Here is a 56507-nt window from a genome sequence, read left to right on the forward strand (position 1 = left end):
CGGAGAAGGCGGCCCAGGGCCCCTTCGGCACCACCATCGCGCACGGTTACCTGACGCTGTCGCTGATCCCCTCCTTCACGCCGGAGCTGATGCGCGTCGAGGGCGTGAAGATGGGCGTCAACTACGGCGTCAACAAGGTGCGCTTCCCTTCACCCGTGCCGGTGGGTTCGCGGCTGCGTGCCACGGGCCAGGTCGCCGAGGTCACCGAAGTGCCGGGCGGGGCGCAGCTCGTGGTCCGTATCACCGTCGAACGCGAGGGCGGCGACAAGCCGGTCTGCGTCGCCGAGACGGTCGTGCGCTTCTACCTCTGACTTCTGACCTTTGGCCTTTGACCGTTGACCTCCGGCGACCTCCGGCGTCTGAGCGGAACGGTCAGCCCCGGCCGGAGGCCGGGCCGTACCCGACCATGCGCAGGGCGAGATCGGCGTACAGCGCGCCGATCTCGTCCGGCGTGCGCCGCCCGCCCGGGTTGAACCAGCGGGCCACGTCGATGCAGAGGGACAGCAGCGCGACGGTCGTGCCGGAGACGTCGGGGACGTCGAACTCCCCCGTCCGCACGCCGTCGCGCAGAATCGAGCGGACCGCCGCCTCGCTCTCCCGGCGCAGTTCCACGATCTCGGCGTAGTGCTCGGGGCCGAGCGCGCCCAACTCGTACTGCACGACGCGGCCGGTGGTGTGGTGCTCGGCGTGCCAGCGGACGAACGCGCGCACGGCCTCGGCCAGGCGTCCGGCCGGGGAGCCCTCGCCTTCGGCGGCGCCTTGGAGCAGCCCCAGGGAGAGCCGGTGGCCGACCACGCTGATCTGGTAGAGCAGCTCTTCCTTGGTCTTGTAGTGGATGTAGAGCGCCGCCGGGCTCATGCCGGCGCGGCCGGCGATGTCGCGGGTGGTCGTCGCGTGGTAGCCGCGCTCCGCGAACGCCTCGACCGCGGCGATCACCAGCCGCCGGGCGGCATCAGGGGTGATGCCGGTCCACGCCTCGGTACGCTCCGACTGCTCCGCCTCCACGTCCATGGCGGACACCCTACATGCCCACTGAGCAAGCGCTTAGATACCAAGCGGTCGGTCGAACGGAGAGCTGCGGCGGCCGGGCCGGGTCAGAAGGCCGAGACGCCGGTCAGGTCGCGGCCGATGAGCAGTTTCTGGATCTGGCTCGTGCCCTCGTAGAGGGTCATCACGCGGGCGTCGCGCAGCAGCTTGCCGACCGGGTACTCGTCGATGTAGCCGTAGCCGCCGAACACCTGGAGCGCGTTGTTGGCGCAGCGCACGGCCGCCTCACTGGCGAAGAGCTTGGCCTTGGAGGACTCCGCGGCGAACGGCTGCCCGCGGTCGATGAGGTCGGCGACGCGCCAGGTCAGCAGGCGGGCGGCGTCCACGTCCAGGGCGATGTCGGCGATCAGCTCCTGCACCAGCTGGTGCGCGGCAATGGGGCGGCCGAACTGCTCGCGCTCCTTGGCGTAGCCCACGGCGGCGTCCAGGGCCGCTTGAGCGATGCCCACACAGCCGGCGGCCACCGACATCCGGCCCTTGGCGAGCGCCGACATCGCGACCGAGAAGCCCTTGCCCTCGGGCGCGATCATCGTGGAGTCCGGTACGCGCACGTCCTCGAGCACCAGCTCGGCGGTCGCCTGGCCGCGCAGACCGAGCTTGCCGTGGATCTCGCGGCGGGTGAGGCCAGGGGTGTCGGTGGGCACGAGGAAGGCGCTGACGCCCTTGTGACCGGGGGTGTCATTGGTGCGGGCGAAGAGCAGGACGACATCGGCCCAGGTGCCGTTCGTGATGAACATCTTGGTGCCGTTGATCACCCAGTCGCCGCCGTCCCGCGTGGCCCGGGTGGTGAGGTTGCCGGCGTCCGAGCCGGTGCCGGGCTCCGTGAGGCCGAAGCAGCCGACGGCCTCGCCGGAGGCGAGCCGGGGCAGCCATGCGCGCTTCTGCTCCTCGGTGCCCCAGTGGGCGACGGACTTCGCGACGAGGCCGAGGGAGACCGAGACGATGCCGCGCACGGAGGAGTCGCCGCGGCCCAGCTCCTCGGTGACCAGGCAGTAGGCGAGGTGGTCGCCGCCCGACCCGCCGTACTCCTCGGGGATGGTGAGGCCGAGGAAGCCCACCGCGCCCAGCTTCTTCACGATGCCGCGGTCCACGCTCTCGGCGCGGTCCCAGGCCGTCGCGTGCGGCACGATCTCGCGCTCGGTGAAGTCTGCGGCCAGACGGCGGACCGCGGCCTGCTCCTCGGACAGCTCAAGGTTCACGACGCACCTCGGTGTTGATCCACTCGTTAATTAGCAGTGCTAGTTTCCTGCACGCAGCCTCTACTATGTGCCGCATGGCCCGCCCCCGCAAGCCCCTGCTCAGCCGCGAGCGCATCGTCGCCGCGGCGCTCGCGCTGGTGGACGCGGAGGGCCTGGCGGCCGTCTCCACGCGGCGGCTCGCGGCGGAGCTCGGGGTCAGCGGGCCGAGCCTGTACAACCACTTCACGACCAAGGACGAGATCCTGGACGCGGTCGCCGATGCCGTCGTCGCGGAGGTGGACCTCACCATGTTCGAGAACGGCAGCGACTGGCGCGACGCGCTGGTGGCCTGGGCCCGGTCCTACCGCGCCGCCCTGGCCGCGCACCCCCACATCGTCCCGTTCCTGGCCCAGGGACCCGGGCGCCGCCCCGCGGGGCTGCGCATGGCCGACGCGGTCTTCGGCGGCATGACGGCCGCGGGATGGCCGCCGGCGCACGCGACCCGGGTCGGCGCGCTCATGCGGTACTTCGTGGCGGGGTCGGCACTGGGCTCGTTCGCGCGGGGGTTCGTCGACGACCCGACGGCCTACGACCCGGCGGACTATCCGCACCTCGGGCAGGCGCACCTGCTGGCGGAGCGTCAGCAGCGAGTGGACGAGGGCGCGTTCGAGACGGGGTTGCGGGCCCTGATCGACGGGCTGGCGGTGCAGTTCGCGGCGCTGCCGCGCTGAGCGGCTGGGGCCGGCTGTCGGTGGCGGCTGCGACCATCGGCGCATGGACACGATCTTCGACTGGCGGTCCTTCCTCGTGCGGTGGAGCGAGGAGTGGTCCGACGCCCAGGAGCCGGACGGCTCCCTCTCCGAGGACGACGCGCTGGCGGTGCGCGACCGCTGGCTGGGCTTCGCCCCGGCGGACACGGAGCGCATAGCTCTGGCGGAGGAGCGGCTGGGGCGCCGACTGCCGCCGTCCTACCGGGCGTTCCTCGAGGTGAGCGACGGGTGGCGGCACGCGGGCGGGTTCGTCTGGCTGCTCGCGGGTACGGAGGCGGCGCGGTGGCACCAGGACACGGCCGGCCTCACCGAGATCTGGCGGGAAGCCTACGGGCCCGACCCGTCTCCGGAGGCGGTCATGGAGACCGGGATGTGGACCCGCGCCCTCCAGCTCGACGTGGAGTCCGACCTGGCCTACGTGCTGCTGGATCCGCTCGACGTCGGTGCCGACGGCGAGTGGGCCCTGTACGGCTATCGGAGCTGGGCGGCCGAACCGCCGCAACGGTACGCGTCCTTCCGGGAGTTCATGGAGGACATGTACCGGGAGTTCCATCAGCTGTCCGTGTTCCGGAGTGCCCGCGGTGGACGGGTGTTCGCCAACGCGACGACGCGGGCCCTGGACGTCGCCATGGAGGACGCCCGGCGCGACGCGCTGGCGGGGCGGTACGAGCAGGCCGAGACCGCGCTCGCGGAGGCCGCGGAGTTCGGGCGCCCGCGGGCGAAGGCCCTGCGCGACCAGATAGGGCGGCTGCAGGGCCGGACGCAGAGGGCCGACTTCGACGGGCAGGCACTCGACCCCGTGTACGCCCCGGAGCTGCTGGCGTTGCTGGCCGCCGAGCACGTACGGGACGGACGTGACGAGGCCTCGTGGGGGTTCGTGGTGCGGGGCGCCAACGGTGAGGTGAGTGCCCAGGGCGAGGAGTTGCTGCGGCAGATGCGGGACGGGACCTTTCGGTACACGGCGCCGGGCGCCTTCGGGGAGGCCGTCGACCGGGCGCGGGAGCAGGCGCGGTGGGGCGGCACCGACGCGGCCTGGCGCACCCTGCGCGCGGCCCTGCCGGACTGGGAGCCGACCGGTCCCGACCTGCTCGCGCCGCTCGGTCTGCTCGCGGACCCGATCCTCGGGCCGCTGATCACGCCGGAACGCGGACGCGAGTTGCTGGCGACCCCGCGAGCAGGCGAGACGGGCACGGCGCCGGAGCCGACGACCGACGCCGATCCGGGTGGCCTCGCATGGCTCGCCTCCACCGGGTACGAACGCGGCTATCGCTTCGTCCTCGTGAAGGGCGTGACGCCGGACGAGTTGCCCGCCCGGCTGGGGACAGAGGAAAACGGCGGGTTCCACGACCCCGCGGAGCTCCGAGCAGAGCGGATGAGTTTGCGGGGCTCCCGCACCACCTCGTCCTACGACGACAAGGCACGCGTGGCCGTCGGCAGCGCCGGGGAGGGCTGGAGCTTCGCCTTCGACGGGCGGCCGAAAGGCTTCAACGAAACACGGTTCGTCTCACCTGCGGCCGCCGCGTCCCGGACCGGCCGCGCCGTCGTGGTCTGGAGCGCCCCCGGCGGAACGCACGGGCCGACGTCCGACCTCTTCCACCTCTCGTTCGCCGAGAACGGCGAGGAACGGTACGCGTTCACCGTGCGCGGCACCGAGGTCCGGCGGAGCGGCAGCGTGCCGCCGGCCCTCGACCCGCGTCACCTGTTCTCACCGGACGACTTCCCCAGAGAAGGTGAACAGCGGGCGCTGCGGGCCGTCGCCGCCGAATTCGGGGTGACGTTGCCGCGCTTCGCCCTCACCCGGGGACTTCTGCACACGTTCGTCACCAGATCGTGGACACGGCCGCCCGGACCGGGCGAGACATACGTGACCATGACCGTGGGCACGGGGTGAGCGCGCCTCAGAACACCACCAGGGCCCGGCCGCCGCGCCCCGCGAGCATCGCGTCGAAGGCGGCCGGGATGCCGTCCAGGGCGATGCGCTCGGTGACCATGGCGGATAGGTCCAGGCGCCCGGCGCGGATGTGGTCGGCGAGGACGGGGAGGTCGCGGGCGGGGTCGCTGTTGCCGTAGACGCAGCCCGACAGGGTGCGGCCGAAGTGGAAGAGCTCCAGGGCGGAGAAGGAGACCACATCCCCCTTGCCGCCGATGCCGACGACCGTTGTACGGCCGCCCCGCCGGGTGGAGGACCAGGCGGCACGGATGGTCTCGGCGCGTCCGACGCACTCGATGGCGACGTCGGCACCGTGGCCGCCGGTCAGCGTGCGGATGCGTTTCGCGATGTCGTCACCGGCCACCAGGAACTCGGTGGCGCCCGCGGCCCGGGCCAGCTCCTCCTTCGCCGGGGAGACGTCGACGGCGACGATGGTGCCCGCCCCCGCGATCCGGGCCGCCTGGAGGACCGCGAGGCCGACCCCGCCGACGCCGAAGACGGCGACGGACTCGCCGGGGCGGACGGCGGCGGAGTGGTGGACCGCGCCGTAGCCGGTGAGCACGGCGCAGCCCAGCAGGGCGGCCTCGGTGAGCGGGACGCCGTCCGGCAGCGGCAGCACCGCCGAGGCCGCGACCACGGTCTCCTCGGCGAAGGCGGCCGTGCCCAGGCCCGGGTAGAGCTGCTCGCCCCCGGAGGCGAGCTTGGCGTAGGGCGCGGCGGCCGCCGCGCCCGCGTTGGCGCAGAGCCACGGCTCGCCGAGCCCGCAGTAGTGGCAGGCGCCGCAGGAGGGGGCCCAGTTGAGGACCACGAGGTCGCCGGGGGCCACGCCCGTGACGCCCTCGCCGACGGAGACGACCGTGCCCGCGCCCTCGTGGCCGAGGACGGCGGGCGCGGGCTGCCGCAGCGTCCCGTTGGACAGCGACAGGTCGGAGTGGCAGACGCCGGCCGCGGCGAGCCTGACCCGGACCTGGCCGGGGCCGGGTTCGGGCAGCTCGATGTCGGCGATGGCCAAGGGCGCGTTGACGGCGGACAGGACGGCGGCGCGGACCACGGTGTTTTCTCCTGCGCTCAGGGGTTCGGGGGCGTCAGAACTGGAGGGACTTGGTCTGGAGGTACTCGGTCAGACCGTGCGGGCCGAGTTCGCGGCCGACGCCGGACTGCTTGTAACCGCCGAAGGGGGCCACCGGGTTGAAGCGGCCGCCGTTGATGTCGACCTGGCCGGTCTCCATGCGCCGGGCGAAGGCGACGGCCTCGGCCTCTTCGCCGGCCCATACCGCGCCCGCGAGACCGTAGACGGTGCCGTTCGCGATCCGCAGGGCGTCGTCCTCGTCCTCGTACGACAGCATCGACAGGACCGGGCCGAAGATCTCCTCCTGCGCGATCGTCATCTCCGGGGTGACGTCGGCGAAGATCGTGGGGCTGACCCAGTAGCCCAGCGGGCGGGGCGCCTCGGGGCCGCCGGCGACGAGGCGGGCGCCCTCGGCGATGCCCTTCTCGATGTAGCCGCGGACACGCGCCTGCTGCTTGGCGTTGACCACCGGGCCGATGCGCTCGCCGGGGACGTACTTCGCCGCGGCGGCCGCGGCGAGGGCCACGGCCTCCTCGTAGCGGTCTCGGTGGACGAGCATGCGGGTCCAGGCGCTGCAGGTCTGGCCGGTGTTGGACATGACGTTCGCGACGCCGACGTTGACGGCCCTGGCGAGGTCGGCGGTCGGAAGGATGACGTTGGCGGACTTGCCGCCGAGTTCCAGGGCGACCCGCTTGACCGCGGCCCCGGCGGTGGCGGCGATCTGCTTGCCGACGGCCGTGGAGCCGGTGAAGGAGACCAGGTCCACGCCCGCGTGGGCGGCGAGCGCCTGCCCGGCGACCGGGCCGAGGCCGGTGACGAGGTTGAACACCCCGGCGGGCAGGCCCGCTTCGTGGACGGCCTCGGCGAAGAGCTGGGCGACCAGCGGCGTGTCCTCGGCGGGCTTGAGCACGACGGTGCAGCCGGCGGCGAGAGCGGGGGCGACCTTGGCGACGATCTGGTGCAGCGGGTAGTTCCAGGGGGTGATCGCGCCGACGACGCCGACGGGCTCGTGGAAGACCGTGGAGTTGCCGATCCGCTCCTCGAACGCGTGGGTCGCGGCGAGTTGGGCGTACGAACCGGCGACCTTGATCGGGAGGTCGGCGTGGACGGCCTGGGCGAAGGCCAGGGGCGCGCCCAGTTCGGCGGCGACGGTCTCGGCGATCTCGTCGCGGCGGGCGGCGAGCACGTCGCGCAGCGCGGCGATGCGGGCCGCCCGGTCGGCGGGGGCGGTGGCGGCCCAGCCGGGGAAGGCCGTGCGGGCGGCGCGCACCGCGGCGTCCACGTCGTCGGCGGTGCCGGCGGGCACGGCGGCGAACACCTGCTCGTCGGCGGGGTTGACGACGGCGATCGTCTCCGTGCCGGCGGCGGGCCGCCAGTCGCCGTCGATGTACATCCCGTCGTGCGGCTTCATCCCTTGTCCTCCCGGGCGGCGGCGTTGCCTTGGCCCGCCCAAACTAGCGCCGATAGTTTTCTGGTGCCAGGGCGGCACTCCGTGCGGTGGATCACGCGGGGGCGACCTGGACGGGGAAGCCGCCCAGGACGGCCGTGCCCGACAGCGGGTCGAGGAGGCTGCCGTCGAGCAGCTGGTTGAGGTTGGCGCCGGGGGTACGGGCGGCGACCGTGAGCCGGGTGCCGTCCCGGTCGTGTCCCCAGCCGTGCGGCAGGCTCACCACGCCGGGCCGCATCGCGTCCGTGACCTCCACGGGCGCCTCGATCTCGCCGCCCGCGCCCTTGATCCGGGCTGGGGCGGCGTCGGTGAGCCCGAGGCGGGCGGCGTCCTCCGGGTGGACCTGGAGCGTGCAGCGGTTGGTGCCGCCGGTCAGCGCCGGGACGTTGTGCATCCAGCTGTTGTTGGAGCGCAGATGGCGGCGGCCGATGAGGACCAGGCCGTCCCCGGCGCGCCCGGCGACCGACTCCAGCAGCCGGGGGACGTCGGCGGTGACGGGGGCGGGCGCCAGCTCGATCGTGCCGGAGGCGGTCCGCAGGATCTCCGGGACGCGCGGGCGCAGCGGGCCGAGGTCGATGCCGTGCGGCCGGTCCAGCAGCCGCTGGAGCGTGAGGCCCTGCGGGTCGGCGCCGAACGCGTCGCCGTAGGGGCCGAGGCGGAGCATCATGTCGAGCCGCCGCTCGTAGCCCGTACGGCCGGTCAGCTGCCCGGCGAGTTCGCCGGGTTCCCGCCCGTGGACCGGCGAGTGCGGGTCGGCGGTCTCCTTGCCGAGGCGATGGGTGATCGCCTGTTCGTCGACGAGGGCGGGGTCCGCCTCCGCCCCGAGGCCGCCGATGAGGAGGGTGAGACGGGCCAGGATCTCCGGCTCGTCCGGGCGTCCTTCCTCCAGCGGCACCGTGGGCGGGCTGTAGCGGGCGTTGTTGCGCACGGAGAAGTGGGTGAAGGCGAAGTCGTAGTGCGCGCCGCGCGAGGGCGGGGGCGGCGGCAGGACGACGTCCGCGTGGCGGGTGGTCTCGTTGAGGTACGGGTCCACGCTGACCATGAAGTCCAGCCCGGCCAGGGCCCGGTCGAGACGTTCGCCGTCGGGGGCCGACAGGACGGGGTTGCCCGCGATGGTGACCAGGGCGCGGACGCGACCCTCTCCGGGGGTGTCGATCTCCTCGGCGAGCGCGGCGGCGGGCAGTTCGGAGGCGACCTCGGGGTGGCCGGAGACGCGGCTGTGCCAGCGGCCGGTCGCGAAGCCGCGGCCGGGGCGCGGCGGGCGCGGCGCCGGGGCGGTGGGCGGCAGCGGGAACATGGCCCCGCCGGGGCGGTCGAGGTTGCCGGTGAGGATGTTGAGCACGTCGATCAGCCAGCTGGCTACGGTCCCGAAGCGGACGGCGGTGCTGCCAAGACGCCCGTAGACGGCGGCCGTCGGAGCGGCGGCGAGATCTCGGGCGAGCGTCCGGATCTCCGCGGCGGGGACGTCGCAGTGGGCGGCGACGGTCTCGGGCGGGAAGTCGCGTGCGAGCGCGCGGACCTCGTCGACCCCGGTGACGTGCCCGGCCAGCCGGCCGAGGTCGGTCAGCCGCTCCTCGAACAGGACGTGGACGAGGGCGAAGAGCAGGGCGGCGTCGGTGCCGGGGCGCGGGGCGAGGTGCAGGTCGGCGAGTTCGGCGGTGCGGGTGCGCTTCGGGTCGATGACGGTGAGCCTGCCGCCGCGCCGGCGCAGGGCCTTGAGCTTGCCGGGGAAGTCGGCGGCGGTGGCGAGGCTGCCGTTGGAGACCATGGGGTTGCCGCCGATGACGACCAGGTGGTCGGTGCGGTCCAGGTCGGGGACAGGGACGGCCAGCGCGTCGCCGTACATGTGGCCGCAGGCGGCCTGCTTGGGCATCTGGTCCAGGGTGCTGGCGGAGAAGACGTTGCGGGTGCCCAGGGCGCGGACGACCATCGGCGGATACAGGCCGCCCGCGACGGTGTGCACGTTGGGGTTGCCCAGGTAGACCGCGGAGGCGGCACGGCCGTGCTCGGCGAGCACGCCGCCGAGACCGGTGGCCACCGCCTCCCACGCCTCGGCCCAGGTCGCCTCCACGAGCCTGCCCTCGCGCCGCACGAGGGGCGCGGTCAGCCGGTCGGGGTCGCCGTCGACCTCGCCGAAGGCGGCGCCCTTGGGGCAGATGAAGCCCGCGCTGAAGACGTCGTCGCGGTCGCCGCGGGCGCGGGTGACGCGGTCGTCCTCGATCGTCAGCGTCAGGCCGCAGGTGGCCTCGCACAGCGGGCAGATACGCAGAGCGGTACGGCTGCTGGCCATCGGGCCCTCCCGGGTGACCGGAGACTTCCTCGTCCGGCACACCATACCGACCGGTACGCATGTCGGGTAGCGATCCCGCGAGCCCGGCCTCCCCGGGGCGCCTTCAGGTGTCCAGGACGCCGGCGAGGTAGGCCCGCAGGAGTTCCTTGGTCTCGGCTATGAGCACCGCGTCGCCCTCCGGGTCGGTGCGGAAGGCCAGTTTCAGCAGCGCGTCGGCCGCCTCGACACCGACGACGAAGGCGGTGCGCAGCCGCTGCTCACCGGCCGTGACGCCGAGCCGGCCACTGAGCAGCGACCGCAGGCCGTCGGCGAGCTGGTGGTTGGCCTCGTCGTTGGCGGCGGCACCCGGGGCGGGTCCGGCGAAGCTGACGAGGGCGAAACCGGGGACCGTGCGGCGCATGGCGACGTAGTGGTCGACGACGAGGTCGATCAGGCGGCGCCAGTCGCCGACTCCCCCGCCGGGGGCGGGCACCGCCCGGGTTTCGGCGCCGTCGAGCCGGGCGGTGACGCCGGCGAGGTACATCTCCAGGTTGCGGCGGGCCAGCGCGTCGGCCATCGCGCGCTTGTTGGAGAAGAAGCGGTAGACCGAGCCGATCGGGACCCCGGCCCGGGCGGCCACGGCCCGGGTGCTGAGCTCCTCGTACCCACCCTCGTCGAGGACCGCCGCCGCCACGTCGAGGATCCGGGCGAGACGTTCGGCGCTGCGCTGCTGGACGGGGACCCGCCGAAGACCGCTGCCGCTGCCGCTGCTGTGCACGGGACCCATCATGCCGGTCATACCGGTTTTCCACAGGTGCCCGACGACCCCTTGCGGGCCGGATTCCTCTGCTTGACCATAGGAATCGTGACCAGCACTGAGATCAAGGACCTGGAGTACCTTCCGGGCTTCGGCAACGAGCACGTCAGCGAGGCCGTGCCGGGCGCCGTCCCGGTGGGCCGCAATTCCCCGCAGCGCGCCCCGCTCGGGTTGTACGCGGAGCAGCTGAGCGGCACCGCGTTCACCGAGCCGCGGCATCACAACCGCCGCTCGTGGCTCTACCGCATCCGCCCCTCCGCCGCGCATCCGCCCTTCCGGCGGATCGCCGACGGGGCGCTGCGCAGCGCGCCCTTCCAGGAGGCCGAGGCCGATCCCAACCGGCTGCGCTGGAGTCCGCTGCCGATACCGCAGGGCCCGGCGGACTTCGTGGACGGCCTGGTGACCGTCGGCGGGAACGGCGACGTGCTGCGCCGCGAGGGCATCGGCATCCACTGGTATGCCGCCAACCGCTCCATGGACGCCCGGGTGTTCTCGTCCTCCGACGGCGAACTGCTGATCGTGCCGGAGCGCGGCGGGCTGCTGCTGCGGACCGAACTCGGCCTGCTGGCCGCCGAGCCGGGGCACGTCGCGCTGATCCCGCGCGGGGTGCGCTTCCGCGTCGAGCTGCTGGACGCCGACGCGCGCGGCTACGTCTGCGAGAACTACGGGCAGCACTTCCGCCTCCCCGACCTCGGCCCCATCGGGGCGAACGGGCTGGCGCACGCCCGTGACTTCATGGCGCCGGTCGCCGCGTACGAGGACCGCGAGGAGCCGGTGGAGGTGGTCAACAAGTTCGGCGGCAACCTCTGGGCCGCCGAGTACGACCACTCGCCGCTGGACGTCGTCGGCTGGCACGGCAACCTGGTGCCGTACGTGTACGACCTGCACCGCTTCAATGTGCTGGGCTCGGTCAGCTGGGACCACCCCGACCCGTCGATCTACACCGTGCTGACCTCGCCCTCCGACACCCCGGGCCTGGCCAACGCCGACTTCGTGGTCTTCGCGCCGCGCTGGCTGGTCGGCGAGGACACCTTCCGGCCGCCGTACTTCCACCGCAATGTGATGAGCGAGTTCATGGGGCTCGTCGAGGGGGCGTACGACGCCAAGGCCGAGGGCTTCGTGCCCGGCGGCGCCTCGCTGCACAACATGATGTCGGCGCACGGCCCGGACCGGACGACCTTCGACAAGGCCAGCGGCGCGGAGTTGATACCGCAGAAGATCGACGACGGCCTGGCGTTCATGTTCGAGACGCGGTGGCCGGTCGTGCCCACGGCACAGGCGCTGGGGGCGGAGCATCTGCAGCGGGGGTACGACGACGTGTGGCGGGGGCTTGAGCGACACTTCAGGGCATGACGAGCCCCGGCCTCTTCGCCCCCGACTCGCTGGTCCTGAACCGCAAGCTGCCCTTGTGGTACCAGGTCTCGCAGTCGCTGCGCGCCTCGATACTCGGCCGTCGTCCGGACGCCCCGCTGCGGCTGCCGACCGAGGACGTACTGGCGGGGCACTACGGGGTGAGCGTGCTCACCATGCGGCAGGCGCTCAAGGAACTGGAGGAGGAGGGGCTGATCAGCCGGCACCGCCGGCGCGGCACGTTCATCGAGCCGGCGGCGCGGCGCGGAGCCCCGGTCCGGCTGCTGGGCTCGGTCGACGCCATCGTGGCCCAGCAGTCCGGGGAACGTACGAGCGTGCTCGGGCACGGCCCGGAGCCGGTGCCGGCTGAGTACGCCGAGTACTTCCCCGGGGTGGCCGAGACGGTGGCGTACCGCAGGCTGCGGTGCGACGAGACGGGTGAGCCCACCAACTGGGCGGAGAACTTCGTGCTGCCCGAACTGGCGGCCAGGATCGACCTGGCGGACCTGGCCCGCTGGCCGATGACGAAGGTGCTGCGCGACGCCCTGGGGGTACGGATCAGCCGGATCACCGACACCGTGGAGGCCCGCCTCGCCGACCCGGACACCGCGCGCCTGCTGCGGGTGCCGCTGCTCAGCCCGATCCTGCACTACACGGGGGTGACCTACGACGAGTCCGGACGCGCCGTCGACGTCGTGCGCATCCACTACCGCGGGGACCGCTTCTCCTTCACCGTCACGATGGAGGCGCCCTGAGGGGCGTCAGTAGCATGCTCACGGTGAGCGATGAAGCGCCGACGCTGGCAGACCTGATGCCGTGGTCCACCGCACCCCTGCGCCTGGGGCGCTCCTGGGTGCTGGCTCCCGAGGCCGCCACTCTCACCGCCCGATGGGACCGGCTGCTGCGGGCCGAAGGGGCCGAACGCGAGCGCCTGTTCCACCCGTCACGGGCGCGTACGACGCACACCGGCGTCGCCCAGCTGCCGGGGCATCCCGTGTCCACCGCGCGGCTGGAGCGCGAGGACGGCCCCGGCGCCGAGCCGGTGCGGGTGCTGCACGGCCCGTTCGACCAGCAGTGGCTGCTGCCGGACCAGCGGCTGATCGACGCCGCCCGCCCGGAGTTGTGGCGCGTCGCCGACGACACCCATCAGGTGTACGCGGTCGAACTCGCCCGGCTGCCCCAGGTGCCGGGGCCGCCGCTGACGTTCTCGGCGCTGCTGCCCGACGGGCACTCCCCCGCGGGGCGGCCGGGCCGGGTCCGTCCGCTCTTCCGCCGCCCCGGCGGAGTCGACCCCAACCTCGCGCCGGGGCTGCTCGGGCATCTCGCGAAACGGCTGGGCGTGCCGGTCCCGGCCGGCGACGTGCTCGCCTGGATCGCCGTAGCGGGCACCGCCGGCGGGCCGATCGAGGTGCCGCTGACCGCCGACCCGGAACTCTGGGCGGAGGGCGTGGCGCTCGGCCGCCGGCTGCTGTGGCTGCACACGCGGGGCACCCGCTGCGCCGATCCGGAGGCGGAGCGTCCGGCGGGTCATCCCCGGCTGCCGGGCGGCCGGCGGCCGTATGTGCGGGCAGCCCTGCCGGACGCGCCGCGAGAGCCTTTGGCCTGGGACAAGGGGGAAGAGGCGCTGGTGGTCGGGGACGGGCGGATCGCACCGGTGCCCGAGGCGGTCTGGGAGTTCCACGCGGGCGGCACCCGGGTCCTGGAGACCTGGTTCGCACTCCGTACGGAGCCCGGGGCGGCGGGGACGCTGGACGCCGTACGCCCCGCTGCCTGGCCGCGCGCCCGCACGACCGAACTGCTGGAGCTGATCAGCGTCCTCGCGCTGCTGGCGGAGGAGCGGCCGCGCCGCCGCGCCCTGGCCGCGCGGGTGGCCGCGGGCCCCCGCATCGGCGCCGGGGAGTTGCGGGCGGCCCACGTCCTGCCGGTTCCGGAGGCGGCGCGGCGTCCCGCGTCCGTGCTCGATCACCACGAGGAAGGCCCGGACGGGCAGTTCGTCCTGCTCTGACCCGGCCCGTGACCGGACAGGCGAGCCGCGAGCTGCGGACCGTGATGACCTGACGATGTGACCACAAGTCGACATGACAACAGGCCCGGACGGAACACACCGACACGCCGCATGAGACGGCGCGGTGCCGGGACGGTGTGTTCGCCCGAGCCTGTTCGCGTGCGGAGGCGTCAGGGACGCCCTCGGGTCAGCCGCGGCCCCCGAAGAGTGAACGCCGCAGCCGCCGCAGCGGTGCGAACAGCGACACACGGGCTCCGCGGTTGGCGTCCGTCCGCACGTGGTCACGCGAGGTCAGCTCACGCATCAACAGCGTGGCCTCCTCCGCTTCCCGCTGCGGCACGGCCGGGCCCGCGAGCACCGACAAGTGGCGGTCGAGCCGCGCACTGGACGTGCTGCTCCCGCATGTGATGGCAGGCACTCGCGCCCTGCCTCGCATTGCTATCTGATCCATGACACTCCCCACCCATTCGAGGGCACCCGGCACCGGGCAGGGTAACCCTATCGCCCCGTGGCGTCACCTACGCATCCGCGTTACCGGATTCACCTGCCCGTCAAGGGTGTTGACGGTCATGTTCCGATCCCGATGGCCGGCAGCGGCAATCGGGCCATGGGGTCGGCGGTGGGCTGCGGTGATCGGCCACTCGGCTCAATCGTCGCGGTGAAGGCGTACGACCGCCCGCCCCAGCCCGGAGGCCACCGGCGCCCCGGGCGTGTCGCCCGGGCCCGTATCGCCTGCCGCCACGCACCCCGATCGGGCGGCCATGGTGGTGCGCTCCGGGGCGCGCGCCCCTTTCCCGCCGCTGGACGCCGGGTCACTCGGCCGGCGCAGGCTCCCGCCCCCGCCCCGCCCTCCCGCCCGCGCGCCGACTCCGACCTCAACTCCCGGGCGCCAGCGCCCGGTTGCCCCAATATCACGTTACAAACCTGTGACGCAAATTCAGCCCGCTCCGCCAATCCGCTCCACCCCCCGGTCCCGAACCCCTCCCGCAGGACCTCTTCCAAGGGGGAGGGGCCGCACTCGCGAAGGACCGACGCGATGACCGCAGAACTCAGGAACAGGTTCACGGCCCGGATCGGGCGATCCCGTGCGATCGCCCTGATCACGGCGGGCACTCTGGCCGCGGGGGGGCTCGCCGCGGCGGGTGTCACCGTGCTGGCACCGGACGCCGCGGAGGCCTCCAGCCACCGGGAGGCGCCGCTGATCTCGGGCCAGCCGCAGTACGACACCACGGACGTCTACGCGTTCGTCAGCCCCGACCGCCCGGACACCACCACGCTGGTGGCGAACTGGATCCCGTTCGAGGACCCGGCCGGCGGCCCGAACTTCTACAAGTTCGCCAACGACGCCCAGTACGACATCCACATCGACAGCGACGGCGACGCCCAGGGCGACTACCTCTACCGGTGGACGTTCCAGGACCACGTCCGCAACAAGAAGACGTTCCTCTACAACACCGGCCCGGTCACCAGCCTCGACGACCCGGACCTGAACTTCTTCCAGACGTACGACATCGACCTGTTCCGGCTGCACAACCAGCGGGTGGTCGGCCGCCACAAGGTCGCGAACGACGTGCCGGTCGCGCCGTCGAACGTCGGCAAGGCGTCGATGCCGGACTACAACGTCCTGCGGCAGCAGGCCGTCAAGAACCTGGGCCGCGGCACGACGGCCTTCGCCGGCCAGTCCGACGACCCCTTCTTCCTGGATCTGCGGGTCTTCGACCTGCTCTACGGAGGCAATCTCTCCGAGGTCGGCGACGACACCCTCAAGGGCTACAACGTCAACACGATCGCCCTCCAGGTCCCGACCGCCGCGATACGCCAGTCCGCGAAGCAGCCGGTCGTCGGCATCTGGTCCACCACCCAGCGGCGCACCGCGAACGGGGACTGGGCGCAGGTCTCCCGGCTCGGCATGCCGCTGGTCAACGAGGTGGTCAACCCCCTCAAGGACAAGGACAGGTTCAACGCCTCCTCGCCCTGGAACGACGCGCAGTTCCTCAAGAACGTGACCGAGCCCGAGCTGCCCAAGCTCATCGAGGGCATCTACAAGATCAAGGCCCCGGCCACCCCGCGCAACGACCTCGTCCAGGTCTTCCTCACCGGTGTGCCCAAGCTCAACCAGCCGCCGCACGTCCGCCCGTCGGAGATGCTGCGGCTCAACACGGCGATCCCGCCCACCGCACAGCCCAAGCGGCTCGGCGTCCTCGACGGCGACACCGCCGGCTTCCCGAACGGGCGCCGGCTGAGCGACGACGTCGTCGACATCGCCCTGCAGGTGGTCGAGGGCGAACTGGTCGGCGCCAAGAACGACCTCGGGGACGCGGTCAACACCAACGACCAGTCCTTCGGGGCGAGCTTCCCCTATGTCGCCCTGCCGAACTCCGGCTCGGACGGACCGCTGGCCAAGGCGGCGAAGACCGACGGGGCCCGGACCGACGGGGTGACCCAGCTCAACGCCGGCGGTCTGATCCAGGGCCCCGGCGGTGACGACAACACCGTCCTGATCGCCTCCGCCGCCTCCGGCGGCGCGGGTGTGCTGCTCATCGGTGCCGCGCTGGCCTGGTGGCGGATGCGCCGCCGCCCGGTCCGCGCGCGGGCCCACCGGGCCTGACCGCCGGTCCCGCTCCCGGCCGGGGCGTGAGGGGCGTGACTCCCCTCGCCCCGGCCGGGGCTCCCACCCCACCCGAAAGGCAGGCAGCCATGGACGCACCGCCCCTGGGCCGGCTGCGCACCGCCCTCCTCTACACAGCGCTGGCGCTGGGCCTGGCGCTGGCGCTCACCGCGGGTGCGCTGGTGCTCGGCGGCTCCTCCGGCCGCACCGGCGCGGCCGGTGGGCCGGCCGCGGCAGCCGCGCCCGCCGGCGACGCCCCGCTGGACCGGCTCGCGACGGGAGACCTCGCGGGCGGCATCGCGGGGCTGCAGGAACACCTGCGCGCCCAGCCGGAGGACTCCTCCGGCTGGGCGACGCTCGGAGCGGCCTACGTCGAGCAGGCCCGCACCTCCGGCGACCCCACCCGATACCCGCAGGCCGAGGAGGCGCTCGCCCGCTCGCTGCGGATCGCCCCCGACGGCAACGACGCCGCGCTCGCCGGGCAGGCCGCACTCGCCGCCGCCCGCCACGACTTCCGTACCGCGCTCGGCGCCGCCGACCGCGCGCTGCGCACCAACCCCTACAACGAACGCGCCCTCGCGGTCCGGGTGGACGCCCTGGTCGAACTCGGCCACTACGACACCGCGCGGGCCGCCGCCGAGCACGCCGACAAACTGCGCCCCGGCATCCCCGTCTTCACCCGCCTCGCGTACGTGCGTGAGCTGCACGGCGACGCGGCGGGCGCCCGCCGCGTGCTGACCCGCGCCCTGGACTCCGCGAGCACCCCCGGCGACACCGCCTACGTGGCCACGGCGCTGGGCCAGCTGGCGTGGAGCCAGGGGCAGTACGCGGACGCCCTGCGGCAGTACGCCACGGCCCTGCGCGCCTCCCCCGGCTACCTCCCGGCGCTCGAGGGCCGCGGCCGCGCCTACGCCGCGCGCGGCGACCGCGCCAGGGCCGCCCGTGACCTGGCCGAGGTCGTACGCCGCTACCCGCTACCCGCCCAGCTCGCCGAGCTGGGCGAGCTGTACGAGGCGACCGGGCAGCCGGGCAGGGCCCGGGAGCAGTACGCGGTGGTCGGCACCTGGATCGCCCTCGCCAAGGCGAACGGCGTCGCGACGGACCTGGACGCGGCGCTGGTCGCCGCCGACCACGGCGACCCGCGCGAGGCGCTGCGCGCGGCCCGCGCCGAATGGGCGCGCCGGCACACCGTGCACACCGCCGACGCCCTCGCCTGGGCCCTGCACGTCAACGGCCGCGACCGGGAGGCCCTGCCGTACGCGGAGCGCTCCTCCGCGCCCGGCTACCGCAACGCGGCCTTCCTCTACCACCGCGGCGTCATCGAGGCCGCCCTCGGCAGGCGATCGGCCGCCCGCACGGCGCTGGCCGCCGCCCTGCGCCTCAACCCCGGTTTCTCCCCGACCGGCGCCCCCGCCGCCCGCGCGGCCCTCGCCCGCATCGAAGGCATCGAAGGAATCGAAGGAGGCCCGTCATGATCCGGCGCAGGACGGCCGCGGCAGCCGTTGTGGCGGCGGCCGCCGCCGCGCTCGTGGTGCTGCCCGCGGGGCAGGCGCAGGCGCACCCGCTCGGTAACTTCACCGTCAACCGCTACGACGGGCTGATCGTCGCGCCCGGCACCCTGCGCGTCGACCACGTGGAGGACCTGGCGGAGATCCCCGCCGCCCAGGCGGCGCCGGTCATCGACCGGGACGGCGACGGGACCCTGGCGAAGCCCGAGTTGACGGCCTGGGCGCGGGCGCGCTGCGACGCCGCGGCGGACGGCGCGCGGGCCGCGGCGGACGGGCGGAACACTCCCGTCCGGGTGGACGCCGCGAGCGCCGCCGTGCGGCCGGGGCAGGCGGGACTGACGACGCTGCGCGTGGAGTGCCGGCTGACGGCGCCCCTGCCCCGCGCGGATTCGGTCGCGCTGACGTACCGTCCGGCCGACATCGGCACCGGTCCCGGCTGGCGGGAGATCACGGCGCGCGGCGACCGCATGACCGTGGCCGCCGCCGACGTACCCGGCGCGTCGGTGTCGCGGCGGCTGACGGCCTACCCGGGGGACCTGCTGTCCTCCCCCGCCGACGAGCGGTCGGCGCGGCTGCGCGTGACGCCCGGGGGTCCGGCACTGGGCGACGCGGCGGACACCGGGACCACCGCGCCGGGGAGCGGTGTGCTGCCGCGCGGTGCGGACCGCTGGACCCAGGCGCTCACCGGGCTGGTGTCCCGGCACGCGCTCACCCCGGGTTTCGCCGCGCTGGCCCTGCTCACGGCGCTGGCGCTGGGCGCGATGCACGCGCTCGCCCCGGGCCACGGCAAGACGTTGATGGCCGCGGCGGCGGCAGCGGGCGGCCGCCGGTCGCGGCGCGACATGCTCGCCCTCGGCGCTTCGGTGACGGTGACCCACACGCTCGGCGTGTTCGGGCTCGGGCTGCTGGTGACGACGGGCTCGGCGGCGGCGCCCTCGGTCATCGCCTGGCTCGGCATCGCGAGCGGCCTGCTGGTCGCCTTCGCGGGGGCGGCGTTGCTGCGCCGGGCGTGGCGGCTGCGCGGCCGGTCCCACGGGCACAGCCACGGGCACGGGCATGACCACGACCACGGGCACAGCCACAGTCACGACCACCCTCACGCACACACCCCTCACCACCACCCTCACACGGCCGGCGCGGCCGGCGCGACCGCCGTCCTGACCGCCGAGCGACCCGCCCCCGCATCCGCACCGCAAGCCCACCCGCACCCGCACGTCCACGAGGCCCGCCCCACCCTCCGCGGCACGATCCTGCTCGGCTTCGCGGGCGGGCTGGTCCCCAGTCCCTCCGCCGTCGTCGTGCTCGTCGGCGCCGCGGCGCTCGGCCAGGCGTGGTTCGGCTTCCTGCTGGTGCTGGCGTACGGCGCGGGTCTGGCCGCGACGCTCACGGCGGCCGGTTTCGCCGTCGTACGCCTGGGACGCCTGGCCGGCAGGGCATCACTGCGCCAAGGGCTCTTCCGGGGGCGGGCGTTGACGGCGGCGCGTCGCCTGGTGCCGCTGGCGACGGCCTCGGTGGTGCTGGCGCTCGGCTGCGGCCTGGTGCTCAGGGGCGCGGCGGCGACGCTCGGCTGACGCAGGCGGGGGGAGGTTCACGTCGAAAGGGTTCGTCCGAGGGGAAGTTGGGTCATGCTGGACAGCGGGCGCGACGAAGGGGGGAGCCGCCGATGACACGGGTCGTGGCGGAGCGCTACCGGTTGATCGGCGAACTCGGCCGCGGCGGCATGGGCGTGGTCTGGCTCGCCCGTGACGAGCTGCTGGGCCGCGAGGTCGCCGTCAAGGAGGTGATCGCGCCGCCCGGCTTCGACGAGCGGGACACCGAGCGCCTCTACGCGCGGCTGGAGCAGGAGGGCCGCGCCGCCGCCCGGGTGGAGCATCCGAACGTCGTCAAGGTCTACGACGTGGCGATGGCGGACGGCCACCCGTGGATCGTCATGGAGCTGATCCGCGGCCTGACACTGTCCGACGTCCTCGACGCCGAGGGGCCCATGGCACTTCGCAGGGCGGCGGACATCGGGTCCAAGGTGCTGGCCGCGCTGCGCGTGGCGCACGCCGCCGGTGTGCTGCACCGCGACGTCAAGCCCGGCAACGTCCTCATCGGCAACGACGGCCGGGTGGTGCTCACCGACTTCGGCATCGCGATGATCGAGGGCACCTCGGCGCTCACCCGCACCGGCGAGCTGGTCGGCTCGCCCGAGTACCTCGCGCCGGAGCGCGCCCTGGGGCGCCGGCCCGGCCCGGCGTCCGATCTGTGGTCGCTGGGCGTGCTGCTGTACGTCGCGGTGGAGGGCGGTTCGCCCTTCCGGCGCGACACCGCGCTGAGCACGATGCGCGCGGTCGTGGACGAGCCGCTGGCGCCGCCCCGGCGGGCGGGCCCGCTCGGGCCGGTGATCGCGGGACTGCTGCAGAAGGACCCGGCGGCCCGGCTCCCCGCCGCGGAGGCGCAGCGGCAGCTGGACGCCGTGGCGTCCGGGCGCCCGGCGGGACCTGGCCCGGTCGCCGCGGCCTACGCGCCCACCGAGTCGGCCCTGACGGTCACCGCGCCGCAGCCGGCCCGGGAGGACCCGGAGCGGGAGCGCACGCCGGTGCGGACGACGCCCCTCGCCCCGCCCCCGCCTGACGAGACCCAGGACACCGCCACGACAGGGCGGCCCCGGCGGGCGCTCGTCGCCCTGGCCGCAGGAGTGCTCGCGCTAGCGCTGGGGGCGGGCGGAGCGGCCTACGCGCTGCTGAACGACGACACGGGCGGCTCGGCCGGCTCCGGGCAGACGGCCACGACGGGGGGTGTCAACGACGCCGGCGTGACCTCCCCCGCGGTGACGGCGGACGACGACGCCTCCTCGCCGGCCGCCTCCTCCCCGTCCGGCGACGCGAGTTCGGCGTCGCCCACCGGCGGCCACGGCACGGGCTCGGGAACGTCGTCCGGCACGTCGCACACGCCGGTCCGGGTGAACGTCCATGTCTCGGTCAGCGCGGTGCGGGACAGCTACACGGGCGCCTGCCCGCCGCCGGAGGCCGAGGCGCCGGCCTTCTCCGCGGTCGTGACGGTGGATCGGACCCCCGCGACCGTCACCTATCGCTGGCGGACGGGGAGCGGGACCGGCGGGGACTCCGGATGGCGGACGCTCGACTTCCCGGCGGGCGGGGACACCAGCCGTACCGTCGAGCACATCGAGCTGTCGTACCAGCCCGACACCACGCACGAGGACTGGATCGCGGTGGAGATCAGGAGTCCGGTGGCGGTGGAGTCGGAACACGTCGCGTTCACCGTCACCTGCCGGGCGCCGACCGCGACCCCGTCTCCCTCCCCCACGGGCACACCCGCCTCTCCCTGACCCCGGGCAGGGGGCCGGACGGACGTCCGGCCCCCTCCGCCGTGCGCGCCGCCTGGGTCACACGGCCGCGGTGAACACCGGGAGGTAGCCGCCGGACTGACCGGAAGCGGTGGGGTGGTACGACTCGTAGACCGGGAGGGTCAGGTTGTGCAGCCACGCCGGTCCGGCGCAGATCTCGTGGCCGGCGAAGGTGCCGCGGACGTCGCCGAAGGCGAAGCCGTGGTCGGCGGCGCGCTTGGCGGTGACGGTGTCGAGGAGGTCGGCGGCGTCGTTGATGGCCCTGCGCTTGGAGGCGCCGAGGCCGATGCAGGAGGTCCCGAGCTTGTAGAAGTGGGGGTAGCCGACGACGACCACGCGGGCGGCGGGCGCCCGGGAGCCGATGGCGTCGTAGAGCGCGTCCAGGCGGGCCGGGAGCCGATTCTCGATGTAGTCGCGGGCCCGGTCGATCCGCCTCAGGCAGGCGCTGGACGAGTTGAGCAGGCAGGTCGTCATGACGCCGACAAAACCGGCGTCGTTGCCGCCGGCGGTGATGCTGACCAGGGTCGTGGAGGCGTTGAGCGGGCCGAGCTGGCGTTTGATCACATCGGTGGTGTCGGCGCCCGAACAGGCCGTGAAAGAGAACCCGGACGGAGTATGCGCGTTGGCCCACAGGCGCGGGTACGCCCTGAGGCTGCGGTAGCAGCCGCCGCGGGAGTCGTCGTAGCTCCCGGAGCCGACGCCCGCGGCATAGGAGTCGCCGAGGGCCACGTACACGGGGCCCGCGGCGTGTGCCGGGCCGGAGCCGGTCAGGGCGAGTGCGGCGGTGAGGAGGAACGCGGAAGCGGCTGACACGAATCGGGACAGTCTCATGGAACCTCCCTTAGCAGGATCTCCGCCGCATCCTTCGCACCGCGCCGCAAGCCGCCCCCAGGGGTGTCCGCGTACGCACCGCGCTCCCCGTGACCGGCCACCACGTGACGGGCCGTCGGTACTCACGCCGCTTCACGCCACTCCCGGCAGCCCCACACAGCCCCACGCCGAACAAACTGCCGCTCCCCGCCGGGCAGTTCGGGGGAAATCGTCCACCTCCGCCCCACCCGCCACCCGGTCCGGGCACCGCGGCCGCTTCTGGCCCCCACTTCCTTGACGCCCGCGCCCGAATTGAGCGAGATTGAACATCTGCATCCGGCGTTTTGGGGGGCAAAGTCGCCAATGCAACCACCGCACACAGACAACGCATCCGGTCACCCGATCGGCAAGGAATCACTTCCCCTGCTCATGGGCGCCGCCGTGGGAGTCGGCGGAGTAGGCGCGGTGCTCGCGCTCGCGGACATCGCCTCGCCCGTCAGGGCACCCTTCACCTTCTTCTTCCTGCTCGCCGCACCCGCCGCGGCACTCGCCGGCGGGCTGCGCGGCCTCGACCCGCTCAGCCGGGCGGTCGTCGCGGCCGGCGGCACCGTCGTGATCGACCTCCTGGTGGCGCAGGGCATGCTCGCGCTGCACATGTGGTCGGTGCGCGGCGGGGTCGCCGTCGTCGCGGCGGTGAGTGCCGCGCTGTTCCTCGTGCCGCTCGTGCGGCACTCCTATGGCCGGGCCGAGAGAAGGCGGACTCCGTAAAGTGGACATCACCGTTTACCGCCCCGGCGAGCTCACCGCCGCCGACCGGGCGGCGTGGGCACACGTGCAGAGCCAGGCGGTCGCCATGGGCAGCCCGCAGCTCGGCAATCCCTTCCTGTCGCCCGGCTTCACCTTCGCCGTGGCCCACCATCACCGGGGCGTGCGCGTCGCGGTGGTCCGCGAGGAGGGCGAACCGGTCGCCTTCTTCCCGTTCCAGCGCTCGGCGGCCGGCGTGGGCCGGGCCATCGGGCTCGGGCTCTCGGACTGCCAGGGTCTCGTGCACCGGCCGGGCTTCCAGTGGGACGCGCGGGAGCTGCTGCGCGCCTGCGGGCTGGCCGTCTGGGAGTTCGATCACCTGGTGGAGGGCCAGAAGCCCTTCGAGGAGGGCGCGACCGGTACGTACGCCTCACCCGTCATGGACGTCGAACACGGCTACGAGGCGTATCTCGGCCATCTTCGCAGCCACTCGCCCAAGTTCGTGCGCACGACGCTCGCCAAGGAGCGCAAGCTCGGCCGGGACGTCGGCGAGGTGCGCTACGTGCACGACGAGCGGGACGTCGGCGCGCTGCGCACGCTGATGGGGTGGAAGTCGGCGCAGTACCGAAGAACCGGGCGCAGCGACCGCTTCGCACGGCCCTGGATCGTCGACCTGGTGGAGCATCTCTTCCACACCCGCGAGGAGTCCTTCAGCGGCCTGCTGTCGGTGCTCTACGCGGGCGACCGGCCGATCGCCGCCCACTTCGGGATGCGGACGCCGGCGGTGCTGGCCTGCTGGTTCCCGGCGTACGACCCGCAGTTCTCGAAGTACTCGCCGGGGCTCGTGCTCCATCTGCGGATGGCGGAGGGGGCGGCGGCCGACGGGGTGGCCCATCTCGACCTCGGGCGCGGCCACAAGGAGTACAAGGAGTCCCTGAAGACCCGGGACCTGACCGTCTCCGAGGGCTGGGTGACCCGGCCGCACCCGGTGGCGCTCGGCCATCGCGCCCGGCGTGCGCCGGTGCGCGCGCTGCGCAACGCGGTCACGGCGCATCCCGTGCTGCGCGAGCCGGCCGACCGATTCCTCAAGCGTGTGGGGCGGTTGCGCGCCGGTGCACGATAACGGACATTGCGTCACAGTAATGATCAATACGGTCCAAGGGGATTGATCAGTGCCGATCAGGACTGATCACCGCTCATCAGGTCTCACCATGACTCAACTGGACGATTATCCGCCAAATCCATGAAATGGTATTCACTCTCACGAGTCTTGCCATACAGTTCCAACCGTCAATACCGTCGTACATCCACCCGCATCGACCTGTTATGCAAGCGGCTCAAGGGGAGGGCCAGACAGTCGCGACAGGAAGATCGCGGGGCGCGGTAGGGGGGTGCCGTGCTCGGTCACCGGGACGTGTGTGCCGAGCCGCGAGCCGCGCGGCCAGTCACGCATGTCCACTCACCCGGCCCGCCAGCTGTTGGGACCCCGCCATGCCCTGCATGCGCGGATTCCCGGGCGGGGTGAGACAACCCCCCTTTCGAACCGGCACACCAGAGGGCGCCCGGGACGGGCGACCCACCGGACGAGAGGGAAAACAGACTCATGAGCTCGTCTCTGCGCCCGGCAGTCACCGGGCACGCACAGACAACCGCGGTCCTGGCGCCGGACCATTTCACGCCGGTCTCGTCGCACTTGGCGATCGCTCCGCTCGTCAGCGTGGTCATCCCGGCCATGAACGAGGCCCAGAACCTGCCGCACGTCTTCGCCACCCTGCCGTCGTGGATCCACGAAGTGGTCCTCGTCGACGGGAACTCCACCGACGACACCATCGAGGTCGCCCGTGGACTGCGGCCGGACGTCCGGATCGTGCCGCAGACCGGCAAGGGCAAGGGCGACGCCCTGATCAGCGGTTTCGCCGCCTGCACGGGCGAGATCATCGTGATGGTGGACGCCGACGGCTCGGCTGACGGGTCGGAGATCGTCTCCTATGTGTCGGCCCTTGTCGGAGGGGCCGACTTCGCGAAGGGCTCGCGCTTCGCCAACGGCGGCGGCACGGACGACATGACCCCGATCCGCAAGCTCGGCAACCGCGTCCTGTGCGCCGTGGTCAACGCCAAGTTCGGGGCCCGCTACACCGATCTGTGCTACGGCTACAACGCGTTCTGGCGGCACTGCCTGGACAAGATCACGCTGGACTGCACCGGCTTCGAGGTGGAGACCCTGATGAACATCAGAGTCGTCACGGCGGGCCTGAAGGTGCAGGAGATCCCCAGCCACGAGTACGTGCGCATCCACGGTGTCAGCAACCTGCGCGCGGTGCGCGACGGCTTACGGGTGCTGAAGGTCATCGTGCAGGAGAAGAACGAACGCCGCGCCGCACGCCGCAAGGAGGTGCGGTGACCACGCGGACCCCTGTCTCCGTGGTGATCTGCGTCTACACCGAGGACCGCTGGGGCGACATCCTCGCCGCGGTGGCCTCGGTGGAGGCGCAGAGCCTGGCCGCCCACGAGGTGCTGCTGGTCGTCGACCACAACCCCGCGCTCCGCGGGCGGCTGGAGGAGCACTTCGCCGGAACCCCGGTACGGGTGCTCGCCAACGCCGGGCCGCGCGGCCTGTCGGCCGGCCGCAACACCGGGATCGCCGCGTCCACCGGCGAGGCCGTCGCCTTCCTCGACGACGACGCGGTCGCCGAACGGGACTGGCTGCACTGGTTCGTGGACGCCTTCGAGGACCCGCTCGTCATGGGCGTCGGCGGGCGCACCCGCCCGGTCTGGGCCTCCGGAGACCGGCCGCGCTGGTTCCCCGAGGAGTTCGACTGGGTGGTGGGCGCCTCCTACCGGGGCCAGCCGCCCGGCCGGGCCCGGGTGCGCAACGTCCTCGGCGGCAACGCCGCGTTCCGCCGCACCGCCTTCGACATCGCCGGCGGCTTCGCGACCGGCATCGGGCGCGACGGCGACAAACGGCCGCTGGGCTGCGAGGAGACGGAGTTCTGCATCCGGCTCGCGCAGGCCAAGCCCGGCACGCTGCTGCTCATCGACGACCGCGCCGTGATCTGGCACCGCGTCCCGGCCGTCCGGGAGCGCTTCGCCTACTTCCGCACCCGCTGCTACGCCGAGGGCCTGTCCAAGGCGCTGGTCACCCGCAGCGTCGGCACCGAGGCGGGCCTGGCGACCGAACGCCGGTACGCCACACGCGTCCTGCCCGCCGGCGCCGCTCGCGGCCTGCGCGACGCCCTGCGCGGCCGCCCCGGCGGCGCGGGGCGGGCCGGCGCCATCGTCACCGGTGTGGCGACCGCGGCGGCCGGGTATGCCGTCGCCCGACTGCGCACCCGGGGGGAGGCCACGCCGTGAGACCGGCCGTTCCTTCGCCGTCCGTCCACCGCACACCGGGAGGTGCCCTCGCATGACCGAGTCAGACGGACGGCGGGACGGCCCCGTGCCGATCCTGATGTACCACGCCGTCGCCGACACGCCCGCCCGCGCGACCCGGGGCCTTTCCGTGACCCCGGCGGCCTTCGCCGCGCAGATGGCGCTGCTCGGAGACCGCGGCTTCACCCCGCTCGGCACGTCCGCGCTGGCGTCCGCCTGGCGGGAGGGGCGGGCGCTGCCGCGCCGCCCGGTGCTGATCACCTTCGACGACGGCTACGAGGGCGTGCACCGGCACGCCCTCCCCGTCCTCAAGGGCCTCGGCTTCGCCTCGACGCTCTTCGTCTCGACCGGCTGGCTGCGCGGCGAGTACGAGGTGCCGGGCGCGGCGCTGGACACCATGCTCGACTGGGATCAGGTGCGCGAACTACGCGACGCCGGAACCGAGATCGGCGGGCACAGTCACACCCATCCGCAGCTGGACCAACTGGGCGACAAGCGGCTCTGGTTCGAGCTGCTGCGCTGCAGGGAGATCCTCCACGACGAACTGGGCGCGCCACCGGCCTCCTTCGCCTACCCGTACGGCTACTCCACCCGCCGGGTGCGGCAGGCCGTGCGCACGGCCGGCTACGGCTCCGCGCTCGCCGTGGGCAACGCCCTGGCCGACCCGCGTCGCCAGAGCCCCTACGCGCTGGCCCGGGTGACGGTCCGCCGCAACACGGGGATCGAGGAGTTCGAGCGGCTGGTCGAGGGGCGCGCCATCGCCCGCAACTTCGCCGGTGACCGGGTCCTGACCCAGGGGTACTCCCTGGTGCGCAGAGCCCGCAGAGGTGTGCGGAAGGTGCGCGAGAGCGGTGTCTGAGGCGACCACCACGTCAACCACCCCCACGACCACGACCCCGGCCTCGGCCTCGGCCACAACCGGGGAACCGGCTCCCGGGGAGGCGCCCGCCGTCGCGGCGGCGGGCGATCCCTCGGCCGCGTCCGGCGCCGCCAAGCGCGGCGGGAACCAGCTGTTCCGCAACGCCTACGCGCTGATGCTCAACACCGGTGTCTCCGCGGTCCTGGGCCTGGGCTACTGGCTGGTCGCGGCCCGCTACTACAGCGAGGACGCGGTCGGCCAGGGCTCGGCGGCCATCGCCGCCATGAAGTTCCTCGCGGGCCTGACCGCGGTGACCCTCACCGGGGCACTCGCGCGCTTCATCCCGGTGTCCGGCCGGCGCACCGGGCGCCTGATCTTCGGTACGTACGCAGGGAGTTCGGCGATCGTGGCCTTCGCGGCGGCGGTCTTCCTGTTCACCCTGGACTTCTGGGGCCCCTCGTACCGCTTCCTGCACGGCACGGCCAACGGCCTCGGCTTCATCGCGGCGGTCGTCGGCTGGTCGCTGCTGACCTTGCAGGACGGGGTGCTGACCGGGCTGCGCAAGGCAGTGTGGGTGCCGGTCGGCAACACCGTCTTCTCGGCGGCGAAACTGGCGCTGCTGGTGGGCATCGCGGCGGCGGTGCCGACGGCCGGTGTGTTCGTGTCCTGGGTCGCGGCCATCGGCCTGTCGGTGATACCGCTGGGCTGGCTGGTCTTCCGCCGGCTCGCGCCCCGGCACGCCAAGGCCACGCCGGAGACGGCCGAACCGCCGTCGGCCCGTCAGATGGGCCGCTTCGTCGCCGGTGACGCCACCGGCTCGTTCTTCGCGCTCGCCGTGGTGTACCTCGTCCCGGTCCTCGTCGCCTCGCAGATCTCCTCCGCGGACAACGCGTACTTCTACATCACCATGACGATCGGCGGCACGATCGACCTGCTGGCGATCAACATGGGGTCCTCGCTGACCGTCGAGGGCGCCCACGACCCGGGCCGGATCGCCGAGAACTGCCGGGCGGCGCTGCGCCGGATGGCCAAGATCATGGTGCCGATCACGCTCTTCATGGGCGTCTTCGCACCGCAGATCCTCGGCGTCTTCGGGGACGGCTACGCGCAGGAGGGCGCGCCGCTGCTGCGCCTGCTGGCCCTGTGCTCCCTGACCCGGGTGCTGATCGAGGTCTACTTCGGCATCCTGCGGGCGCAGAGCCGCACCGGGCTGCTGGCCTTCCTCCAGGGCCTGCTGTGCCTGCTGGTGCTCGCGCTCACCCTCGCGCTGCTCGGGCCGCTGGGCATCACCGGGGCCGGCTGGGCCGAACTGGGCAGCCTGCTGGTGATCGCGGTGGTCGCCGTCGTCGGGCTGCGGCGGCTGGTCACCGCGCCCGCGGCTCCCGCACAGCCACCCGCCGCGCCGCCGGCGGAGGCTGCCGAGGCGGAGCCGGAGCCCGAGCGGACGGCCGCGGCCGGCGAGGACCTGGAGATCGTCTACGGCACGCGCTGGGCGCGCGCCGCCGCGCTGGACAGCGACACCCTCCAGCTCGGCGTCCACCTGGACTTCGACCACCCCGAGCGGCGCCCCTTCGTGACGCCGCCGCAGGGGACCGCGATCCCGGAACTGCCGTCGCCGCGCGCCGAGAAGTCCCTGGCCCCGGCGACATCGGCGACACCGCCCGCACCAGCCACACCATCGACACCGCCGCCTGCCGAGGCACCCGCGCCACCCGAGAAGGCCACCGGCCGCCGGGCCCGCCTCCTCGAACTCGGCGTCTGGGGACTGCTGCTGTGTGCGCTGGCCCTGTACTGGCTGCCGCTGACCGGCATGGACGACGCCTCGCTCGACGCGATGAACGGCCTCGGCCTGATCTCCGTCCTCCCCGCGGCGACGCTCGCCGGGGCGGCCCTGCTGGTGGTCGCCTTCGCGGCCGGCCTGTGGCTGCGCGCGCCACGCCGGTGGCTGCTGCTGGCGGTCCTGCTGGCGACGGTGGTGTCCCTGCACGCCGTGCCCGCCGTGCTGGAGGAGCAACCGCGGTTCGCCACCGCGTGGCAGCACGCGGGCTTCATCGACTACATCGGCCGGACCGGGGACGCCGCGCCCGACATGGACGCCCGCTTCTCCTGGCCCGGCTTCTTCGCCGCGGTCACCTTCGTCACCCGCGCCATCGGGCTCACGGATCTCACCGAGGTACTGCGCTGGTGGCCGCCGGCCGTGGAACTGCTGTACCTGGCGCCGCTGATGCTGCTGCTGCGCGCCGTGCGCGCCGGGTGGCGGGCGAAGTGGTGCGCGGTGTGGCTGTTCGCGCTGTGCGGCTGGGTGGGGCAGGACTACTTCTCCCCGCAGTCCCTCAACTACCTGATCTACCTGCTCTTCGCGGCGGTGCTCCTGGTCTGGTTCCGGGCCCCGGAGGCGCCGCGCGGCAAGCTGCTGCCCGGTGAGGCCGAGGTGCCCCCGACGGGCCGGACCGACCGGGCGGTGCTGCTGGCCCTGCTGGTGGCGCTGTTCGCGGCGTCGGTGGTGAGCCACCAGCTCACCCCCTTCGTGATGCTGGGCGTGCTGGCCGTGCTCGTGCTCGTCCGGCGGTCGACGCCGCTCGGGCTGCCGCTGCTGTGCGGGGTGCTGCTGATCGGGTGGATCTGCTACCTGGCCGAGCCGTACTGGTCGGGCCACTTCGACGAGCTGTTCGGCGGCATGGGCTCGCTCGGCGGCAATGTGTCCTCCAGCGTCTCCGGCCGCATCGAGGGCGGCAGCACGGTGCACAAGCTGGTGCTGTATGTGCGGATCGCCCTGGCGGGCGGCGTCATGGCGCTCGCGGCCGCCGGCTGGCTGCGCCGCCGCTGGTCCGGGATCAACGACCTGGCGCTCCTGGTGCTGCTGGTCGTGCCGTTCCTGGGCTTCGGCATGCAGTCCTACGGCGGCGAGATGGCCCTGCGCGTGTTCCTGTTCGCCCTGCCGGGGGCCGCCGTGCTGGGCGCGCTCGCGTTCTTCCCCCGGACCTCCTCGGACCGCGGGTGGCGCGGGCCGGCCGCGGCGCTGCTGGCCGGCTGGGTGCTGATGGCGGGCTTCCTGGTGGCCCGCTGGGGCAACGAGCCGTTCGAGCGGGTCCGCACCGGCGAGGTCGCGGCGATGGAGTACGTGTACGCGCACGACAAGCCGACCGCCCGCCTGGTGTGGCTCAGCACCGACCCGGTGAACGACGTGACGCCGAGCCTGCCCTGGAACGCGCGGGACATGGAGCGGGTGACGTATGTGCCGGTCCTCGCCCCGCGCGATCCGGTGCTGGTCGATCCACTGGTCGAGGCGCTCCAGGACGAGGGGCCGAACTCGTACCTGATGGTCTCGCGCGGTCAGGACGCCTATCTGCAGCTGGACGCCGGATTCTCCCGGACCTGGCCCGACAGGCTGATGCGCTCCCTCGACGCGCGCACCGAGCTGCGGCCGGTGCTGCGCAACGAGGACGCGACCGTCTACGAGCTGCGCGAGCAGCCGGCGGACCGGGCGGCGGAGGAACCGCGGCCCGGGCGGGTCTTCCCCGTTGTGACATGGAACACCTGGACGGCGGTGGGTGTGCTCGCCGCGGTCTCGCTGCTGGTGCTGCTCGGCGCCCGCGAGCTGGCCCGGATCGTCCTGCCGGAGGCCAGGCGGCGGCGCGGTATGCGCTGGTCGCTGGTGGCGGCCGCACCACTGCTGCTGGTGTTCCTGGCGGCGACGGCGATCCGGTTCCTGACCCTGAGCTGACCGCCCGCCTCGGCGCCCCGGGAACACCGCGTCGCCACGCGGCGTTCCCGGGGCCAAGGACCAAGGAGGTGCGGGCAATGGCGCACAACGAGAACGAGACGACCCCGCAGGCCACGGCAGCGGCCCCGGACGTGGCGGCGCAGGCCCGGCGGGCCCGCTTCGGCCGGCTGCCGGAACGCGTCCGCCCGCAGGACACGTCCCCCGGGGTGCGGGCCACGGTCCACGACCCGGACCGCGACGTCTACAACCCCGACGAGTGGCTGGTCCGCAACGTCGTGTGATGCCCGCCGGACCGCCGAAGCCCTTTCTAGCCGCGGTCCAGCCAGCGCAGCCCGTAGGCGGGCAACGCGAAGGAGCGGCCGTCCACCTTCGCCCGGATCGGGCGGCCGAGGACGTTGACGACGAGCACCGCCTTGTCGTCGGCGAGCACCCGCACATTGGGCCGGTCGTCCTCGGCGACGGACACCGTGCGGAAGCGCGTGCCCGGCGGGAACGCGGCGGCGAAGCGGCGCAGGAGGTCCATCATGGGCAGCTGCTCGCCGCCGCCGGACGACAGCTCGGTGCTGGTCCACAGGCACCCCGGGCACGACCTGCCGCGCTCCTGGGGATTCCAGTAGAAGGCCGCGTCGGCGCCGCCGCGGGCGAGCTCCATCATGGCGGCGGCCTGGACGGCGGTGCGGTGGTGTTCGTCCCAGCCGGTCGGCTTCCCGTCCGGTTCGACGTACCACTCGGCCCACCACAGGGGCAGGCCGCCGCTGCGCTGCTTGAGCCAGCGGCCGACGGCGGCGAACTTCTCGGTGGCGGCGAACTCGTCGGGAACCAGGGAGTCGTCGCGGTTGGTGCTGGAGCCGTCGGCGACGAGGAAGTCCGCGCCGGCCTTGTGGCGCAGCCAGTAGTCGACGGCGTCCAGGGCGCGCCGGTCGGCCGCGCCCCAGGGGCCCTTGAGGGTGTCGGAGGCGTCGCCGTTGCCGTCGTCGCCGGGGGCGAAGCTGTCCATGACGAGGTACGGGCCGCCGACGAGATTGTCCGGATCCACCTTCTTCAGGGCCTTGTACACGCGGTTGTACAGGTCGGTGTAGCCCTCGTAGTCCCAGCGCCGCTCGCCGTCGTTCCAGAAGCCCTTGAACTCGTTCCAGACGATGAAGTGCCGCACGTCCGGATAGCGGCGGGCTACCGTGGCGGCGAGCGCCGCGAAGTCGTCGAAGTGGTCAGGGTCGGGGGCGACCTCCAGCCGGGACCAGTCGGTCCCGGCGCCCGGCGCGCCGCCCTTCATCCAGTCGGGGGCGCAGCACAGCGTGATCACGGGGGTGCCGCCGCTGGCCCGGATGAGGTCGACGCGGTCGTCGAGTTCGCCGAAGTCGTACTTCCCCGGGGACGGTTCGGGATTGTCGGCGCCCCAGCCCATGATGGCCTGGTCCTGGGGCAGCGACCGTTCGGCGAGCAGCCCGGCCGCGGCCCGCTTGGCCGGGCGTTCTCCGTGGTCGGCGCTGTACTCGGTGTGGGTCAGGCCGAATCCCAGCTCGGCCGAGGGCTTCCCGGTGGGCGTGGCGGACGGGCTGTGCACCCCGGCACCCGGCCCCGCGCCGCCGGGCGCGCCGTCGCCCGTACCGCCCCGCAGGTCGCACGTCGTCAGCAGCAGCGCCAGCGCGACCACACCGATCCCCAGAAGCGCGGTGATGCCTCGCCGCCCCGCCCCCGGTACCTTCGTACGCACGTCCCCATGGCGTCCCATCACCAGCCAGGGTAACCGCCGCGTTGCCCGGATCGGGCGGGTTTCACCGGGGGTTCGGCGGGATTGCGCCGCTCCGCGAAAACCCTGTGCGCACGCGGAGCCCGTGCCGGATCATGAGCGTCATGCCCGACGCAACGCCCCCGCATCGCGCCCTGTCCATCCGGCTCGGCATGAACGACGACGACTCGCCGTCCGACGCCATCGACGCCCTGTTCCTCAGCCGCTTCGTCACCGGCGAGCAGCCGTACTCGCGCGGCTCCTCCGTGGAGCGCGTGAAGTCGGGGCTGACCCTGCTGCCGGCCGGGGCCGAGGTGCTGCGCGCGGCGCGCGACAAGGACCGCGGCGCCACCCTCGCCGAGGGCGAGGGCTGGACGATCCTGGTCTCCCGCTGGCACCACCGCGCGGACGTGACGGTGACCGCCGTGAGCGAGGAACTCGCGGGGCGCGTGCTGGCCGAGGCCGTGAAGGACGCCGAGGACCAGCCGGAACCGCAGCCCGACGACGTCACCATGGGCTTCTGGTACGTGGCGCCGCGCCGCGGGCCGCACCGCATCACCCGTCAGATCAGCGCCGCGCCCTGGGACGACGTCCGGGGCAACTACACCGCGCCGGTGGCCGAGGCCGTGGACGGGCTGATGAAGCTCACCGCGGACGACGTCAGCGGACGCCTGCTGCTCCTCCACGGCCCGCCGGGCACCGGCAAGACCTCCGCGCTGCGCACCCTGGCCCGCGCGTGGCGGGACTGGTGCCAGGTCGACTGCGTGCTCGACCCCGAGGTGCTCTTCAACGACGTGGGCTATCTGATGGAGATCGCCATCGGCGAGGACGACTCCGAGGGGCCCGGCCGCTGGCGGCTGCTGCTCCTGGAGGACTGCGACGAGCTCATCCGCGGCCAGGCCAAGCACCAGACGGGCCAGGCGCTCTCGCGGCTGCTCAACCTCACCGACGGGCTGCTCGGCCAGGGCCGCAACGTCCTGGTCGGCATCACCACCAACGAGGACCTGGAGCGGCTGCACCCCGCGGTGGTCCGTCCCGGACGCTGCCTGGCCCGCATCGAGGTCGGCCCGCTGACCCGCGCCGAGGCCACCAACTGGCTCGGTACGTCCGAGGGCGTCGGCCGCGAGGGCGCCACCCTGGCGGAGCTGTACGCGCTGCGCCGCGGCGCGTCCTCCAGCACCGGCCCCGTGCTCCCCGCCCAGACCCCGGCCTCCTCCTCGGGCGGCCTCTACCTCTGATGCCCGGGGGTCCCCCCAGCGAAGCGAGGGGGAAGATACGGTCCCGCACCGGGGCCGAACTGCGGCGCAGCCGCCGCCCCCGGGCTCACAGCTGCTGGGACCACCTGTACGCGGCGCCGTTGTGGCCGCTGCACGGCGCGAACCTGGGCACGCTGCTGCGCACGTGCGACGCGGTCGGGGCGTGCCTGGTCGTCCCGCGCTTCCCCTGGGTGCCGGAGGCGCTGGCCCGCGGCAACACGCTGCGGCGCCCTCCGTGCGTGCACTGGACCGGCGACCCGCTGGGCCGGCTCCAGCGGCAGCGCGAGCGCGGGTCGCACGTCGTGGGGGTCGAACCGGCCGACGAGGCCGTACGGCTGGCGGACCTGCCGGCCGCGCGGCGCACCACGGTCGTCGTCCTGGGACACGAGCAGCACGGCATCCCGCCCGAGGCACTGGACCTGCTCGACCTCGCCGTCGAGATCCCGATGGTGGGGACGGGGGCCAGCCTCAACGTCGCGGTCGCGGGCTCGCTGGCGCTGTACAAGCTGGCCGGGCTGCTGTGAGCGGGCCCGCGCGCTACGCCTCGTACGCGGCGCGCAGCGCGTCCCGCACGGCGGCCTCGGCGGCGCCGCGGTCCAGGCCGAGACGGTGGGCGCGCTCGGCGTAGGCGGACGCGGCGGCTGCCGCCTCCCGGTCCGCGGCGTCGCCGGCGGCCGCGACGAACGTGCCGTTGCGACCGCGGGTCTCGATCACGCCGTCCGACTCCAGGGCGCGGTACGCCTTGGCCACGGTGTTGGCGGCCAGGCCGAGTTCGTCGGCGAGGCCGCGCACCGTCGGCAGCCGGTAGCCGACCGGGAGGGCTCCGGAGTGGGCTTGGCCGGCGATCTGGGCGCGCAGCTGCTCGAACGGCGCGGCGGCCGCGTTCGGACGGATGACGATCTTCAGGCTCACTTTGGTTCGCTCTCCCGGCGGGTCACGGCACGGCGTTTGTCGCAGCCATTGTGCTGCAGCCGCTCGGCCGCAGCGCGACGGCACGGCCGGGGGCGTCGGGGTCGTGGACGATGGTGTCGCCGGGCTCGTGCAGATGCAGCACGAAGCGTTCGCCCGCGCGGTACGCGTCCAGGCCTGCCCTGCAGTACGCGACCATGTCGTCCGGCAGCGCGTCGAGCGGGAACCAGCCGAGCTCCGAGCACTTGTCGGGCTCGCGGTTGACCGGCTCCGGGCCAGTCCCGTCCGCGACGAAGAACCAGCCGATGCGGGCGTCCCCACCGGGCGCGCGGTGCTGCATGACCAGCGCGACGGAGACGTCCTCGGGGCTCAGCGCGACACCCACCTCCTCGTAGGCCTCGCGGATCACCGCCTCCCGGACGTCCTCGCCGGCCTCGACGTGGCCGGACGGCGCGTGCAGCAGGCCGTCGGCGTAACCGGTGTTGACCCGGCGGCCGAGCAGCACACGGTCACCGCGCCGCAGGATCAGATGGACGTCGACGATCTCGCTGTGGCGCCGGGGCGGAGCGACCCGCACGACGGCCGCGTAACGCTCGTCCCGGACCGGGCGGCCCCACAGGGCGGTGTCGTGGGCGAGCTGCTCGATCTCCGTGTGCGCGGCGAACGGGCGCACCATGGCGGCGAGTTCGGCCGCCGAGATGCCCACCGGCGCCGCCTCGCCCCAGCGCCCCTCGACCAGCACGATGCGCCCGCCGCGCCGCAGCAGCCCGGCCCAGCGGCGCAGCGACGCCACGGGATCGGGCAGCGCCCACAGCATGTGCCGCACCAGCACCACGTCGAACCGCCCCGCCGCCACGGGAGGCTGCACCGCGTCGCCCACGACCACCCGCGCGTCCGTCCCCGCCAGCTTCGCCCGGGCCAGGGCCACCATGCGCGGCGACCGGTCCACCCCGGTCACCCGGTGGCCCCGCTCCGCCGCCAGCGCGGCGAGACTTCCCGTCCCGCACCCCAGGTCCAGCACGTCCGCCGGCGTGTCCGGCAGCCACCCCTTCAACCGCCCCGCCCACGCCTCCCGCACCGCCGGCTCACGCAGCCCGTGGTCCGGCTCCTCGTCGAATCGGTCCGCCGCGGCGTCCCAGTACTCCCCGCTCTTTTCGTCCACCCGCCGATCCTGCCACCCCCCACTGACACCGCCCCGGCGGCGACCGGGACGCCCGCGCGATGCCGTGCGTCACCCCACAAACACCCGGCTGGTGCAGGTGCTTCTGGACGAGGAGTCGCAGGCGGTATCGCTGCGCTTCAGCGGGCCGGCCATGCTGCGCGGCATCGCCACCGCCGTCCCGGAGACGGACTGGGGGCCCCTGTGACACCGAGGGGCCGGGCGGCCGCACCCTGATCGACGCGCACCCCAACGCACGGGCCCCGCGCGGAGAGGACGACGCCGTACCGCTGACGCGCGGCGCCCGGACCGGCACGCTCGTCCCCGTGCCGTCCGGACCCGCACCGCGCGCAGCCGTGGCAGTCGCCGCGCGACCGGCCCGCGATACACGGAAGGTCCTTAAAGCTCCCCGCGGGGACGCGGGTCAGCCCAGGCCCAGGTCGCGGTAGCGGGTGCGGCGGGCGGTGAGGCGGGAGGCGCGGGGGAGGGCGCGGAGGGCGGCGAGTTCGGCGCCGAGGATCGTGCCGAGGCGGGTGAGGAAGGCTTCGGGGGCGTCCCCCGCGTCCTCTTGACCGGACGCCTCCTCGACGACGCGGTCGACGATGCCGCGCGCGAGCAGGTCGGCGGAGCGTACGCCCTGGCGGGCGGCGACCTCGTCGGCCCGCTCGGTCGTCCGGTACAGGATGGCGGAGGCGCCCTCGGGCGGCAGCGGGGAGAGCCACGCGTGGCGGGCGGCCAGCACCCGGTCCGCGGGCAGGAGCGCGAGGGCGCCGCCGCCCGCGCCCTGGCCGAGGAGGAGGCAGAGCGTGGGCGCGGGGAGGGTCATCAGGTCCGCGAGGGAGCGGGCGATCTCGCCGGCGAGGCCGCCCTCCTCGGCCTCCCGGGACAGCGCGGCGCCGGCCGTGTCGACGACGGAGAGCAGGGGCAGGTCCAGTTCCGCCGCGATGCGCATGCCGCGGCGGGCCATCCGCAGTCCGGCGGGGCCGAGTGCGGGGGGCCGTCCGTCGTCGGTCTCGCGCCGGTCGTGGCCGAGGACGACGCACGGGGTGCCGCCGATCCGGGCGAGCGCGAGCAGGAGCCCGGGGTCCCGTTCCCCCGCGCCGGTGCCGCTCAGCGGTGTCACGTCCTGGCCGGCCACCGCCAGCAGGGCCCGCAGTCCGGGGCGTTCGGGCCGCCGGGAGCGGCGGATCGACTCCGCCGCCGGCACCTCCACGGCCGTGGCGTCATTCCCCGGGTCCGCGGCCACCGCAGGGACGGCGACGTCGCCGCACAGCACCGCCAGCGTCCGCGCCGTCGCCCCGGCGAGCTGCGCGAGCGGCACAACGGCGTCCACGATGCCGTTGGCCAGCAGGTTCTCCGCGACCTGGACCCCGGGCGGGAACGGCTCGCCGTACAGGGCCTCGTGCACGCGGGGGCCCAGGAAGCCGATCAGCGCGCCGGGTTCGGCGGCGGTGACATGGCCGAGCGAGCCCCAGGAGGCGAAGACCCCGCCCGTGGTGGGGTGGCGCAGGTGGACCAGGTACGGCAGTCCCGCCGCCTTGTGGTCGGTGATGGCCGCGGCCACCTTCACCATCTGGAGGAACGCGATGGTGCCCTCCTGCATGCGCGTCCCGCCCGACGCCGGCGAGGCCAGCAGCGGCAGCCGTTCGCGGGTGGCCCGCTCGATCGCCCGTACCAGCCGCTCCCCGGCGGCCACGCCGATCGACCCGCCGAGGAACTCGAACTCGCTTGCCACGACCGCCACCCGCCGGCCCCGTACGTCGCCCTCACCGGTGACCACCGACTCGTCCAGCCCGGTCCGGGCGCGGGCCCTGGCGAGGTCGGCCCGGTACTCCTCGCCGTCCAGGTACGGCGGCAGCGGCGGCAGCGGGGCGTCCCAGCCGCGCCAGGTTCCGGGGTCGACGACGCTGTCGACGAGCCGACGGGAGGCGGGGCGGCGGGGCGGTTCGGTCATGAGGACACCCTGCCATCCCCCCGGGGCATCGGCCCGCAGGTCAACACACCGTTGTGGAGCGGCACTCGGGGCGCGCGCGAGCGCCGGCAGGCGCGCCGGGGTCACTCGTGTGGCGCAAGTCCATCGCATGCCGGCCGTCGTTGTGGGGATGTGGCTACAGTCAATCCCCAGAGCGCGCCTGAGGCGTCGTCCGGGAGCGCGACCCCCCGGACCGTCCCGGCGTCCGTCCGCCGCACGCACCCCCCGCGCACCTCGCCCGGCTTCCTCCTCGGGGAGTGGGTCTTCATCCCGCGGACCGAGCACTTCCTCGGCAGCTCCTCGGACGCCTACATCGAGCGCGGCGACGAGCGGGTCCCCCTCGTCCACTGCTCCTCGGAGCTGGAGCAGTTCACGAGGGAGATGGCCGGGATCGAGGGGGACTTCACCCGCCGCTGCTCCGGCATCGACCCGGCGGCGCCGTACTGAGGGGCCGACATCCCCTCCCGCCTGCCCGCTTCTCCTGCTCCTTTTATCCCCACGCCCGGCCCCGACAGGAATTCCTTCATGCCGCCTTTGCAGGACCGTTTCCGCCCTGAGAATGGTCTGCCGTACGAGGATCATCTCCACGGTCCCACCATTTACAGCCCCCGCCAGTCCGCCGACGACACCTCGGGGCACGGGATCTTCTCCGCCCCGGACTTCGATGTCCTCAACGGGGCATGGGCGTCCGAGGAGGAACTGGCGCAGCTGCTCGACCAGTCCGGTTCGGATGAGGAAGAGGACGTCTTCCAGCACTCCCCGGACACCGCGACGCACGAACTCCCGCTCACACGGCGCCGCCACCGCAAGATCCGCCGGGCCGCGCTGCGGCGCCGGCTGACGCGGACCCAGACCCTCAGCTTCGTCGCCGCGGCGCTGGCGGCGACCATCGTGGCCATGGTGAGCGTGCTCGGCGGGATGATCGCGCACGACCCGCTGCGGAACATCGCCTCCGCCGATGGGTCCGCGGGCCTGGCCGACTGGTGGCCGCTGCTGGTGTACGGCCCCTGGATGGTGGCCTCGCTGTCGATCCTGCGCGCCGCCCTGCACCAGCGCCGTGCCCCCCATTCGTGGGCGGTCGTGCTGCTCTTCTCGGCGTTCGCCATCCTCTTCTGCATCGCCTGCGCCCCCAGGACGATCACGAACTGGACCGTCGCGGCCCTCCCCGCCATCGCGGCCCTGTCCTGCTTCCATCAGCTCGTCCGGCAGATCACCCTCACCAGGCCCCCGCGGCGCACCCCGCGCGGCCGCCGGCACTCCTGAACCGCCTCCGCGAACCCGGCGGAGACCGGAGGCAGCAGCACCGGGACGGCCTGGCCGGCGGCCGCGGGGGCCGCGGCCGTGTCGCTCGGCGCTTCGGTGCTGCTGCTCATGGCGCGCGGACCGGGTTCGGACCGGGATCAGACCGGGATCAGACCGGGATCAGCTGAAGACGTCCGTGCAGTCGGTCCGGGTGGCGTGCGCCGGGTCGAGGGCGTTGGCCGTCTCGTGGAAGGCGATGCGGTCGGTCAGCCCGATGAAGACGTGCTCGGACAGGTCGAGCGAGCACAGGTCCTGGAGCACCACGTTGCGGACGTCGGGTCCGGACAGGAACTGCGAGGTGTACGGCGTGACGACCTCGTCGTACCTGGTCGCGATGACCGTGTAGTGGACGCCGGGAAGGGTGTCGCCCCCGGCGTTCAGCTTGGTCAGGAAGGCCGATCCGGCCATCTGGTCCGTGAGGCCCTGGGGTGCGAGGTGGTCGATGGCCTCGGCCGCCCCCGGGAAGTACGGCAGCAGTTTGAGCAGTCCGTTGAGGTCGGTGCCGTGGTTGTCGGGGGCGAGCCCGACGAGCGCGTTCACCTTTGCGGCGCCGCCCAGGAACTTCATGTAGTAGCGCGGCATCATGCCGCCCTGGGAGTGCCCGACGATGTCGACCTTGCCCGCGCCGGTGGTCGCGAGGACCCGGTCGACGTAGTCGGCGAGCTGCTGGGAGGACGCGGTGATGGAGCCGAGCCCGTAGAAGACGGGGACGCCGGGCAGTTGGCCGTAGTCGAGGGAGAAGACGCAGTAGCCTCGCGCGACGAGGTACGGGGCGAGGCCGAGCCAGTTGTCGATGGAGTTGCCGAAGGTGCCGTGGACCAGGACGACCGGGCGCGGGTGGGCGGCGGAGGGCCTGCAGGACCAGTTGTTCCAGCCGCTGCTCGGGGCCGCGGCGGCACTCGCGGCACTCGTGGCGGTCTTGGCGGAAGCGGAGGCGGAGGCGGCGCCGGCCAGGACGGGCGTGACGGTGAGGGCCGCGGTGAGGGTCAGTGCGGAGAGGAGCCGGAGCGCTTTCGTCCGTCTGAAGTGCAGCATCGAGCGATCTCCTCGCAGGTGGGGGAAAAGCAGTGGGGGACCGTTCCCTGACGACCTGTGATCCGGATCACAAGAGTGCTGAGCTTCCGTCAATTTACGCACGGGTAACAAAAACCGGCCAGCTACCGGTCGGTAACGAATTCATCACGCTGCCTTCATGGCGCTGTGATAAGGGAACTCACGCGGCGTCACCCCACCCCTGGTCAGCTCGGGTGCGCGGCCGGACGGCTCGGCGGGGATCGGTCCGCCGGCACGCGCCGCCCGCTCGACGCACCCCGCCCCGTTTCGTGTACGAACGGTGTCGGGTGGTCCTCGTGGCGCGGCGGGCGCGTCGCCCATCGGGCAGGGCCGCGGGAGGCTACACCTGATCCGGTCCACCAAGCGGCCGGCCATCCTGGGAGCGGATCATGGGCGTCGTCGAAACACTGACCGGCCGGCGGACTTCGCGGCGAACGGCTTCTCGCCGGAGCTGCGCCTGATGCCCTCGCTGAAGACGATGGTCATCGGCTGTGTGGACCCGCGCGTCGACCCGAACGCGGTCCTGGGGATCGCTCCGGGAGAGGTCGGCACCCTCCGCAACGTCGGCGGTCGCGTCACCCCCGGGCTGCTGAGGGAGATGGTGATGCTCCGTGAGGTGGTGCGGGCCGGTGGGGGTGACCTCGGTCCCGGCTGGGAGATCGTCGTCCTCCACCACACGGACTGCGGGATCACCCGTCTTGAGGGCAGGCCGGAGCTGCTGTCCGGCTTCTTCGAGGTCGACCGGGACCGGCCGGCCGGGCAGGCGGTCGGTGACCCCCGGGCAGCGGTCGCCCATGACGTCGCCGTCCTGCGCGCCGACACCCGCCTGCCGGGCCTGCGCGCCTCCGGGCTGGTGTACGACGTGGCGACCGGGCTCGTGGAAAGCGTCGTCGCGCCGTAGCCGCCCCGCCCTCCGCCGCGCGCCCTACGAGGCCTTGCGGAACGTGGCGGCCGGACGCACCGCGCCGAAGCCGAACCGGGCGTTCACCCGGTCCACGGCCGCCTCCGCCGTCAGGTGCGACGCGCGCATCGGGTCCAGCGAGAGCTGCCGGGCCACGCGCTCGACGCCGGTGAGGTCCTCGGCGCGCAGCCCCATGCCGGCCAGGCGCGCCCGCTGCAGGCCGGCCGAGTCCATCAACTGGTAGGCCAGGGTCCGCAGATCCTCCTCGTGCGCGGACGGCTCCACCAGCCGCCGGGTCTTCTCCCAGCGCCCGCCGCCGGTGAACCGCAGCGTCAGGGACAGGGACCCGGCGACCTGCCGGCGGCCGCGCAGCATCGCCCCCAGCCGCACCACCAGGTCGAGGAGCGCGGCCCGTACGAGAGGACCGTCGAGCTCGTGCCGGGTGAAGCGGTGCGTCGCACCGGCCGACGGCGGCAGGTCCTTGGGGGCGACGGGGCGGGGGTCCGTGCCGCGCGCCCGTTCCGCGGCCAGCCGGCCCGCGCGCCGGCCGAGGATCCGTTCGACGACGCCCGGCGACACCGCGGCGACCGCCCCGATGGTGTGCAGCCCGTATGTGCGCAGCGCCTCGGCCTGTTTGGGGCCGATGCCGTGCAGCGCCTCGACCGGCAGCGGCGCCAGGAAGGCGTCCGCCGTGCCCTCGGGCACGGTCAGGACGCCGCCCGGTCCCGCCACGCGGTCCGAGGCCGTCGCCGCCACCGCCCATGTCTCCGCGACCCCGATCCGCAGGTCCGTGGCCAGCCGGGCCATCGCGCGCAGCCGTACCAGCCCCGCGATCCGTTCGGCGTCGGCGTCGAAGTACCGCTGCGCGCCCCGCGCCTGCACCAGCGCCGCCCGGGGCGGAACGGCCTGGACGACGGGGGAGAACTCGCGCAGCAGATCCAGCACCGCCCGGTAGCCCTCCTCGGGCAGGGACGGAGCGCAGCGCACATGCAGGATGCTCGCCGCGCCGCCGGGCCGGGGGGTGTCGCGCCGGAAGGTGCCGTCGTACGTCATCGTCCCGCGCTCCCCGGGCTGGAGTGCCAGAGCTTGCGGCCGGTGGGGACGCCCTCGCCGGCGGGGCGCAGGTCGGCCCACGGGTGCATCTCGTAGCCGGTGGACATCCGGACCCGGCGGCCCTCGGGCGGCGCGGCGGGGAGGACCACGGGCTCGTCCGGGGTCTCTCCCAAGGTCTCGGCCAGCCGGGCCGCGACCGCCTCCAGGCCGCCCTGCCCGCGCAGTTCGACGAGTTCGGCGAGGTTCCAGGCGGCGGCGCCGACGACGGACAGGCTCTGCGGGCCGCGGCGCTGGACCACCCCGCGGACCAGCAGCAGCCAGGAGTGGAAGACGGTGTGCGCGCAGGCCTCGTGGCTGTCGTCGAAGAAGGCGAGGTCGACCAGGCCGGTGCCGTCGTCGAGGGTGGTGAAGATGACCCGGCGCCCGGAGCGGATGGGCGGGGTCTGGGTGGCCGCTTTGGCGCCGGCGACCAGGACGGTCTCGCCGTGCCGCACCTCGCGCAACCGGTTCGCCGGGATCGCGCCCAGCTCCTCCAGGAAGGCGAGGTGGTCGTCCATCAGATGCCGGGAGGCGTCCATGCCGAGCACGTCGAGCTCGGCGCCGAGCCGTTCACCGGCGTCCATGTCGGGCAGGCCGGCCGGCGGGGACGCCGCCGCCTCTCCCCCGGTGAGGGCGAGTTGCCCGTCGTACGCGGAGGCGCGGCCCTGCCGGTGCAGCTCGGCGACCTGGAGCAGCAGGTCGCGGCGGTTGCCGCCGAACGCGTCCAGCGCGCCGACCTGCACCAGCCGTTCGGCCACGGCCCGGCCCGGACGGGCGCGTTCCCACAGGTCCTGGAGCGAGGTGTAGGGCTGCCCGGCGGTGATCCGGGCGACCTCGGCCTCGCTGATACCGTGCACCTCCGACAGGGCGAGCCGCAGTCCCCACACCCCGGCACCGCCTTCCCCACCCCCCTCATCGGACACCAGTTCGATTCGATAGGCCGCGCCCGACCGGCTGACGTCCAGCGGCAGCACCGGCACCCCGCGCCGCCGGGCGTCCGCGAGCAGCAGCCGCTTGGGGTACATCCCCGGGTCGTGGGTGAGCACCCCGGCGTAGAAGGCCGCCGGATGGTGCGCCTTGAGCCAGGCCGACTGATAGGTGGGCACGGCGAAGGCGACGGCGTGCGCCTTGCAGAAGCCGTACGCGCCGAAGGCCGAGACGATCTCCCAGGTGTGCCGGACGACCTCGCGGGGGTAACCGCGCTCCCGTGCCCGGGCCGCGAACCAGGCCCGCACCCGGCCCTGCCGCGTCTCGTCCGACAGCGCGCGCCGGGCCTCGTCGGCGAACCCCCGGTCGCAACCGGTCATCACGCGCATGATCTCGATCAACTGCTCGTGGAACACGACGACTCCATAGGTCTCGCTCAGCACTTCCTCCAGGGCGGGATGCGGATAGTGGACGGGCTTGCGGCCGTGCCGGGCCTCGATGAAGGGCCGCACCATGTCGGCGGCGACCGGGCCGGGGCGGAAGAGCGAGATGTCCACGACCAGGTCGTGGAAGGTGCCGGGCTGCAGCCGCCCCACCAGGTCGCGCTGGCCGGGCGACTCGATCTGGAAGCAGCCCAGCGTCTCGGCGGAGCGGATGAGTTCGTAGGTGGCCGGATCGCCCGGCGGGACCTGCGCCGGGTCGTCCAGGTCGATCCGGCCGCCGCCGGTCCGTTCCACCTCGTCCAGGGCGTACGCCATCGCGGACTGCATCCGCACCCCGAGCACGTCGAGCTTGAGCAGCCCGAGGTCCTCGACGTCGTCCTTGTCGAACTGCGACATCGGGAAGCCCTCGCCGCTGGTCGGCATCACCGGCGTGCGGTCCAGCAGCCCGGCGTCCGAGAGCAGCACTCCGCACGGGTGCATGGCGACCCCGCGCGGCAGCGCGTCCAGCGCCTCGACCAGCTCCCACAGCCGGCCGTGGTCCTCCCCCGCCACCTCCCGCAGCTCGGGCAGTTCGGCGAGCGCGGCCCGCGCGTCGCGCGCCCGGATGTGCGGGAAGGCCTTGGCCAGCCGGTCGGTCTGCTCCGGTTCCAGCCCCAGGGCGGCGCCCACGTCGCGCACCGCGTGCCGGACCCGGTAGGTCTCGGGCATGGCGACGGTGGCGACCCGCTCGCCGCCGAAGCGGTCCAGGATGCGCCGGTAGACCTCCAGCCGGCGGGCGGACTCCACGTCGATGTCGATGTCGGGCAGGGAGGCCCGCCTGCCGGACAGGAAGCGCTCCATCAGCAGGTGGTGCTCGACCGGGTCGGCGGCGGCGATGCCCAGCAGGTGGTTGACGAGCGAGCCCGCGCCGGAGCCGCGCGCGGCGACCCGGATGCCCATCTCCTTCACGTCGGCGACGACCTGGCCGACGGTGAGGAAGTACGAGGCGAAGCCGAGCTGCTCGATGATCCGCAGTTCGTCCTCCAGCCGCGCCCAGTACTCCGGTTCGCGGTCGTGCCCGGTGCGGACCATCCCGGCGGCGCAGCGCGAGCGCAGGACGCGGTCGGCGGTGCGGGCGCCGGCCCCCACCGTCTCCGGCTCGGGGAAGTGGACCTGGCCGATCCCCAGGTCGTCGGCGGGGTCGACGGCACAGGCCGCGGCGGTCTCCTCGGTGGTGCGCAGCAGCCGGTGCGCGTCCGAGCGGCGGAAGCCGGCCGCCTCCATGATCCGCTCGGCGGTGCGCGCCATGTCCCCCGCGTCCTTCAGCCAGCGCTCACCGCCGTCCAGGCCCTCCGCCTTGCGGATGTCGATGGGCACGAGCCGGCGCGCCGAGTCCAGCACGTCGGCCACCTCCCCCTGCCCGGGGTCGGCGTAGCGGACGGCGTTGGTCAGCACGGGGGTCACTCCCTGCTCGGCGGCGAAACCGACGACGCGCGCGGCCAGCCGCAGCGATCCCGGCCCGGTGCCGGTACGGCCGTGGTGGGCGGCCTCCAGGCGCAGCGCGTCCCCGTACGCCGCCCGCCAGGGGCGCAGCAGCTTCGCGGCCCGGTCGGGGCGGCCGGCGGCGAGCGCCCGGCCGACCTCGGAGTCCGCGCCCAGCAGCACGAACACCCCCTCCTGGCCCAGGTCCTCCCAGCCCAGCCCCGCGTCCCCGGCATGGGCGGCGCTGATCAGCCGGCACAGCGCGGCCCAGCCGCGCCGGTCCCGGGCGAGGAAGACCGCCCGGTCGGTCGCCTCCGGGACGAAGGAGCCACCACGCACCGGAGTGCGCCGCCGTCCGCCGGACGGGCGGTCGGCCTGCCCGTCGTACGCCGCGGGGACCGCGAGCGAGGCGCCGAACAGCGGCCGCACCCCGGCCCGCGCGCAGGCCTTGGCGAAGCGCACCACGCCGGCCACGGTGTCCCGGTCGGTCAGCGCCAGCGCGTCCATGCCCCGCTCGGCGGCGCGCTCGGCCAGCCGCTCCGGGTGCGAGGCCCCGTACCGCAGCGAGAAGCCGGAGACGGTGTGCAGATGCGTGAATCCCGGCATACGCACCTCCGACCGCTCACGTCTCCCCCCTTCCGGACCCTCCGGTACCCACCATAGACCACTTCTCGAACACACGTACGAAGACATGCCGGAGACGTGCCGTCGACGTGCCGGATCCCTGTCCTCCGCCACCCTCCGCGTGGTTTCCTGCACACGACGTCACTGCCGGCGCGCACCCGAGGGGGAAGTCGCCATGCCGATGCTGCTGGTCAAAGGGTCCTTCCAGATAACCGGCACCGAGCCGGACGGCGACACCGTGGGCTTCGTCCCCACCCGCCACCCGGACTGGAACCGCGTCCCCGGAGCGGCGCGGCTCGACCTCACCAACTCCTGCCGGGGCAAGCTGCGCCTGGACGCCGTCGACGCGCTGGAGACCCACTACGGACCCACCTCGGCCCCGGCCCACCAGCCGCTGCCCTTCGCCCACGCGGCCCGGGACGAACTGCTCGCGTGGCTGGGGTTCACCGAGGTGCGGCGCGCGCCGGACAGCGAACGGGTCGTCTCCGCCGTCCCCGAGAGCGTGCCCGGGTGGATCCTCACCGGCGGGGTCGACGTGCACGGCCGCTGCGTCGCGCTGGCCGGGCGCGGCCCGCTGCCGGAGGACACCCGCAGCGGCCAGGAGGTGACGGTCGGCGTGCCGCTGCTGCGCCGGACGGTCAACCACCACCTGATCGCGCGGGGGCTGGCCTACCCGACCTTCTACGGCAATCTCTTCGCGGACCTGCGCGAGGAGCTGGCCGCGGTCACCCGGCAGGCCAGGAGCGCGGGAACGGGGCTGTGGCCGGTGGACGCGAGCACCGCGGGGGCGAAGGTCACCGGGCTCTCCTCGCTCACCGACGAGGCGGTGGTCGTCCCCAAGCTCTTCCGGCGCCTCTTCGACCACCTCGCGTCCGGCGAGCTCTCCCCCTCCCCTTCACCGTCCCCTGCATCGTCCTTCCGCGCCTTCCTGGCGGGGGCGGCCGACGAGTACCGGATCCTGTCCTCGGCCACCCCGCGCGCGCTGGTACGCGGGCTGCACCACGTCGTCGAGGTCACGGACGACGGCATGGTGCGGATGACCGTGCCGATCGAGGACCTGGTCTTCAGCGAGGCCTGACGGACGGGGCCAACTCCGCCGCCCAGCGCAGCAGTTCCTCGTCCTCCCCGGGACGCCCGACGACCTGCAGCCCCAGCGGCAGGCCGTTCGCGGCGTACCCGGCGGGCAGACTCACCGCGGGGAGGCCCGCGTTGCTCCACGGCAGGCACATCACCGCGTCGCCGGTGCTGCCGAGGCCGAACGGGGCCGGGCCGGTGGCGGGCGGCGCCAGCCACGCGTCGATCCGCTCCCGCTCCATCGCGTCCAGCAGCCGGCCCCGGACGGCCCGGCGCTCGCGCACGGCCCGCTCGTAGTCGTCGCGGGCGATCGCCTGCCCCTCGCGGATGGCGGCGACGGTCTGCTCGCGGTAGAGGTGGCCGTGGCGGGGGAACCAGTCGGCGTGCGTGCGGGCCACCTCGTAGCGGTTCATGGTGAACAACTGCCGTACGACCGCCTCGAACTCCCCTGGGCCGTCCATCACCGGGACCTCGCGCACGGTCCAGCCCGCCGCCGCCAGCCGGGCGGTCTGCGCGGCGAAGGCCGCCCGCGCCTCCGCCCCGGCCCGCTCCAGGTACGGCCCGGCCGGGACGCCGAGCACCGGGCGCCGTTCCCGTTCCCCTTGACCTTGACCTTGACCTTGACCTTCGCCTCCGCCTCCGCCTTCCCGCCAGTCGTCGCACAGCACGGACGCGCCGAGAGCAGCGGCCGCGACGTCCACGGCGAGCACGCCGACCGTGTCGAAGCTCGGGGCGTTGGCGATCACCCCGTCCACCGGGATCCGCCCGAAGGTCGGCTTGAAGCCCACCACCCCGCAGAAGGCCGCGGGCCGGATCACCGAGCCCACGGTCTGCGTGCCGACGGCCAGCGGCACCATGCCCGCGGCCACGGCCGCCGCCGATCCGCTGCTCGAACCACCCGGCGTGTGCGCGGTGTTGTGCGGGTTGCGGGTCGGCCCCGGCGCGGTCACCGCGAATTCGGCCGTCACCGTCTTCCCCGCGATCAGCGCCCCCGCCGCGCGCAACCGGTCCACCAGCGACGCCTGCGGCCCGGCCAGCACCTCCGCCGGCACCCGCGACCCGGCGCGGGTCTGCGTCCCGTCGCACCGCACGATGTCCTTGACGCCCACCGCGACCCCGGACAGCACGCCTAGCGGCGCCGCGGCCGCCTCCGCCGCGAGCCGGCCCCGCCGGTCGGGCTCGGGCACGAACGCCCGCACCCGGGCGTCGAGCCGGTCGATACGGTCACACACCACTGCCACGCGATCCACCCGGTCCGTCACGGCGGTTCACGCTACGCCCGAACCTCTGGCCTTGCTCAAGCGGGGCGTCCCGCCCTGCGCCGGCGGGCACACCGCCTCCAGGGGGTGGTGGGAATGTCCTGGATCGCATGGCTCGCATGGACATGTTCCGCGGTCGCGGTGGGACTGCTCGCCGCGGCGGCCGTACTGCTGCGCGCGCCGCGCGCTTCACTCGATGAGGTGACGGATCCGTACGAGGCGGCGTATCTGCGCGACGGTCCGCGCGGCGCGGCCACCGTGGCCCTGCTCGCGCTCCATCTGCGCGGCACCGTGGACGCCGGGCCGCACGGCACCGCACGTATCTCCGGCGCGATGGCCGGGCTGTCGCATCCGCTGCAACTGGCGGTCTACAAGGCGCTGTACCGGCCCTCGGGCGTGAACGCCGTCGCCGCGTCCCGCCCCGTGCGGAGGGAGACCGACGCCCTGCGCGAGCGGCTGGCCGCCGCCGGGCTGGTCCGCCGCGCCCGTGGGCTGCGCGCAGCCCGCGGGCCGGCGTGCGCCGCCGCGGTGGCGGCGGTTCCGCTGGTGGGCGCGGCGGCCTGGGGGCCGGTGCTCCGGGTGGCGGTCCCCGCCGCGCTGGTTGCCGGGGCCTGCGCCGTGTGGGCGGTCCCGTGGCGCACCCGCGCCGGCGACCGCGCGCTGCGGCGGACCCGCGAACGCTTCCCCTTCACCCGGTCCCGGTCCCGGTCGCTGTCGCCCGAGTCCGCCCTGCTCGCCGCCGCCCTCCACGGTGCGCCCGCCCTGCGCGCCGCCGCCCCGCACTTCACCCGGGACAGCGGGCTGCTGGCCGGCCGCGACCGTACGGACAGCCTCTACATCTCCCGCTTCGGGACGTCCGGCGGCGGCCTCGGCTGCGGCACAGGCGGCGGAGAGTGAGGGTACGCGCCGCCCGGCGCCGCCCAAACCCGGCGGCGGTGCGAGATGGGTCACGTCCGGACGTCACGCGCGTATCCCTTCGTCCCGCGCGTCAACACGCGTCACGCCCCGGGTGCCCGAAGACCCCGAAGGGGTTGCGAAGGCAAGGGGACGGCACGGTTTACTGACCGCCATGACCGCGACCGACATCACGCTCAGACCCGCGGCGCACCCCGGCCGGCTGCGCATGCTGAACCATCTGCGCCGCCTCGCGGCCGCGGGCCTCGTGGAGCCGCCGTGCGCACGGCAGCAGCACCGGGCCGGCGACGGCGGACCCACCGAGCACGCCGAGCACACCGACGCCGAGGACGCCGAGGTCTGGGACGACTTCCGGCACCGGCTCGCGGCACTGCTGGTCGGGCTGCACGAGGACGCGCGGGCGCCCCGCGTCCCGGCACCGCGGACGGTGCAGGTCGGCGCCACCGTGATGGCCTTCCCGCTCAACCGCTGAACCCCCGCGCGCGTGCGCGGCCGGGCCCCGGGACCTCCCGCCGTGGCCCCGGGGCCGCGCGAACCGCGTACGCGTCGGTGCGGTACGTCAGCCGAGTTCCGCGCCCACGGCGGCCAGGGCCGTGGTGACCGGCTGGAAGAACGTCTCGCCGCCCGCCTGGCAGTCCCCACTGCCGCCGGAGGTGAGCCCGATCGCGCTCCCGTCGCGGGTGAACAGCGAGCCCCCGCTGTCCCCCGGTTCCGCGCAGACGTCGGTCTGGATGAGCCCGGTGACGGTGCCCTCCGGGTAGTTGACCGTGGCGTCGAGGCCGAGGACGCTGCCGCCGTGCAGCCCGGTGGTGCTGCCCATGCGGAACACCTCCTGGCCCACCGCGGCGTCCGCCGCCCCGGTGATCGGCAGCGCCTGGCCGTTACCGAGATCGACCTGGCCGGGCGCGTCGGTGCCCGGGTCGTCGTACGTCACGAGGGCGAAGTCGCCGTTGCCGGGGAAGGTCGCGGCCGCCACCGTCGCGAGGGGGGAGGCGCCCTGCGTGTCGGACCAGGCGGGGAAGGCGACGCCGCAGTGGCCTGCGGTCAGGAAGGCCGGAGCCCCGTCCTTGAGGACGTTGAAGCCGAGCGAACAGCGCGCCCCGTCGGCGAAGATCGCGTCACCGCCGGCCACGAAGGGCGTGATCCGGCCCGCGGACCTCTCGATCCTGGCCATGCCGCCGCCCAGCGACCGCACGGTGGACTGGAGCCTGTCCCAGTTCTCACCGGTGACGGTGCGGTCCGCGGTGACCAGGATCTGATTGGTCCTGGGGTCGACGGCCCATGCGGTGCCCGGGATGGTGGCGTTCTGCCGCAACGTCCCCGCCGCGCCGGTCAGTTCGGCGGTGGTGTTGCGGACCTGGCGGGTCACGGCACCGGCCTGCCGGGCCTGGCGGACGGCCTCGGCGTCGTCCCCCGCGACGTTGACCACGAGCCGCCGGGCGGCCGGGTCGTAGTAGGCGCCCGCGATCGACGAGCCGAACTCCGCGGTGAGCCGGGAGGCCGCCTCCGCCGCCGCCCGGGCGCTCAGCGCCTGCGGCGGCGCGGCGTCCCGCGACGGTGCCGGGGACTGCGACGCGTTGGCGTTCGGCAGCAGCACCGCGGCCGCGGCGACCGCGGCGACACCGGCCGCGACCAGCGCGATCTTCCGTTTCGGTAGGTGTTTGTGCTTCAACTCATGACCTCCTGTGGGGGGATACGGGGTCCGGTCGTCGACAGCGAAGGGGAAGCGCCGTGCCGTGGGTCATACGGGGCTCCGGCGCGTTGTGTTCATGCCGGCAAATTCGCTCGACCCCGCCCCGGGTATGTGGTGGACTCCGCCCGATGAGCACTTCCGAACCCTCCGCGACGGCGCTGGAGTACCGCGCCGCATACGACGCGCAGCTGCGCGCCCGTGTCCCCGACGGCTTCTCCCGGCACGCGTCGGTGGAGCGGGTCGGCCCCCTGTTGCGCAAGACCTACCGCCACGGCGAGGCGGGCTTCCTCGACTACCGCGACCTCGGCGGACTGGACGGGCCGGAGCTGGACGCCCTGATCGCCGGGGAGCGGGACCACTTCGCGGGCCTCGGCATGGCGGTGGAGTGGAAGTATTTCGGGCACGACCTGCCGCAGGAGCTGCCGGAGCGCCTGACGGCGGCCGGATTCGCGCCCGACGAGCCGGAGACGGTCATGGTGGGCGAGGCCGCGGCGCTGGCCGGCGAGCCGCGGCCGCCGGAGGGCGTGACACTGCGCGAGGTCACCTCACGCGCGGACTTCGAACGCATCCGCGCCATGGAGGAGGAGATCTGGGGCGTCTCCCACGACTGGCTGCCGGACATGCTGGAGAGCGAGGTGGCGGCCGGACCGGGCGACCCGTGTGTGGTGGTCGTCGCCGAGGACGGTGACACCGTGGTCTGCGCGGGCTGGGCCCGCTTCCACCGGGGCACGGACTTCGTCTCGCTGTGGGGCGGCTCGACGCTGCCGCGGTGGCGCGGACGCGGTGTCTACCGGGCGACGGTGGCACACCGGGCCCGGCTGGCGGTGGCCGCGGGCCACCGCTTCGTGCAGGTCGACGCCTCGGCGGACAGCGCGCCCGTCCTGCGGCGACTGGGCCTGGTGGCGGTCACGACGACCGTCCCCTACGTCTGGTCCCCGGACCCGGACCCGGCGGACGACCCCGGTCCCGCCTGAGACCTCCGGTCCACCGCCGGCGACCGCCCGGTTCCGGCGGCCGCACCTGTCCGGGTCACTGGCTGTCCGTGGCCACCGCCCTCACCCCGCGACGGCCGGGCCCGGTCGCGGGGCACAGCGACCGCCCTGCCTCCGGTGGACGCACCGCGTCACACCGCGTCGGTCGGCCGCGGCCGGACGCTGTCGAGCAGCGGATCGCGCAGCTCGCCGGGGACCACCCCCGCCGCAGGCGGGGACGGCGGCGGCACGGACTCGCGCGGCATCTCGACGGGGGCGGCCGGAGCGGGGGCCGCCGGAGCAGGGGCGGACGGGCCCGACTGTGCGCGTTCCAGGAAGCGCAGCAGTTCCACCGGGAACGGCAGGACGAGCGTCGAGTTCTTCTCCGCGGCCACCGCGACGACCGTCTGCAGCAGCCGCAACTGCAGCGCGGCCGGGGCGTCGCCCATCACGTGCGCGGCCTGGGCCAGCTTCTTGGACGCCTGGAACTCCGCGTCCGCGTTGATGATCCGGGCCCGGCGCTCCCGCTCGGACTCGGCCTGGCGGGCCATCGAGCGCTTCATCGTCTCCGGCAGCGACACGTCCTTGATCTCGACGCGGTCGATCTGCACGCCCCAGCCGATGGCGGGGCTGTCGATCATCAGCTCCAGGCCCTGGTTGAGCTTCTCCCGGTTGGACAGCAGGTCGTCCAGGTCGCTCTTGCCGATGATCGAGCGCAGCGAGGTCTGGGCCATCTGCGAGACCGCGAAGCGGTAGTCCTCGACGTTGATGATCGCGTCGGAGGCGTTGACGACCTTGAAGTAGACCACCGCGTCCACCCGCACGGTGACGTTGTCGCGGGTGATGCCCTCCTGGGCGGGCACCGGCATCGTCACGATCTGCAGGTTCACCTTCCGCATCCGGTCGACGACCGGGACGACCATGGTGAACCCGGGCCCCCGCTCCCCGCCCCTGACCCGGCCGAGGCGGAACACCACGCCTCGCTCGAATTGCTGCACGACTCGGGCGCCGGCCACGAAGTACAGCGCTCCGGCCGAGAGCAAAGCGGCTATCAACTCGACGACCATCACGGCCCCCTGCCGTCCGGGATCGCGTACTTCCACGGTACATCGCGGTGAATCCACCGGATACGGGCGAGGATGCCCCGATCCGGGGGCCGGTACAGGGGGCCCGGCCCGGGGCCCGCTACGCCGCCTCCGGACCCGCCGCGGGGACGGACAGGGCGGTGCGCAGCCAGTCGTCGGCGGCGCCGGGGGTGGGTCGCGCCGGGCCCCACAGCTCACCGGTGAGCTGCCAGTACAGGTCGGCGCGGGGCTCCGCGGCAAGCGTTCCTGCCAGCACGCGCCGGAAGGCGGGGGTGTCCCGGGTGCCGTGCGCCAGGGCGTAGGCGGACACGAAGCAGTCCAGCGCGTCGCCCTCGCGCGGCTCCCGCCCGGCCAGCAGCTCCGCGGCGGCCAGGTCGTACGCCTCGCCGAGTCCCTCGTAGAGCACGGCGGGACGTCCGCCGGCCCCCGACCGGTACTCCTCGGCCCGCAGGCGCGTGCCGTCGGGGCAGGAACCCGTGGTGAAGGCGTGCAGCCGGGCGAAGGCCAGCACCTGGTCCGGCGTCGGGTCGCCGGGAGGCTCCGGCACCGACAACTCCATGATCCGGCCGACCAGTCCGGCGGGGAGCCGCGGCGGCAGCCAGCGCCGCCAGAAACGCCTCATCGGGGCCGTGCTGGGCGGGGTGGACAGCGCGCCGATCAGCCGCAGCCGGTCGGCGCGCTCCGCGGCGGCGCAGTCCCGGAGCGCGTGGAGGGCGGCCTCCCGCCAGCGCAGCGCGGACAGTTGGGTGCCGAGGTCGCGCAGCCGCCCGGCGACGGCGTCCTCCAGCGCGTCCGCCAGGGCGCCCTCACGGTCCAGCAGCCGCCCCACGTCCGGGAGCGGCAGGTCGAGGGTGCGCAGGGAGCGGATCAGCCGGAGCCGGTCGAGTGCCTCGGGGCCGTACCGGCGGTGCCCCCCGGTGCTGCGGCCCGCCTCGGGCAGCAGGCCGCGGTCGGAGTAGAAGCGGACGGTCTTGACGGTGACGCCGGCGTGCGCGGCCAGTTCCCCGATGCTCCACATGCCGTCAGGCGACACGGCTTGAACCTCCCTCAGGGGGAGTTCCTACGGTACCGGCGAGCGCGGAGGCCCGGTACGACGCCCGGGCCCCGCGGACCATGACGTACGGGAGGCGTTCATGACGGTTTTCATCCTGGTCTCCGAGGCCCACACGGGCGGCTGGATCTGGCACGAGGTGGCGGCGCGACTGCGGGAGTCGGGGGCGCGGGCGCATCCGGTGACGCTCACCGGCATGGGCCGGGGCGCCGAGGCGGCGGGACCGGAAACGGACCTGGAGACGCATGTCCGGGACGTGCTGGGACTCCTCGACGCCGTCGGCGAGGGGCCCGAGGTGGTGCTCGTCGGCCACGGTTACGGCATCCACCCGGTGCTCGGCGCCGCCGACCGCCGGCCGGAGCGGGTCGCCCGCGTCGTCCACCTGGACGCGGGGATGCCGGGGGACGGCGACCCGGCGCTCGCGCTGGTGCCCGATCCCGCGGTCCACGAACGGCTGCGGCACGCCGCCGGTGGGCCCGGGGACGACGGGCTCCTCCCCGCGCCCGGCCCGGACGGATGGCAACGGTGGGGCAGCCTCGACGGTGTCCCGGAGGAGGCGCTGGCCCGGCTGACCCGGCTCGCCGCGCCGCAGCCCGCGGGCACGCTCACCCAGCCGCTCCGGCTCTCCGGGGCGGCGGCCAAGGTGCCGGCCACCGGCGTCCTGTGCACCGCCAACGGGTCGGACATCGCCAGGGTCGAGGCCCTGGTCGGCTTCGGGGACCCGCGGTTGCGGGCACTCGTCGATCCGCAGGTCACCTTCTTCGAACTCGCCACCGGGCACTGGCCGATGCTTTCGGTCCCCGGCGAACTGGCCGACGCGCTCCTGCGGGCCGCGGCGGGCGAGGGGCACCGGCTCGGCGGGGCTGCGGGGGCGGGGGCGGAAGCGGGAGGGACAGCCGAACTCCCGCCCCACCTGCGGCCCTTCCTGATGGACCTGCCCGAACGGCCCCGCGAGCGCCACGGCCGGGTCGACCTCCACCTGCCCGACGCCGACGGCCCCCGGCCCGCGGTGGTCCTCGTCCACGGCGGCCCGGTACCCGCGGGCGCGCGGCCGACGCCGCGCGACTGGCCCTCTTTCGTGGGCTACGGCCGGTATCTGGCCGGGCTGGGCGCGGTCTGCGCGACCGTGGACCACCGGCTGCACGGCATGGCCGACTTCGCGCGTGCCGCGGGTGACATCGCCGAGGCGGTGGACCTCGTCCGCGCCGACCCCCGCGTCGACGGCGACCGGGTCGCCCTGTGGTTCTTCTCGATCGGCGGACTGCTCGCGGCGGACTGGCTCGCCGCCCCGCCGGCCTGGCTGCGGTGTGTCGCGGCCAGCTATCCCGTGCTCGCGCCCGTGCCGAACTGGGGCGCGGTGGACGTCCGTTTCCGCCCCGCGACCGCGCTGCGCACGGCCGGTCCCCTGCCGGTGGTGCTGACCCGCGCGGGACGGGAGGCACCGGACATCGCCGCGACGGTCGCGGGCTTCCTCTCCGCCGCCGAGGAGTGCGGCGCCCGCGTCGAGGTGGTCGACGTGCCGCACGGCCGCCACGGCTTCGAGACCCTCGACCCCACCCCGGAGTCCCGCGCCGCCGTCACCCGGGCCGCCGGATCCGTCCTCCGGCACCTCGGCCTCCCCACCCCGTGACCTACGACGCGTCCCCGGCCGTCCGGCCCGTCCGGCCCGCGCCGCGGACCAGGCGGGCGGCGATGTCGCGGAGGCGGTCGGCCAGTTCGGGCGGTTCGTGGACCTCGAAGTCGACGCCGAGGGTGCCGATGTAGAGGGCGAGGACGTCCAGGTACTCCGCGCCCGTGCGCAGCAGGCAGCGGTCGGGGCCGTCGGCCTCGATGGTGGCGAAGCCCCAGGACGCCCGGTCGGCCAGGGACTCGGCGGAGGCGTGCAGGGTCACGACCGCCTGGTGCCGGTAGGCGCGGGAGGTGACGCCCCGGGCGACGTAGGACGCGGCGTCCATGGGCGGCCGGCGGGGGGCGAAGCGCGGCCCGGTGGGGGTTCTGGGCTCCATGCGGTCGACGCGGAAGGTTCGCCAGTCCTGGCGGTCGGTGTCCCAGGCCAGCAGATACCAGCGGCGGCCGTGGTGGACGAGGCTGTGCGGCTCGACGCTGCGGCGGCCGGCCGTGCCGTCGTGCGTGAGGTAGTCGAAGCGGAGGCGTTCGCGGTCGCGGCAGGCCGCGCCGATCAGGGCCAGGACGTCGGGCGCCACGGTGCCCGCCGGCGCCGGTGGGTGTGAGACGGCGACCGCGCCCATGGCCTGCACCCGGTGCCGGAGCCGGGACGGGAGCACCTGCTCCAGCTTGGCCAGGGCGCGCAGGGACGTCTCCTCGATGCCCTCGACGCTGCCGCCCGCGCCCGTGCGCAGGCACAGGGCGACGGCGATCGCCTCCTCGTCGTCGAGCAGGAGCGGGGGCAGGGCGGCGCCCGCGCCCAGCCGGTAGCCGCCGGTGGTGCCGGGGGCGGCGTGCACGGGGTAGCCGAGCGCGCGCAGGCGCTCCACGTCGCGCCGCACGGTCCGGGCGGTGACCTCAAGGCGCTGGGCGAGTTCGGGGCCGGTCCAGTCGCGCCGCGACTGGAGCAGGGAGAGCAGCCGCAGCAAGCGGGCGGAGGTTTCCAGCACCGCGCCAGTCTGGCATCCGTTGCGGACAGCTTCTGACCGCATGAGTGGATACCGTGCCGCCATGGAGACGGAGACCATTCCCGAGGGCGCCGTTCTGGACCGCCGCACCCTCAACCGCTCGCTGCTGGCCCGCCAGTTCCTGCTGCGGCGGGCGGACGTGAGC

General features: G+C 74.2%; 49 protein-coding genes (2 of these 49 only partly in view). 29 read left to right on the top strand and 20 right to left on the bottom strand.

The annotated features are described in order from the left end of the window. A protein-coding gene (locus ACFWVC_RS18240) for a MaoC family dehydratase (RefSeq protein ID WP_384286362.1) crosses the window boundary here: on the top strand, positions 1 to 311 show its 3' portion. The gene continues 151 nt to the left of window position 1, outside the view; 311 of the gene's 462 nt are visible here — the last part of the coding sequence; its start codon lies beyond the left edge, outside the window; its stop codon occupies positions 309 to 311. Positions 312 to 372: 61 nt separating this feature from the next. On the opposite strand, the gene ACFWVC_RS18245 is transcribed toward ACFWVC_RS18240, so the two are convergent. Then, entirely contained in the window at positions 373 to 1011 is a 639-nt protein-coding gene (locus tag ACFWVC_RS18245) for a TetR/AcrR family transcriptional regulator (RefSeq protein ID WP_384286365.1), read from the bottom strand. Between the two features lie 83 nt (positions 1012 to 1094). Continuing rightward, positions 1095 to 2246: an acyl-CoA dehydrogenase family protein gene (locus ACFWVC_RS18250; RefSeq protein WP_384286367.1), complete on the bottom strand. Its 1152-nt coding sequence runs from the start codon at positions 2244 to 2246 to the stop codon at positions 1095 to 1097. A 74-nt stretch (positions 2247 to 2320) separates the two neighbouring features. On the opposite strand from ACFWVC_RS18250, the gene ACFWVC_RS18255 reads away from it, so the two are divergent. Together ACFWVC_RS18255 and ACFWVC_RS18260 are read left to right on the top strand one after the other, a co-directional pair. Then, positions 2321 to 2956 (top strand): TetR/AcrR family transcriptional regulator, encoded by a 636-nt coding sequence (locus ACFWVC_RS18255; protein ID WP_384286369.1) that lies wholly within the window; start codon positions 2321 to 2323, stop codon positions 2954 to 2956. A 43-nt stretch (positions 2957 to 2999) separates the two neighbouring features. Then, entirely contained in the window at positions 3000 to 4886 is a 1887-nt protein-coding gene (locus tag ACFWVC_RS18260) for an SMI1/KNR4 family protein (RefSeq protein WP_384286371.1), read from the top strand. A 7-nt stretch (positions 4887 to 4893) separates the two neighbouring features. Here the strand turns inward: ACFWVC_RS18260 and ACFWVC_RS18265 are convergent, their stop codons facing one another. The 4 genes from ACFWVC_RS18265 to ACFWVC_RS18280 all read right to left on the bottom strand — a co-directional run bounded on the left by ACFWVC_RS18265 (position 4894) and on the right by ACFWVC_RS18280 (position 10500). Further along, positions 4894 to 5976: a Zn-dependent alcohol dehydrogenase gene (locus ACFWVC_RS18265; protein ID WP_384286373.1), complete on the bottom strand. Its 1083-nt coding sequence runs from the start codon at positions 5974 to 5976 to the stop codon at positions 4894 to 4896. A gap of 34 nt (positions 5977 to 6010) precedes the next feature. Then, positions 6011 to 7405, bottom strand: coding sequence for an aldehyde dehydrogenase family protein (locus ACFWVC_RS18270; protein ID WP_384286377.1), 1395 nt, complete (start codon positions 7403 to 7405; stop codon positions 6011 to 6013). A 91-nt stretch (positions 7406 to 7496) separates the two neighbouring features. Continuing rightward, positions 7497 to 9731: a molybdopterin oxidoreductase family protein gene (locus ACFWVC_RS18275; protein ID WP_384286379.1), complete on the bottom strand. Its 2235-nt coding sequence runs from the start codon at positions 9729 to 9731 to the stop codon at positions 7497 to 7499. A 103-nt stretch (positions 9732 to 9834) separates the two neighbouring features. Further along, complete coding sequence (locus ACFWVC_RS18280) at positions 9835 to 10500, bottom strand: TetR/AcrR family transcriptional regulator (protein WP_384286522.1); 666 nt, start codon at positions 10498 to 10500, stop codon at positions 9835 to 9837. Positions 10501 to 10575: 75 nt separating this feature from the next. Between ACFWVC_RS18280 and hmgA the strand changes: the two genes are divergently transcribed. The 3 genes from hmgA to ACFWVC_RS18295 are packed head-to-tail and all read left to right on the top strand — an operon-like array spanning position 10576 to position 13882. Beyond that, a complete protein-coding gene (gene hmgA, locus ACFWVC_RS18285; protein ID WP_384286381.1) occupies positions 10576 to 11880 on the top strand; it encodes a homogentisate 1,2-dioxygenase in 1305 nt (434 codons plus the stop codon). Continuing rightward, positions 11877 to 12632 (top strand): GntR family transcriptional regulator, encoded by a 756-nt coding sequence (locus tag ACFWVC_RS18290; RefSeq protein WP_384286383.1) that lies wholly within the window; start codon positions 11877 to 11879, stop codon positions 12630 to 12632. Before hmgA ends, ACFWVC_RS18290 begins: the two co-directional genes overlap by 4 nt. A gap of 14 nt (positions 12633 to 12646) precedes the next feature. Next, positions 12647 to 13882, top strand: a complete 1236-nt coding sequence (locus tag ACFWVC_RS18295; protein ID WP_384286386.1) for a type ISP restriction/modification enzyme — start codon at positions 12647 to 12649, stop codon at positions 13880 to 13882. Positions 13883 to 14069: 187 nt separating this feature from the next. Here the strand turns inward: ACFWVC_RS18295 and ACFWVC_RS18300 are convergent, their stop codons facing one another. Then, a complete protein-coding gene (locus ACFWVC_RS18300) occupies positions 14070 to 14333 on the bottom strand; it encodes a hypothetical protein (RefSeq protein WP_384286388.1) in 264 nt (87 codons plus the stop codon). A 585-nt stretch (positions 14334 to 14918) separates the two neighbouring features. On the opposite strand from ACFWVC_RS18300, the gene ACFWVC_RS18305 reads away from it, so the two are divergent. From ACFWVC_RS18305 to ACFWVC_RS18320, 4 genes are all read left to right on the top strand, one after another. Further along, complete coding sequence (locus ACFWVC_RS18305) at positions 14919 to 16490, top strand: DUF4331 domain-containing protein (RefSeq protein WP_384286391.1); 1572 nt, start codon at positions 14919 to 14921, stop codon at positions 16488 to 16490. 89 nt (positions 16491 to 16579) lie between these two features. Then, positions 16580 to 17965: a tetratricopeptide repeat protein gene (locus tag ACFWVC_RS18310; RefSeq protein WP_384286394.1), complete on the top strand. Its 1386-nt coding sequence runs from the start codon at positions 16580 to 16582 to the stop codon at positions 17963 to 17965. Further along, positions 17962 to 19569, top strand: a complete 1608-nt coding sequence (locus ACFWVC_RS18315) for a nickel transporter (RefSeq protein WP_384286396.1) — start codon at positions 17962 to 17964, stop codon at positions 19567 to 19569. The genes ACFWVC_RS18310 and ACFWVC_RS18315 overlap by 4 nt, the downstream gene beginning before the upstream one ends. A 92-nt stretch (positions 19570 to 19661) precedes the next feature. Beyond that, a complete protein-coding gene (locus tag ACFWVC_RS18320) occupies positions 19662 to 21329 on the top strand; it encodes a serine/threonine-protein kinase (protein WP_384286399.1) in 1668 nt (555 codons plus the stop codon). A 57-nt stretch (positions 21330 to 21386) separates the two neighbouring features. On the opposite strand, the gene ACFWVC_RS18325 is transcribed toward ACFWVC_RS18320, so the two are convergent. Continuing rightward, a complete protein-coding gene (locus ACFWVC_RS18325; RefSeq protein ID WP_384286402.1) occupies positions 21387 to 22178 on the bottom strand; it encodes an SGNH/GDSL hydrolase family protein in 792 nt (263 codons plus the stop codon). 408 nt (positions 22179 to 22586) lie between these two features. Between ACFWVC_RS18325 and ACFWVC_RS18330 the strand changes: the two genes are divergently transcribed. The 7 genes from ACFWVC_RS18330 (at position 22587) to ACFWVC_RS18360 (ending at position 31134) form a co-directional block, all read left to right on the top strand. Further along, a complete protein-coding gene (locus ACFWVC_RS18330) occupies positions 22587 to 22925 on the top strand; it encodes a hypothetical protein (protein WP_384286405.1) in 339 nt (112 codons plus the stop codon). Between the two features lies 1 nt (position 22926). Then, on the top strand, positions 22927 to 24024 hold the full coding sequence (locus tag ACFWVC_RS18335) for a GNAT family N-acetyltransferase (protein ID WP_384286407.1): 1098 nt from the start codon (positions 22927 to 22929) through the stop codon (positions 24022 to 24024). A 480-nt stretch (positions 24025 to 24504) separates the two neighbouring features. Continuing rightward, positions 24505 to 25302: a glycosyltransferase family 2 protein gene (locus ACFWVC_RS18340; RefSeq protein ID WP_384286409.1), complete on the top strand. Its 798-nt coding sequence runs from the start codon at positions 24505 to 24507 to the stop codon at positions 25300 to 25302. Beyond that, a complete protein-coding gene (locus ACFWVC_RS18345) occupies positions 25299 to 26252 on the top strand; it encodes a glycosyltransferase family 2 protein (protein ID WP_384286411.1) in 954 nt (317 codons plus the stop codon). Before ACFWVC_RS18340 ends, ACFWVC_RS18345 begins: the two co-directional genes overlap by 4 nt. A 52-nt stretch (positions 26253 to 26304) precedes the next feature. Further along, positions 26305 to 27129: a polysaccharide deacetylase family protein gene (locus tag ACFWVC_RS18350; RefSeq protein WP_384286413.1), complete on the top strand. Its 825-nt coding sequence runs from the start codon at positions 26305 to 26307 to the stop codon at positions 27127 to 27129. Continuing rightward, positions 27122 to 30853 (top strand): lipopolysaccharide biosynthesis protein, encoded by a 3732-nt coding sequence (locus ACFWVC_RS18355; protein ID WP_384286415.1) that lies wholly within the window; start codon positions 27122 to 27124, stop codon positions 30851 to 30853. Before ACFWVC_RS18350 ends, ACFWVC_RS18355 begins: the two co-directional genes overlap by 8 nt. 77 nt (positions 30854 to 30930) lie before the next feature. Beyond that, a complete protein-coding gene (locus ACFWVC_RS18360) occupies positions 30931 to 31134 on the top strand; it encodes a hypothetical protein (protein ID WP_384286417.1) in 204 nt (67 codons plus the stop codon). Positions 31135 to 31160: 26 nt separating this feature from the next. Here ACFWVC_RS18360 and ACFWVC_RS18365 read toward each other — a convergent pair whose 3' ends face one another. Further along, positions 31161 to 32585: a xylan 1,4-beta-xylosidase gene (locus ACFWVC_RS18365; RefSeq protein ID WP_384286419.1), complete on the bottom strand. Its 1425-nt coding sequence runs from the start codon at positions 32583 to 32585 to the stop codon at positions 31161 to 31163. Positions 32586 to 32707: 122 nt separating this feature from the next. On the opposite strand from ACFWVC_RS18365, the gene ACFWVC_RS18370 reads away from it, so the two are divergent. Further along, positions 32708 to 33820 carry a DUF5925 domain-containing protein gene (locus ACFWVC_RS18370; RefSeq protein ID WP_384286421.1) on the top strand — a complete coding sequence of 371 codons (1113 nt, stop codon included), beginning with the start codon at positions 32708 to 32710 and terminating at the stop codon, positions 33818 to 33820. Between the two features lie 119 nt (positions 33821 to 33939). Further along, entirely contained in the window at positions 33940 to 34362 is a 423-nt protein-coding gene (locus tag ACFWVC_RS18375) for a TrmH family RNA methyltransferase (RefSeq protein ID WP_384286423.1), read from the top strand. Between the two features lie 13 nt (positions 34363 to 34375). On the opposite strand, the gene ACFWVC_RS18380 is transcribed toward ACFWVC_RS18375, so the two are convergent. Continuing rightward, positions 34376 to 34750 (bottom strand): GntR family transcriptional regulator, encoded by a 375-nt coding sequence (locus tag ACFWVC_RS18380; RefSeq protein ID WP_384286425.1) that lies wholly within the window; start codon positions 34748 to 34750, stop codon positions 34376 to 34378. A 22-nt stretch (positions 34751 to 34772) separates the two neighbouring features. Next, positions 34773 to 35909: a methyltransferase domain-containing protein gene (locus ACFWVC_RS18385; protein WP_384286427.1), complete on the bottom strand. Its 1137-nt coding sequence runs from the start codon at positions 35907 to 35909 to the stop codon at positions 34773 to 34775. 64 nt (positions 35910 to 35973) lie between these two features. Between ACFWVC_RS18385 and ACFWVC_RS18390 the strand changes: the two genes are divergently transcribed. Further along, positions 35974 to 36114: a hypothetical protein gene (locus ACFWVC_RS18390; RefSeq protein ID WP_384286429.1), complete on the top strand. Its 141-nt coding sequence runs from the start codon at positions 35974 to 35976 to the stop codon at positions 36112 to 36114. Between the two features lie 216 nt (positions 36115 to 36330). Here the strand turns inward: ACFWVC_RS18390 and ACFWVC_RS18395 are convergent, their stop codons facing one another. Next, positions 36331 to 37860 (bottom strand): carboxyl transferase domain-containing protein, encoded by a 1530-nt coding sequence (locus ACFWVC_RS18395; protein WP_384286431.1) that lies wholly within the window; start codon positions 37858 to 37860, stop codon positions 36331 to 36333. 150 nt (positions 37861 to 38010) lie between these two features. Here ACFWVC_RS18395 and ACFWVC_RS18400 point away from each other — a divergent pair, with 150 nt between their 5' ends. Both ACFWVC_RS18400 and ACFWVC_RS18405 read left to right on the top strand, forming a co-directional pair. Further along, positions 38011 to 38325 (top strand): hypothetical protein, encoded by a 315-nt coding sequence (locus tag ACFWVC_RS18400; RefSeq protein WP_384286434.1) that lies wholly within the window; start codon positions 38011 to 38013, stop codon positions 38323 to 38325. A gap of 78 nt (positions 38326 to 38403) precedes the next feature. Further along, complete coding sequence (locus ACFWVC_RS18405; RefSeq protein WP_384286436.1) at positions 38404 to 39141, top strand: DUF2637 domain-containing protein; 738 nt, start codon at positions 38404 to 38406, stop codon at positions 39139 to 39141. A gap of 159 nt (positions 39142 to 39300) precedes the next feature. Here the strand turns inward: ACFWVC_RS18405 and ACFWVC_RS18410 are convergent, their stop codons facing one another. Beyond that, positions 39301 to 40215 (bottom strand): esterase/lipase family protein, encoded by a 915-nt coding sequence (locus tag ACFWVC_RS18410; protein WP_384286439.1) that lies wholly within the window; start codon positions 40213 to 40215, stop codon positions 39301 to 39303. Positions 40216 to 40693: 478 nt separating this feature from the next. On the opposite strand from ACFWVC_RS18410, the gene ACFWVC_RS18415 reads away from it, so the two are divergent. Then, the gene (locus ACFWVC_RS18415) at positions 40694 to 41134 is read left to right on the top strand and encodes a carbonic anhydrase (protein ID WP_384286441.1); all 441 of its coding nucleotides are present in this window, start codon (positions 40694 to 40696) and stop codon (positions 41132 to 41134) included. Between the two features lie 24 nt (positions 41135 to 41158). On the opposite strand, the gene ACFWVC_RS18420 is transcribed toward ACFWVC_RS18415, so the two are convergent. Together ACFWVC_RS18420 and ACFWVC_RS18425 are read right to left on the bottom strand one after the other, a co-directional pair. After that, entirely contained in the window at positions 41159 to 42187 is a 1029-nt protein-coding gene (locus ACFWVC_RS18420; RefSeq protein WP_384286444.1) for a hypothetical protein, read from the bottom strand. Next, positions 42184 to 45663 (bottom strand): DNA polymerase III subunit alpha, encoded by a 3480-nt coding sequence (locus ACFWVC_RS18425; protein WP_384286445.1) that lies wholly within the window; start codon positions 45661 to 45663, stop codon positions 42184 to 42186. Before ACFWVC_RS18425 ends, ACFWVC_RS18420 begins: the two co-directional genes overlap by 4 nt. 193 nt (positions 45664 to 45856) lie before the next feature. On the opposite strand from ACFWVC_RS18425, the gene ACFWVC_RS18430 reads away from it, so the two are divergent. Continuing rightward, a complete protein-coding gene (locus ACFWVC_RS18430) occupies positions 45857 to 46759 on the top strand; it encodes a nuclease (protein WP_384286448.1) in 903 nt (300 codons plus the stop codon). On the opposite strand, the gene ACFWVC_RS18435 is transcribed toward ACFWVC_RS18430, so the two are convergent. Beyond that, positions 46746 to 47996 (bottom strand): amidase family protein, encoded by a 1251-nt coding sequence (locus tag ACFWVC_RS18435; RefSeq protein ID WP_384286450.1) that lies wholly within the window; start codon positions 47994 to 47996, stop codon positions 46746 to 46748. The genes ACFWVC_RS18430 and ACFWVC_RS18435 overlap by 14 nt on opposite strands. Before the next feature lie 114 nt (positions 47997 to 48110). Here ACFWVC_RS18435 and ACFWVC_RS18440 point away from each other — a divergent pair, with 114 nt between their 5' ends. Together ACFWVC_RS18440 and ACFWVC_RS18445 are read left to right on the top strand one after the other, a co-directional pair. Continuing rightward, a complete protein-coding gene (locus ACFWVC_RS18440; protein ID WP_384286452.1) occupies positions 48111 to 48911 on the top strand; it encodes a TIGR04222 domain-containing membrane protein in 801 nt (266 codons plus the stop codon). A 172-nt stretch (positions 48912 to 49083) separates the two neighbouring features. Beyond that, the gene (locus tag ACFWVC_RS18445) at positions 49084 to 49401 is read left to right on the top strand and encodes a hypothetical protein (RefSeq protein ID WP_384286455.1); all 318 of its coding nucleotides are present in this window, start codon (positions 49084 to 49086) and stop codon (positions 49399 to 49401) included. A gap of 87 nt (positions 49402 to 49488) precedes the next feature. Here ACFWVC_RS18445 and ACFWVC_RS18450 read toward each other — a convergent pair whose 3' ends face one another. Continuing rightward, complete coding sequence (locus tag ACFWVC_RS18450; RefSeq protein ID WP_384286457.1) at positions 49489 to 50601, bottom strand: S1 family peptidase; 1113 nt, start codon at positions 50599 to 50601, stop codon at positions 49489 to 49491. Positions 50602 to 50750: 149 nt separating this feature from the next. Between ACFWVC_RS18450 and ACFWVC_RS18455 the strand changes: the two genes are divergently transcribed. Next, positions 50751 to 51596 carry a GNAT family N-acetyltransferase gene (locus ACFWVC_RS18455; RefSeq protein WP_384286460.1) on the top strand — a complete coding sequence of 282 codons (846 nt, stop codon included), beginning with the start codon at positions 50751 to 50753 and terminating at the stop codon, positions 51594 to 51596. Between the two features lie 149 nt (positions 51597 to 51745). Here ACFWVC_RS18455 and ACFWVC_RS18460 read toward each other — a convergent pair whose 3' ends face one another. Next, positions 51746 to 52660 carry a slipin family protein gene (locus ACFWVC_RS18460; protein ID WP_384286462.1) on the bottom strand — a complete coding sequence of 305 codons (915 nt, stop codon included), beginning with the start codon at positions 52658 to 52660 and terminating at the stop codon, positions 51746 to 51748. Between the two features lie 118 nt (positions 52661 to 52778). Continuing rightward, the gene (locus ACFWVC_RS18465; RefSeq protein WP_384286465.1) at positions 52779 to 53711 is read right to left on the bottom strand and encodes a MerR family transcriptional regulator; all 933 of its coding nucleotides are present in this window, start codon (positions 53709 to 53711) and stop codon (positions 52779 to 52781) included. 100 nt (positions 53712 to 53811) lie between these two features. Here ACFWVC_RS18465 and ACFWVC_RS18470 point away from each other — a divergent pair, with 100 nt between their 5' ends. After that, positions 53812 to 55359, top strand: a complete 1548-nt coding sequence (locus ACFWVC_RS18470) for an alpha/beta hydrolase (protein ID WP_384286467.1) — start codon at positions 53812 to 53814, stop codon at positions 55357 to 55359. A gap of 1 nt (position 55360) precedes the next feature. Here ACFWVC_RS18470 and ACFWVC_RS18475 read toward each other — a convergent pair whose 3' ends face one another. Beyond that, on the bottom strand, positions 55361 to 56344 hold the full coding sequence (locus ACFWVC_RS18475) for a helix-turn-helix transcriptional regulator (protein WP_384286472.1): 984 nt from the start codon (positions 56342 to 56344) through the stop codon (positions 55361 to 55363). 61 nt (positions 56345 to 56405) lie between these two features. On the opposite strand from ACFWVC_RS18475, the gene ACFWVC_RS18480 reads away from it, so the two are divergent. Continuing rightward, positions 56406 to 56507 carry the start of a winged helix DNA-binding domain-containing protein gene (locus ACFWVC_RS18480; protein ID WP_384286477.1) on the top strand. 1038 nt of this gene lie beyond the right edge of the window, so only the first 102 of its 1140 coding nucleotides appear in the window; the start codon lies at positions 56406 to 56408; its stop codon lies off the right edge, out of view.

Origin of the sequence: Streptomyces sp. NPDC058691, assembly GCF_042714775.1 — a bacterium.
Taxonomy (GTDB): Bacteria; Actinomycetota; Actinomycetes; order Streptomycetales; family Streptomycetaceae; genus Actinacidiphila.

Excerpts from the sequence above, each read along its gene's own strand:
- ACFWVC_RS18245 (WP_384286365.1), bottom strand. The coding sequence starts at position 1,011 with ATGGACGTGGAGGCGGAGCAGTCGGAGCGTACCGAGGCGTGGACCGGC.
- ACFWVC_RS18255 (WP_384286369.1), top strand. The coding sequence starts at position 2,321 with ATGGCCCGCCCCCGCAAGCCCCTGCTCAGCCGCGAGCGCATCGTCGCC.
- ACFWVC_RS18260 (WP_384286371.1), top strand. The coding sequence starts at position 3,000 with ATGGACACGATCTTCGACTGGCGGTCCTTCCTCGTGCGGTGGAGCGAG.
- ACFWVC_RS18270 (WP_384286377.1), bottom strand. The coding sequence starts at position 7,405 with ATGAAGCCGCACGACGGGATGTACATCGACGGCGACTGGCGGCCCGCC.
- ACFWVC_RS18275 (WP_384286379.1), bottom strand. The coding sequence starts at position 9,731 with ATGGCCAGCAGCCGTACCGCTCTGCGTATCTGCCCGCTGTGCGAGGCC.
- ACFWVC_RS18280 (WP_384286522.1), bottom strand. The coding sequence starts at position 10,500 with ATGATGGGTCCCGTGCACAGCAGCGGCAGCGGCAGCGGTCTTCGGCGG.
- ACFWVC_RS18290 (WP_384286383.1), top strand. The coding sequence starts at position 11,877 with ATGACGAGCCCCGGCCTCTTCGCCCCCGACTCGCTGGTCCTGAACCGC.
- ACFWVC_RS18295 (WP_384286386.1), top strand. The coding sequence starts at position 12,647 with ATGCTCACGGTGAGCGATGAAGCGCCGACGCTGGCAGACCTGATGCCG.
- ACFWVC_RS18300 (WP_384286388.1), bottom strand. The coding sequence starts at position 14,333 with ATGGATCAGATAGCAATGCGAGGCAGGGCGCGAGTGCCTGCCATCACA.
- ACFWVC_RS18305 (WP_384286391.1), top strand. The coding sequence starts at position 14,919 with ATGACCGCAGAACTCAGGAACAGGTTCACGGCCCGGATCGGGCGATCC.
- ACFWVC_RS18310 (WP_384286394.1), top strand. The coding sequence starts at position 16,580 with ATGGACGCACCGCCCCTGGGCCGGCTGCGCACCGCCCTCCTCTACACA.
- ACFWVC_RS18315 (WP_384286396.1), top strand. The coding sequence starts at position 17,962 with ATGATCCGGCGCAGGACGGCCGCGGCAGCCGTTGTGGCGGCGGCCGCC.
- ACFWVC_RS18320 (WP_384286399.1), top strand. The coding sequence starts at position 19,662 with ATGACACGGGTCGTGGCGGAGCGCTACCGGTTGATCGGCGAACTCGGC.
- ACFWVC_RS18325 (WP_384286402.1), bottom strand. The coding sequence starts at position 22,178 with ATGAGACTGTCCCGATTCGTGTCAGCCGCTTCCGCGTTCCTCCTCACC.
- ACFWVC_RS18330 (WP_384286405.1), top strand. The coding sequence starts at position 22,587 with ATGGGCGCCGCCGTGGGAGTCGGCGGAGTAGGCGCGGTGCTCGCGCTC.
- ACFWVC_RS18340 (WP_384286409.1), top strand. The coding sequence starts at position 24,505 with ATGAGCTCGTCTCTGCGCCCGGCAGTCACCGGGCACGCACAGACAACC.
- ACFWVC_RS18350 (WP_384286413.1), top strand. The coding sequence starts at position 26,305 with ATGACCGAGTCAGACGGACGGCGGGACGGCCCCGTGCCGATCCTGATG.
- ACFWVC_RS18360 (WP_384286417.1), top strand. The coding sequence starts at position 30,931 with ATGGCGCACAACGAGAACGAGACGACCCCGCAGGCCACGGCAGCGGCC.
- ACFWVC_RS18365 (WP_384286419.1), bottom strand. The coding sequence starts at position 32,585 with ATGGGACGCCATGGGGACGTGCGTACGAAGGTACCGGGGGCGGGGCGG.
- ACFWVC_RS18370 (WP_384286421.1), top strand. The coding sequence starts at position 32,708 with ATGCCCGACGCAACGCCCCCGCATCGCGCCCTGTCCATCCGGCTCGGC.
- ACFWVC_RS18395 (WP_384286431.1), bottom strand. The coding sequence starts at position 37,860 with ATGACCGAACCGCCCCGCCGCCCCGCCTCCCGTCGGCTCGTCGACAGC.
- ACFWVC_RS18405 (WP_384286436.1), top strand. The coding sequence starts at position 38,404 with ATGCCGCCTTTGCAGGACCGTTTCCGCCCTGAGAATGGTCTGCCGTAC.
- ACFWVC_RS18410 (WP_384286439.1), bottom strand. The coding sequence starts at position 40,215 with ATGCTGCACTTCAGACGGACGAAAGCGCTCCGGCTCCTCTCCGCACTG.
- ACFWVC_RS18415 (WP_384286441.1), top strand. The coding sequence starts at position 40,694 with ATGCCCTCGCTGAAGACGATGGTCATCGGCTGTGTGGACCCGCGCGTC.
- ACFWVC_RS18420 (WP_384286444.1), bottom strand. The coding sequence starts at position 42,187 with ATGACGTACGACGGCACCTTCCGGCGCGACACCCCCCGGCCCGGCGGC.
- ACFWVC_RS18425 (WP_384286445.1), bottom strand. The coding sequence starts at position 45,663 with ATGCCGGGATTCACGCATCTGCACACCGTCTCCGGCTTCTCGCTGCGG.
- ACFWVC_RS18430 (WP_384286448.1), top strand. The coding sequence starts at position 45,857 with ATGCCGATGCTGCTGGTCAAAGGGTCCTTCCAGATAACCGGCACCGAG.
- ACFWVC_RS18440 (WP_384286452.1), top strand. The coding sequence starts at position 48,111 with ATGTCCTGGATCGCATGGCTCGCATGGACATGTTCCGCGGTCGCGGTG.
- ACFWVC_RS18445 (WP_384286455.1), top strand. The coding sequence starts at position 49,084 with ATGACCGCGACCGACATCACGCTCAGACCCGCGGCGCACCCCGGCCGG.
- ACFWVC_RS18455 (WP_384286460.1), top strand. The coding sequence starts at position 50,751 with ATGAGCACTTCCGAACCCTCCGCGACGGCGCTGGAGTACCGCGCCGCA.
- ACFWVC_RS18460 (WP_384286462.1), bottom strand. The coding sequence starts at position 52,660 with ATGGTCGTCGAGTTGATAGCCGCTTTGCTCTCGGCCGGAGCGCTGTAC.
- ACFWVC_RS18470 (WP_384286467.1), top strand. The coding sequence starts at position 53,812 with ATGACGGTTTTCATCCTGGTCTCCGAGGCCCACACGGGCGGCTGGATC.